Annotated in this window: 52 protein-coding genes (1 of these 52 only partly in view); 23 read left to right on the top strand and 29 right to left on the bottom strand. The window is 65.9% G+C overall.

Features of this window, described 5'->3' with window-relative positions; translation table 11 throughout:
* The first annotated feature begins 167 nt into the window (after positions 1-167).
* Complete coding sequence (locus J2Y49_RS06005; protein ID WP_310113223.1) at positions 168-929, top strand: response regulator transcription factor; 762 nt, start codon at positions 168-170, stop codon at positions 927-929.
* 1 nt (position 930) lies between these two features.
* Here J2Y49_RS06005 and J2Y49_RS06000 read toward each other — a convergent pair whose 3' ends face one another.
* The 4 genes from J2Y49_RS06000 to J2Y49_RS05985 are packed head-to-tail and all read right to left on the bottom strand — an operon-like array spanning position 931 to position 4,798.
* Positions 931-1,956: an ATP-binding protein gene (locus tag J2Y49_RS06000; RefSeq protein WP_310113222.1), complete on the bottom strand. Its 1,026-nt coding sequence runs from the start codon at positions 1,954-1,956 to the stop codon at positions 931-933.
* Positions 1,953-2,351: a DUF1987 domain-containing protein gene (locus J2Y49_RS05995; RefSeq protein ID WP_310113221.1), complete on the bottom strand. Its 399-nt coding sequence runs from the start codon at positions 2,349-2,351 to the stop codon at positions 1,953-1,955. Before J2Y49_RS05995 ends, J2Y49_RS06000 begins: the two co-directional genes overlap by 4 nt.
* A 23-nt stretch (positions 2,352-2,374) precedes the next feature.
* Complete coding sequence (locus tag J2Y49_RS05990; RefSeq protein WP_310113219.1) at positions 2,375-3,019, bottom strand: SiaB family protein kinase; 645 nt, start codon at positions 3,017-3,019, stop codon at positions 2,375-2,377.
* A 9-nt stretch (positions 3,020-3,028) separates the two neighbouring features.
* Entirely contained in the window at positions 3,029-4,798 is a 1,770-nt protein-coding gene (locus tag J2Y49_RS05985) for a DUF3369 domain-containing protein (protein ID WP_310113218.1), read from the bottom strand.
* Positions 4,799-5,367: 569 nt separating this feature from the next.
* Here J2Y49_RS05985 and J2Y49_RS05980 point away from each other — a divergent pair.
* Complete coding sequence (locus J2Y49_RS05980) at positions 5,368-7,002, top strand: histidine kinase dimerization/phosphoacceptor domain -containing protein (protein WP_310113217.1); 1,635 nt, start codon at positions 5,368-5,370, stop codon at positions 7,000-7,002.
* Between the two features lie 2 nt (positions 7,003-7,004).
* On the opposite strand, the gene hisE is transcribed toward J2Y49_RS05980, so the two are convergent.
* Positions 7,005-7,394, bottom strand: coding sequence for a phosphoribosyl-ATP diphosphatase (gene hisE, locus J2Y49_RS05975; protein WP_149221841.1), 390 nt, complete (start codon positions 7,392-7,394; stop codon positions 7,005-7,007).
* Positions 7,395-7,656: 262 nt separating this feature from the next.
* Here hisE and J2Y49_RS05970 point away from each other — a divergent pair, with 262 nt between their 5' ends.
* Both J2Y49_RS05970 and J2Y49_RS05965 read left to right on the top strand, forming a co-directional pair.
* Positions 7,657-7,851, top strand: coding sequence for a hypothetical protein (locus J2Y49_RS05970; protein WP_310113215.1), 195 nt, complete (start codon positions 7,657-7,659; stop codon positions 7,849-7,851).
* A 41-nt stretch (positions 7,852-7,892) separates the two neighbouring features.
* Entirely contained in the window at positions 7,893-8,090 is a 198-nt protein-coding gene (locus J2Y49_RS05965; protein WP_310113213.1) for a hypothetical protein, read from the top strand.
* 127 nt (positions 8,091-8,217) lie between these two features.
* Here J2Y49_RS05965 and J2Y49_RS05960 read toward each other — a convergent pair whose 3' ends face one another.
* Positions 8,218-8,922 (bottom strand): Crp/Fnr family transcriptional regulator, encoded by a 705-nt coding sequence (locus J2Y49_RS05960; RefSeq protein WP_310113212.1) that lies wholly within the window; start codon positions 8,920-8,922, stop codon positions 8,218-8,220.
* Positions 8,923-9,144: 222 nt separating this feature from the next.
* Here J2Y49_RS05960 and J2Y49_RS05955 point away from each other — a divergent pair, with 222 nt between their 5' ends.
* Together J2Y49_RS05955 and J2Y49_RS05950 are read left to right on the top strand one after the other, a co-directional pair.
* Positions 9,145-9,546, top strand: coding sequence for a hypothetical protein (locus J2Y49_RS05955; protein ID WP_310113211.1), 402 nt, complete (start codon positions 9,145-9,147; stop codon positions 9,544-9,546).
* 82 nt (positions 9,547-9,628) lie between these two features.
* The gene (locus J2Y49_RS05950; RefSeq protein WP_310113209.1) at positions 9,629-10,432 is read left to right on the top strand and encodes a DUF502 domain-containing protein; all 804 of its coding nucleotides are present in this window, start codon (positions 9,629-9,631) and stop codon (positions 10,430-10,432) included.
* On the opposite strand, the gene recG is transcribed toward J2Y49_RS05950, so the two are convergent.
* The 7 genes from recG to J2Y49_RS05915 form a co-directional block, all read right to left on the bottom strand.
* Positions 10,384-12,465, bottom strand: a complete 2,082-nt coding sequence (gene recG / locus J2Y49_RS05945; protein ID WP_310113207.1) for an ATP-dependent DNA helicase RecG — start codon at positions 12,463-12,465, stop codon at positions 10,384-10,386. The genes J2Y49_RS05950 and recG overlap by 49 nt on opposite strands.
* A 402-nt stretch (positions 12,466-12,867) precedes the next feature.
* The gene (locus J2Y49_RS05940; protein WP_310113205.1) at positions 12,868-15,852 is read right to left on the bottom strand and encodes an ATP-binding protein; all 2,985 of its coding nucleotides are present in this window, start codon (positions 15,850-15,852) and stop codon (positions 12,868-12,870) included.
* A 32-nt stretch (positions 15,853-15,884) separates the two neighbouring features.
* Complete coding sequence (locus J2Y49_RS05935) at positions 15,885-16,307, bottom strand: response regulator (RefSeq protein ID WP_310113204.1); 423 nt, start codon at positions 16,305-16,307, stop codon at positions 15,885-15,887.
* 56 nt (positions 16,308-16,363) lie between these two features.
* Positions 16,364-17,431, bottom strand: a complete 1,068-nt coding sequence (gene cheB, locus J2Y49_RS05930; RefSeq protein WP_310113203.1) for a chemotaxis-specific protein-glutamate methyltransferase CheB — start codon at positions 17,429-17,431, stop codon at positions 16,364-16,366.
* Complete coding sequence (locus tag J2Y49_RS05925) at positions 17,428-18,846, bottom strand: chemotaxis protein CheW (protein WP_310113202.1); 1,419 nt, start codon at positions 18,844-18,846, stop codon at positions 17,428-17,430. Before J2Y49_RS05925 ends, cheB begins: the two co-directional genes overlap by 4 nt.
* Entirely contained in the window at positions 18,843-19,742 is a 900-nt protein-coding gene (locus J2Y49_RS05920) for a CheR family methyltransferase (RefSeq protein WP_310113200.1), read from the bottom strand. Before J2Y49_RS05920 ends, J2Y49_RS05925 begins: the two co-directional genes overlap by 4 nt.
* Positions 19,739-20,869, bottom strand: coding sequence for a methyl-accepting chemotaxis protein (locus J2Y49_RS05915; RefSeq protein WP_310113198.1), 1,131 nt, complete (start codon positions 20,867-20,869; stop codon positions 19,739-19,741). Before J2Y49_RS05915 ends, J2Y49_RS05920 begins: the two co-directional genes overlap by 4 nt.
* Positions 20,870-21,165: 296 nt before the next feature.
* Here J2Y49_RS05915 and J2Y49_RS05910 point away from each other — a divergent pair, with 296 nt between their 5' ends.
* Together J2Y49_RS05910 and J2Y49_RS05905 are read left to right on the top strand one after the other, a co-directional pair.
* The gene (locus tag J2Y49_RS05910) at positions 21,166-23,160 is read left to right on the top strand and encodes a HAMP domain-containing methyl-accepting chemotaxis protein (protein ID WP_310113196.1); all 1,995 of its coding nucleotides are present in this window, start codon (positions 21,166-21,168) and stop codon (positions 23,158-23,160) included.
* A 245-nt stretch (positions 23,161-23,405) separates the two neighbouring features.
* Positions 23,406-23,645 (top strand): hypothetical protein, encoded by a 240-nt coding sequence (locus J2Y49_RS05905; protein WP_310113194.1) that lies wholly within the window; start codon positions 23,406-23,408, stop codon positions 23,643-23,645.
* Positions 23,646-23,674: 29 nt separating this feature from the next.
* Here the strand turns inward: J2Y49_RS05905 and J2Y49_RS05900 are convergent, their stop codons facing one another.
* From J2Y49_RS05900 to J2Y49_RS05870, 7 genes are all read right to left on the bottom strand, one after another.
* Positions 23,675-23,968, bottom strand: coding sequence for a DUF2934 domain-containing protein (locus J2Y49_RS05900; protein ID WP_310113192.1), 294 nt, complete (start codon positions 23,966-23,968; stop codon positions 23,675-23,677).
* Between the two features lie 114 nt (positions 23,969-24,082).
* A complete protein-coding gene (gene mltG / locus J2Y49_RS05895; protein ID WP_310113190.1) occupies positions 24,083-25,090 on the bottom strand; it encodes an endolytic transglycosylase MltG in 1,008 nt (335 codons plus the stop codon).
* Between the two features lie 49 nt (positions 25,091-25,139).
* Positions 25,140-26,402 (bottom strand): beta-ketoacyl-ACP synthase II, encoded by a 1,263-nt coding sequence (gene fabF / locus J2Y49_RS05890; protein WP_310113188.1) that lies wholly within the window; start codon positions 26,400-26,402, stop codon positions 25,140-25,142.
* Positions 26,403-26,529: 127 nt separating this feature from the next.
* Complete coding sequence (locus tag J2Y49_RS05885) at positions 26,530-26,769, bottom strand: acyl carrier protein (protein ID WP_014247969.1); 240 nt, start codon at positions 26,767-26,769, stop codon at positions 26,530-26,532.
* A 188-nt stretch (positions 26,770-26,957) separates the two neighbouring features.
* Positions 26,958-27,695, bottom strand: a complete 738-nt coding sequence (gene fabG / locus J2Y49_RS05880) for a 3-oxoacyl-[acyl-carrier-protein] reductase (RefSeq protein ID WP_310113184.1) — start codon at positions 27,693-27,695, stop codon at positions 26,958-26,960.
* A 39-nt stretch (positions 27,696-27,734) separates the two neighbouring features.
* The gene (gene fabD, locus J2Y49_RS05875) at positions 27,735-28,676 is read right to left on the bottom strand and encodes an ACP S-malonyltransferase (protein ID WP_310113182.1); all 942 of its coding nucleotides are present in this window, start codon (positions 28,674-28,676) and stop codon (positions 27,735-27,737) included.
* 281 nt (positions 28,677-28,957) lie between these two features.
* A complete protein-coding gene (locus tag J2Y49_RS05870; protein WP_310113180.1) occupies positions 28,958-30,040 on the bottom strand; it encodes an acyltransferase in 1,083 nt (360 codons plus the stop codon).
* A 323-nt stretch (positions 30,041-30,363) separates the two neighbouring features.
* Here J2Y49_RS05870 and rpsF point away from each other — a divergent pair, with 323 nt between their 5' ends.
* The 9 genes from rpsF (at position 30,364) to J2Y49_RS05825 (ending at position 37,789) form a co-directional block, all read left to right on the top strand.
* A complete protein-coding gene (gene rpsF / locus J2Y49_RS05865) occupies positions 30,364-30,804 on the top strand; it encodes a 30S ribosomal protein S6 (RefSeq protein WP_085089177.1) in 441 nt (146 codons plus the stop codon).
* Positions 30,805-31,074 carry a 30S ribosomal protein S18 gene (gene rpsR / locus J2Y49_RS05860; RefSeq protein WP_012974291.1) on the top strand — a complete coding sequence of 90 codons (270 nt, stop codon included), beginning with the start codon at positions 30,805-30,807 and terminating at the stop codon, positions 31,072-31,074.
* 49 nt (positions 31,075-31,123) lie between these two features.
* Positions 31,124-32,083: a DUF2232 domain-containing protein gene (locus tag J2Y49_RS05855; protein WP_310113167.1), complete on the top strand. Its 960-nt coding sequence runs from the start codon at positions 31,124-31,126 to the stop codon at positions 32,081-32,083.
* On the top strand, positions 32,083-32,646 hold the full coding sequence (rplI, locus tag J2Y49_RS05850; RefSeq protein WP_174469753.1) for a 50S ribosomal protein L9: 564 nt from the start codon (positions 32,083-32,085) through the stop codon (positions 32,644-32,646). Before J2Y49_RS05855 ends, rplI begins: the two co-directional genes overlap by 1 nt.
* Before the next feature lie 261 nt (positions 32,647-32,907).
* Positions 32,908-34,194: a cyclopropane-fatty-acyl-phospholipid synthase family protein gene (locus tag J2Y49_RS05845; protein ID WP_310113163.1), complete on the top strand. Its 1,287-nt coding sequence runs from the start codon at positions 32,908-32,910 to the stop codon at positions 34,192-34,194.
* Positions 34,195-34,519: 325 nt separating this feature from the next.
* Positions 34,520-35,743 carry an NADP-dependent isocitrate dehydrogenase gene (locus J2Y49_RS05840; RefSeq protein ID WP_310113161.1) on the top strand — a complete coding sequence of 408 codons (1,224 nt, stop codon included), beginning with the start codon at positions 34,520-34,522 and terminating at the stop codon, positions 35,741-35,743.
* 131 nt (positions 35,744-35,874) lie between these two features.
* Complete coding sequence (locus tag J2Y49_RS05835; protein WP_310113159.1) at positions 35,875-36,255, top strand: oxidoreductase; 381 nt, start codon at positions 35,875-35,877, stop codon at positions 36,253-36,255.
* A gap of 102 nt (positions 36,256-36,357) precedes the next feature.
* Entirely contained in the window at positions 36,358-37,314 is a 957-nt protein-coding gene (locus tag J2Y49_RS05830; RefSeq protein ID WP_310113157.1) for an SPFH domain-containing protein, read from the top strand.
* A gap of 4 nt (positions 37,315-37,318) precedes the next feature.
* Positions 37,319-37,789, top strand: a complete 471-nt coding sequence (locus J2Y49_RS05825; protein ID WP_310113155.1) for an NfeD family protein — start codon at positions 37,319-37,321, stop codon at positions 37,787-37,789.
* A 171-nt stretch (positions 37,790-37,960) separates the two neighbouring features.
* Here the strand turns inward: J2Y49_RS05825 and J2Y49_RS05820 are convergent, their stop codons facing one another.
* The 6 genes from J2Y49_RS05820 to J2Y49_RS05795 all read right to left on the bottom strand — a co-directional run bounded on the left by J2Y49_RS05820 (position 37,961) and on the right by J2Y49_RS05795 (position 44,146).
* On the bottom strand, positions 37,961-38,353 hold the full coding sequence (locus tag J2Y49_RS05820; RefSeq protein ID WP_310113154.1) for a VOC family protein: 393 nt from the start codon (positions 38,351-38,353) through the stop codon (positions 37,961-37,963).
* 117 nt (positions 38,354-38,470) lie between these two features.
* Positions 38,471-38,839 (bottom strand): GcrA family cell cycle regulator, encoded by a 369-nt coding sequence (locus tag J2Y49_RS05815; protein ID WP_014247983.1) that lies wholly within the window; start codon positions 38,837-38,839, stop codon positions 38,471-38,473.
* A 173-nt stretch (positions 38,840-39,012) separates the two neighbouring features.
* Entirely contained in the window at positions 39,013-39,828 is an 816-nt protein-coding gene (locus J2Y49_RS05810) for an anti-sigma factor (RefSeq protein WP_310113152.1), read from the bottom strand.
* The gene (locus J2Y49_RS05805; protein ID WP_244442455.1) at positions 39,828-40,346 is read right to left on the bottom strand and encodes an RNA polymerase sigma factor; all 519 of its coding nucleotides are present in this window, start codon (positions 40,344-40,346) and stop codon (positions 39,828-39,830) included. The genes J2Y49_RS05810 and J2Y49_RS05805 overlap by 1 nt, the downstream gene beginning before the upstream one ends.
* Positions 40,347-40,423: 77 nt before the next feature.
* On the bottom strand, positions 40,424-41,869 hold the full coding sequence (locus tag J2Y49_RS05800; RefSeq protein ID WP_149221869.1) for an NADP-dependent isocitrate dehydrogenase: 1,446 nt from the start codon (positions 41,867-41,869) through the stop codon (positions 40,424-40,426).
* A gap of 147 nt (positions 41,870-42,016) precedes the next feature.
* Positions 42,017-44,146: a multicopper oxidase family protein gene (locus J2Y49_RS05795; protein ID WP_310113147.1), complete on the bottom strand. Its 2,130-nt coding sequence runs from the start codon at positions 44,144-44,146 to the stop codon at positions 42,017-42,019.
* 273 nt (positions 44,147-44,419) lie between these two features.
* On the opposite strand from J2Y49_RS05795, the gene J2Y49_RS05790 reads away from it, so the two are divergent.
* Positions 44,420-46,633 (top strand): SulP family inorganic anion transporter, encoded by a 2,214-nt coding sequence (locus tag J2Y49_RS05790; protein WP_310113146.1) that lies wholly within the window; start codon positions 44,420-44,422, stop codon positions 46,631-46,633.
* 78 nt (positions 46,634-46,711) lie between these two features.
* Here the strand turns inward: J2Y49_RS05790 and J2Y49_RS05785 are convergent, their stop codons facing one another.
* Positions 46,712-47,491, bottom strand: coding sequence for a hypothetical protein (locus tag J2Y49_RS05785; RefSeq protein WP_310113144.1), 780 nt, complete (start codon positions 47,489-47,491; stop codon positions 46,712-46,714).
* Positions 47,492-47,690: 199 nt separating this feature from the next.
* Here J2Y49_RS05785 and J2Y49_RS05780 point away from each other — a divergent pair, with 199 nt between their 5' ends.
* Both J2Y49_RS05780 and J2Y49_RS05775 read left to right on the top strand, forming a co-directional pair.
* Positions 47,691-48,701 (top strand): ParA family protein, encoded by a 1,011-nt coding sequence (locus tag J2Y49_RS05780; protein WP_310113142.1) that lies wholly within the window; start codon positions 47,691-47,693, stop codon positions 48,699-48,701.
* Positions 48,685-49,551 carry an SIR2 family protein gene (locus J2Y49_RS05775; RefSeq protein ID WP_310113139.1) on the top strand — a complete coding sequence of 289 codons (867 nt, stop codon included), beginning with the start codon at positions 48,685-48,687 and terminating at the stop codon, positions 49,549-49,551. The genes J2Y49_RS05780 and J2Y49_RS05775 overlap by 17 nt, the downstream gene beginning before the upstream one ends.
* A gap of 7 nt (positions 49,552-49,558) precedes the next feature.
* On the opposite strand, the gene J2Y49_RS05770 is transcribed toward J2Y49_RS05775, so the two are convergent.
* A complete protein-coding gene (locus tag J2Y49_RS05770; protein WP_310113137.1) occupies positions 49,559-50,749 on the bottom strand; it encodes a VWA domain-containing protein in 1,191 nt (396 codons plus the stop codon).
* Positions 50,750-50,810: 61 nt separating this feature from the next.
* On the opposite strand from J2Y49_RS05770, the gene J2Y49_RS05765 reads away from it, so the two are divergent.
* The 3 genes from J2Y49_RS05765 (at position 50,811) to J2Y49_RS05755 (ending at position 53,895) form a co-directional block, all read left to right on the top strand.
* Positions 50,811-51,389 (top strand): HD domain-containing protein, encoded by a 579-nt coding sequence (locus J2Y49_RS05765; protein ID WP_310113135.1) that lies wholly within the window; start codon positions 50,811-50,813, stop codon positions 51,387-51,389.
* 122 nt (positions 51,390-51,511) lie between these two features.
* Positions 51,512-53,029, top strand: coding sequence for a cytochrome c oxidase accessory protein CcoG (gene ccoG / locus J2Y49_RS05760; RefSeq protein WP_310113134.1), 1,518 nt, complete (start codon positions 51,512-51,514; stop codon positions 53,027-53,029).
* A 164-nt stretch (positions 53,030-53,193) separates the two neighbouring features.
* Complete coding sequence (locus J2Y49_RS05755; protein ID WP_310113132.1) at positions 53,194-53,895, top strand: hypothetical protein; 702 nt, start codon at positions 53,194-53,196, stop codon at positions 53,893-53,895.
* Positions 53,896-53,919: 24 nt separating this feature from the next.
* Here J2Y49_RS05755 and J2Y49_RS05750 read toward each other — a convergent pair whose 3' ends face one another.
* Positions 53,920-56,263: the 3' portion of a [protein-PII] uridylyltransferase gene (locus J2Y49_RS05750; protein ID WP_310113130.1), read on the bottom strand. It continues 503 nt past the right edge of the window; the window shows 2,344 of its 2,847 coding nt (coding positions 504-2,847); its start codon lies off the right edge, out of view — the gene reads right to left on this strand; its stop codon occupies positions 53,920-53,922.

Below are 56,263 nucleotides of genomic sequence, written 5' to 3'. Positions count from 1 at the left end.
ATGTCACCTTTTGTGACAGGTTGTGACGCGCCATCCGCGACAGGTCAGGGACAGGTTCACAGGTCGTTTTCGAGGCCCATCAACTTTGTTTTAAAATTTAGGCATTCTAGGGTATGTTCCACCCGCTGGAGTGGTGTGCATAGGCGCGGCAACAGGGAGAGCACGGCATGGCAGGTCCGACGATCGTCGTGGTCGAAGATGAGAGTTCGCTCCGGTCCGACATGGTGGAATACCTGACGGGCTGCGGATTTCATGCGATCGGCGCACGCGATGGTGCGGAACTCGACCGTCTGCTCCAGAGCAACGACGCGTCCATCGTGGTCCTGGATGTGAACCTGCCGGACGAGGACGGATTCAAGATCGCGGCACGTCTGCGCGACGGCCATGGCGCCGGCATCATCATGGTCACCGCCCGCAGTTCCACCGTCGACCGTGTGGTCGGGCTGGAGATCGGCGCCGACGCCTATCTTGTGAAACCGGTCGAATTGCGCGAACTGGAAGCGCAGGTGAAATCGCTGCTGCGCCGGCTGAGCGAGCGTGCCGCCGAGTCGGCGGTCCAGGCCGCCGGTACCGCCGCACCAGCCGACGCCGTCCATGACGGCATCGACGAGGCGCGCTGGTCGCTGGACCCCACGGAATGGAGCCTGACCAATCCGGCCGGCATCCGCATCAGCCTGACCAGCATGGAAATGAAGCTGACCAGCCTGCTGGCCGCCCAGGCGCGCAAGCCGGCGACTCGCGACCAGATTTCCCAGGCTCTGTACAATCGCCGCTGGAACCCGGAAGACCGTTCCATCGACACCGTCGTCGGCCGCCTGCGCCACAAGGTGGAGGGCGCCATCGGCGGCCCTGCCCCGCTGAAGTCGGTACATGGCGTCGGATATGTCTTCTCCGCCCCGATCCGGGTGATGGGCGCGACACAAGGATAAGTCAGTCCTGCCCCGGCGTCCGGCGCGGGAACAGCAGCGTGAAGCTGGTCCCTTGGTCCGGCATGCTGTCCACCGTGATCGATCCCTTCAGAACGCCGACCACCAGATTGTGGACGATGTGCAGCCCCAGCCCGCTGCCGCCGCGCCCGCGCCGCGTGGTAAAGAACGGCTCGAACACCCGGGCGCGGTGCTCTTCGTTCATGCCGCGGCCATTGTCGGTGAAGCACAATCGGACGGTATCCGGAGTCGGAAGATCCACCGTGATCGCCATGTCGCCCGGCCGGCCATCGGCAAAGGCATGGGTCAGGGCGTTCATCACCAGATTCGACAGGATCTGCGACAGCACGCCCGGATAGCTGTCCAATTCCAGATCGCCGGGGCAGTTCACCGCCACCGCATGGCCCGATGGCCGAAGCTTCGGCTGCAGGCTGACCAGCGTATCCTGGATATAGGCGGCAAGATTGACGCCGCGCCGCTCCGCGCTGGCCCGGTCGACCGCGACCTGCTTGAAGCCGGCGATCAACTGCGACGCCCGTTCGCAATTGCCCAGGATCAGGTCTGTGGTGTCGATGGCGGTGGTGAGATAGCGGGCGAATTCCGCCTTTCCCAATTCCCCTTCCTCCGCCCGACGGCGCAAGGCCTGGGTCGCATCGGCAAGATGGGAGGCGCAGGAAACGGCAATCCCGACCGGCGTGTTGATCTCGTGTGCGACCCCGGCGACGAGCGCACCGAGCGAAGCCAGCTTTTCCGACTGGACCATCGCCTCCTGTGCCTCACGCAGGCTTTCCAGTGCGGCTTCAGCCTCGCTGCGCCGACGTTCCAGTTCGTGGTTGGCGTCACTCAACTGGGCCTGCAGGCGGTCGCTGACCCGCACCAGCCGCTGCTGCTCCCGCGTGCTGAGTTCGAAGGCGGCGACGAGTTCGCGGAATTCTGACAGGCACTGAGGTGCCAGCGCCTCCAGCCTCTTCTCCAGCGCGCCGGCCTTGGCGAGCGCCTCCTCCTCAGCAGCGAAGAGGTTGAAGCTCATGGGCTGCCGCCGGCGGGGATCTCCCGCATCCGGAAGACGACATACCGCAGATCCTCGGCAAAATCCTCGCCCAGTTCGCGCATGGATTCGTCGTTTTCCTCCACGCACCAGGTCAGCGTCACCGGCCGGCCGGCCTTCGCCACGGTCTCCAGCATCTGGAAGATGTTCATCAACGCTTTGGCGCTGGAACTGTTGAAATACAGCAATTCCATGTCGAAACGGATCGCCCCGCCATCGGGGCGGGCCAGATAGCCACGCAGCGCGTCGAACACCGGGCCGAAGAAACCGGCAACGTCGTCGGGATAGGATTCGCCGGTCATTCGTAAATGGCCGCCGGCGAAGTCGAAAGAGACGCCCGGCGTGCGTCCGGTGGCGGGGATGGTCAGGCTGTCCATGGCTCGTCGCTCGGTTCGGCCGCTCAGACGCGGACCTTGAGGCAGAAGAAGCTGCGGTCCGCGTCCATCGCGTTGAAATCATAGTCGATGGGATCGCTGGCCCGCCGGGCGATCTCGATCAGTCCCAGGGTCGCGCCGCGACTGCCGTCGTCCGGCTCCTCCCGAAGCTGTTCACGGTAGTAGCTCTTGATGCCATTGCGGTCGAGGCTCTTCAGATGGTCCAGCCGCTGCTTCAGGCGCGGAACGTCGCCGTTGCGCACGGTGTTGCCGCAGACGATGAAGACCTTGCCGTCCTCCACCCCGATGGTCACCATTCCGGCGCTGAGTTCGACAGCGCGGCCGGCGCGGCCCGACATCTTTTCCGCCGAATAGCGGATGATGTTCTGCATCTGCTCGACAAAGACGGAAAAGACCCGGCGGATGGTGGGGCCGTCCGCCTCCTCCAGAGCCATCTTTTCCCGCAACGCCTCACCCAGGGAGTAAAGTATCCCTTCCGACAAGTATCCGCTGAAGGAAAACAGAATACCTTTGTCATCCAGATCGCGTTTTATCGCCGCATACTGCTGTGCAAGCATGGGAGCCGCCGGATTTTCCATCAGTGCCGGACATGTGCCGACTATCTCATTCCTTATGCCAAAGGGCCATACCCTTTCGACCAGGCGCGTCATCGGGTGCCGTCACACCGGCAATACGACCCGGAAGGTCGATCCCTTGCCGAGTTCGCTGTCCACCGCCACGGCACCGCCATGAAGCAGGACGATCTGCTGCACCGTGTGCAGTCCGATGCCGGTCCCCGGAATGCCCGAGGCGCCGGAGCCACGGAAGAAGCGGTCGAACAGGCGTGGTATCTCCGGATCCGGAATGCCCCGGCCATGGTCGGTCACCTCGATCACGGCCATGGCGCCGTCCGTATCGCCATGCAGCAGGATCGGGCCGCCCGGTCCCGAATATTTGACCGCGTTGTTGACCAGATTGGTCAGGACCAGCCCGATAAGATGGGCGTCGATTTCCACCCGATGCGGCAACCCATCCAGTTCCATCCGGAATTCACGGTCCGGATAGGCGACGCGAAAGGGACGGACGACGCCGCGGATCAGATCGGGGAGATCGACCTCCGCGCGTTCGAGCACCAGCGCGTTGCTCTGCAGCCGTTCATCGGTCAGATGGGCGTCGATCAGGCCGGTCAAGCGCTGGACGCTGCCACGGATCACCGCCAGCCTTTCCAGCATCTCCGGCTCCACCTGTTCCGCCTTCATGGCGAGCAGTTGGGCGGCGCTGTCGATGATGGCGAGCGGGGTGCGGAACTCGTGGCTGACCATGCCCAGGAACTGGCGCTGGCGGTCGCGCGCCAGCAACTCGCACTCCAGCGCGCGCTCCACCCGTTCCTTGGCCAGGATCAGCGCCTTCTGGTTGGCGGCCAGTTCGTTGGTGCGCTCATCCACGCGCCGCTCGAGCGAGCGGTTCAGCGCCACCAGCTCCTCATACAGGCAGACATTGTCGAAGCCGATCGCGACACGGTTGCAGAACAGCTCCAGCAGCCGGTGCTCGTCGGGGGTGTAGGGCTCCGCCCGCTCCAGCCGGAAGACGGTCACGCCATGCTCGCGCGTGCGGAAAACCAGGACACAATGGTCGTCCCGGTACAGGTTGCGCTGGCTCCGCAGCGCATCCTCGACCTCCGCCGCGGCGTCGGCCGGAAGAACGTCGGAAACGGGCATGCCGATGCTGCGGGCGAACTCCCCAAGTCCGGCCACCAGCGCGACCGACCGGCTGCCGTCACCGCGCTCCAGCGGCCGGCAGGCAAGTACGGAGGGGGTACCGCCCGGATCGACGAGGCGGGCGATCTGCTCCACCAGTTGTTCGACGAAGGCGCGCATCGACCGCATTTGGAACAGGGAGGCGGATGCACTGAGGATCCGCTCCAGCCCCTGCCTGTTGCGTTCGATCGTCACGATGTCTCGCCACGCCCTCAACGCGCTGACCAGCGTGGTGAACAGGCGCTGCGCCGTCAGCTCGCTCTTGGCCTTGTAGTCGTTGATGTCGTAGCCGACGATGACGTCGCGCTCCGGCGCCTGCCCCGGCTGTCCGGTGCGCAGGATGATGCGCATGCGCTGGTTTCCCAGCTCCTCCCGGATGTGGCGGACCAGCCTGAGGCCGGCATCCTCCGTCTCCATCACCACGTCCAGCAGGGCGACGGGAAGGTCCGGCCGCAGCGCCAGCACCGCCTTCGCCTCTTCCGCCGACAGGGCGCTGACCACCTCGAAGGGACGGCCGTCGAAGTCGAAATCGCGCAGGAGCACCGCGGTCATGGCATGAACCTGCGGGTCGTCGTCCACCACCAGGATGGGCCAGGGCAAGCCGGACTGCCGTTGAGGACGTACCGCCATGACGATCCCGTCCTCCGGACCGAACAGCAGCTCGTCGTCCGGTCCGCCATCCATCCCCATCATGCCCCCACCTCCCCGTGACCTGCGCAGGTTGGCCCCGCCCCTGCCCGACCTGCCTGTACGACGTTCAGCTACAATGGAAGCATTGTAAGTCGCCGCTTCCAAGACCGATTCGCCTCCTTCGTTAGCATTCGTTTCAATTTGTCGCATATGACCGAAGATTGTCGCCGGCCGCTGATAATCTTCGGGAAGTAGATGCCGTCATGTTCAGCGACGGAAGCTTCCGCAGTGAAAGGTTCAGGGTATTTACGACCACCGGGTTTCCACCCGGCAACGTCGCGCCTCTGCGCATCTTTTTCCCATGGGCCCGGATGGTTTCCTTCCGCACCCCCTGCCGTTACGCGCCGTACGGCGATGTCCCCACTCCACGGCCCGACCATAGCGAGATAACCATCCCACATAAATCCCTACATGGTTGTAGGATGACGGGAGTGGGAGGTTGCGCTATGCTTGAACGTAACCATCGCCCTCCATCAACGGAACGCCACGTCCAGATGACCCCTGCCGGCTTCGAACAGGATGCACGCGCCGCCGGGACTCCGATACCGGTGCAAGGGCCGGATGCGGTTCGAATGGAACGCAAGGCCGCCTCGCCGGCGGTCCTGGCGCTGCTGGCTGTCGCCCTTGCCCTGGCGGTCGCGATGCTGGCGATCGCCGCCCACCAGTACCGCAGTCAGGTGATGGCGGAGGCGGAGAGCCGCAGCACCGCGATCGCCCGCGTGCTGGAAGAGCATGCGGCAAAGACTCTCGGCATCCATGCCATGACGCTGTCCCATCTGGAATGGATGGTCGACGATCTGGGATGGGAGCGGATAGACGGTTCCCCCCTGCTGCACGAACGGCTGAAGACACTGGCCTCGCAAACGCCGGAGGTTCAGTCCTACTGGATCACCGACGAGACGGGACGTGTCCGCGCCAGCAGCTTCGAATGGCCGATGCGCGTGCTGAGCGCCGCCGACCGCGAGTATTTCCGCGCCCATCTCGGTGCCGGCGACGCCATCCATATCGGCCCGCGGCTGAGCGGCAAGATCAACTCGGAAATCTTCTTCACCCTCAGCCGCCGGATGGAATTGCCCGGCAACCGGTTCCAGGGCGTGGTGCAGATCTCTCTTCTGCCGGGCTACTTCGCCGATTTCTACCGGTCGGTCCTGCATGATCCGCGCGACGTCATCCTGCTTCTGCGCGAAGATGGCCGGGCGATCGTCCGGGAACCCCTGGGCAGCGCCCCGGACCGCGCCGACATCGGCCAATTTCCGGAACTGGTCACCATGCCCGACGCGAACGGCACATTCCGCGCCGTGACCTCCTTCGACGGGGTGGAACGGGTGTTGGCCCGCCGCAAGGTACCGAATCTCCCGATCTATGTGGTCTATGGCACCGACATCGCCTCCATCGAAGCGGCATGGCGCAATCGTGTGGAGCCCTATGCCCTGTTCGCCGTCCCGTCGATCGGACTGCTCGGGCTGCTCGGCGTCATCGCGCTACGCCGGTCGCGGCAGGCAGCCGACGCGCAGGAAGCGCTGCGCCGCGCCAACGAAGCGCTGGAGAGCCGCATCGCCGAGCGCACCCGCCACCTGGACCGGGCGCTGGCCGACAAGGAGGTGCTGCTGCGCGACATCCATCACCGGGTGAAGAACAATCTGCAGGTCATTCTCAGCCTGCTGGAATTGCAGGCCCAGCGCTCGCCGGAACTGGAGGCGCCGTTCAGCGAAGCGCTGAGCCGCATCAACACGATGGGACTGATCCATGAGCAGATCTACCGCTCGACCGGGGTGTCCTCGGTCCGGCTCGACGATTTTATCGAGGCGCTGGTCGGCCATCTCAGCAGCTTCCACAGGCGCCCGGGTCGGGAGATCGCCATTCATCACGACGTGGAACCGGTTGCCATCGATTTGAACAGGGTGGTTCCCTTCGCCCTGATCCTGAACGAGGTGCTGTCGAACGCCTTCAAGCATGCCTTTGCGGATCGCTGTTCCGGCACCATCACCATCACCGTCACGGCGGAAGACGGCATGCTGCACCTGGCGGTGGCGGACGACGGCACAGGCACCCCCGAACCGGGGCCGGCGGCCGAGCCGGGACGGCGCTCCATGGGTATGGATCTGATCCGCGCCTTCGCTCGGCAAATTCGCGGCGAATACCGCTACACCCGCACAGGCGGAACGCGCTTCGACTTCGTCTTCCCGCAGGAGGACGAGGCGTCCTAGGCTCAGCGCTTTCCGCGTTTGGCCGCTGCGGTTGCCACTCCGTTGATCGGATCGTCGGACTTCGGCAGTTTTTCCGCGATCCCGAAGGCCAGTTCCCTCCGGCGCAGTTCGGCCAGGATTTCGTCGGGTGCGATGTCCAGGTCTGCCAGCAGTACGACGAGGTTGTAGAGAAGGTCGGCTCCCTCCATCACCAGCGCGTCGCGGTCGCCGCGCATTGCCTCGATCGCCACTTCGATTGCTTCCTCCCCCACCTTGCGCGCCATGCGGGCACGCCCCTGCGCCAGCAGCTTGGCCGTGCGTGAGGCTTCGGGAGCGGCGGAGGGCTCGCGCCGCAGGGTTTGCACGGCATCGTACAGGCTGCGGAGCGGATCGGGACCGATGTACTGAACCATGGACTTGAAGTCGTTTTTTCAGCCTGGACTGTCAAGAAGTTGGTTGGTCGTCCGAACATTTCAGGCGCGCTGTGGGAGCACCTCCGACGGGCCGATCGGCGGCATAATGTTTGGTTAACTGATTAATTGAACAGCCAATGATCCGATCAAGAAAATCTCGGTGCAGCTGTAATTTTTGCAGCAGCCAGCAATGCAGAGTGAGCGTATTTGGCATTGGGTATACCAGTATATAGTCTCCTCACCAGCTTGATGGAGACCGATCATGACCACCACCACTTTCCAGCCCGGCACCGACAACCACGCTTCGACCGATGCCCTGCACGCCGTCGCCGAATTCCCGGTGGCCTGGTTCGAAGCCACCCCCGCCTATCTGGTCCTGCGCCCGGTTGCAGCCTTCCTGCGCGAATGGGTCGCCGCCACTCCGGCCGGCATCGTACTCGGCTTGATGAAGCACTGACCCCTCCCACGACCTGCCCGCTTTCTCCAACGGAGACCATCATGAGCAGCCTCAGCCTTCTTCGCGGTGATCACGACATCCATGGCGACGGTCTGTCGCTGCATCCGGTCCGCGATTTCATCGCCGACTGGCTGGAAGCCACCCCGGCAGCCATCGTGATGCGTCCGGTCGGCGCCTTCCTGGCGGACTGGGTGCAGGCCACCCCCATGGCGATCCTGTTCCGCTCGCTGCAGCGCTGACGTCGGCGCAGCACATCGACCGGATCCGAAAGGCGACCGCGGCCCTGCCCGTTCACACGGGCGACCGCGGCCTTTTCATTTTTGGGTTTGCTTATCCTGCGGCGGGCCGAACCCCGTCTTCGGCGCGTCACACGCCACCGCGGACATCCTCGACCAGCAGTTCCAGCTTCGGAAGATCGCGCACCACCAGCGCATCGGAGCGCCGTTCCAGAACACCGTCGCGGGTCAGATCGCTCAGCACGCGGGCAACGGTCTCGCGGGTCGTGCTGACACGGGCAGCGATGTCGGAATGAACCGGAATGGGGGCGATGATCGCCGAAGCCCCCCGCCGCGTGCCCCGTTTAGCAAGGCGCAGAAGCTCGGCATGGATGCGGTTGTTGGCACCCAGCGTCGACAGTTCCATGATGCGGTCGGTGGCGCTGCGCAGCTTGTCGCACAGCCGCAGCATCATCGCCATCGCCAGTTCGGGATGGGCAGCCACCAGCTGCTGGAAGGGCCGGGCCGGCAGGAAGGCGATCAAGGCCCCCTCTCCCAGCGCCACGACCGAGGCGGAGCGTGGCCGGCCGTCCAGCGCCGACATTTCCCCGACCAATTCCCCGCTTTCGATGTCGCTGAAGCTCACCTCGCGCCCGCCGGCGGAATGGCTGACCACACGCACGCGCCCGTCCACGATGAAGGCGACGTCACGGGTTTCCGCCCAATGGTCGATCAACTGCTCGTCCGGGGCGAAGCGGCGCCAGCGGCATTGGCGCGCCACGTCCGACCGCTGCTCCGCGGTCAGCGGGTGCAGCAGCGCGATGCGGTCCAGCCCGGCGTGCGGCGCTTCGGGCACGGCCTCGAGGTTCGGCAATTCGGCTTTTGACACGGGACTGTTTCGGCCTCCGGCCCGGATTGCTTGTTGCGCGAAAGGATAGCTCGACCTGCACAAAGGTGGAAGGCGTTGTGACCAATGGCCGGTGTCAACCCTCCGTTAACGCTGAGCGGGCAGAAGGGACTCGAGATCCCGCCGACCAGTCCCCCCTCCGCCCTCTCACCTGCTGCCGGAGCGTCGATCATGCCCAACCTGTTCCCCGTGCCCACCGCCCGCCGTGTCGATTCCCAGCGCCTGCTGTCGGTCGCCCTGATCCCGCTCGCCGCGTCGATCGCCATGGCCAGCACGGTCGCCGCCACCGGCTTCACTGCCAGCCCGCTGGGCGAATCGACCAGCACGCTCGGCTTCCTTCTGGACTTCACCACATTCTGCTATCTGGCCGTCGCCATGGCCCACCTTTCGGGCGCGATCGCCGACCGCACCTGCGGCGGGATGGCCGCCGGCCTGTCGATGGACGAGTTCGACGCGCCGGAGCCGATCTCCGGCGAAGAGTTCTGGCAGGCCTTCCCCAACCATGTCGATGGCGCAGCCATCGCCGGGGCCGTCACCCTGCTGTGCGTGATCGCCGGATCGCTTGTCGGCTGACCCGTCCGCTCCACACGGCAGTTGAGAGCGGCGCGCGCTTGCCCCACTATGGCGCGGGCAGACGACAGGCGGATGGACAGGCGTGAGCGGAGATCAGAAGGACCTGAAGGCACAGGAAAAAGCCCAGCCGGCGGAGCCGGCGCGGCACCGCCGCGAGGGCATCGGCTTCATGGGGCGCCTGCGCGCGTATTTCCTGGCCGGCATCCTGGTCACCGCCCCCATCGCCATCACCGCCTATATCGCCTGGTGGTTCGTTTCGCTGATCGACGGCCATATCCGGCCCCTGATCCCCAGCGCCTACAACCCTGAAAACTACCTGCCCTTCTCGATCCCCGGCCTTGGGCTGCTGGTGGTGATCGTCGTCGTCACGTTGATCGGCGCCTTCGCCGCCGGCTATGTCGGCCGCTTGGTTCTGGGCCTCGGCGAAGGGGTGGTCGGGCGCATGCCGGTCGTCCGCTCCGTCTATGGCGCGGTGAAGCAGATCTTCGAGACCGTGCTGGCCAAGAAATCCAATGCCTTCCGTGAAGTGGTGGTGATCCAGTATCCGCGCCCCGGCGTGTGGTCGCTGGGCTTCATCACCGGCAGCGCCCATCCGGAGGTGCAGTTGCAGCTGGCCGGACAGGCAGAGGACATGGTCAACGTCTTCATCCCCTGCGCACCGCCCACCGCCGGCTATCTGGCGATGGTGCCGCGGCGCGAGGTGACCGCGCTGAACATGTCGGTGGAAGACGGCCTGAAACTGGTGATGTCCGGCGGCATCGTCGTTCCGCCCGATCGCCGCCCGACCCTGGTGGAGCCGCCGGCCGACCATAGCCAGGATCAGGACGACGACCGGGATCAGCCCGACCGCAAGGTCTTGGCCGCCGCGTCGCGTTCGAAGAGGTAGAGCAGGGTCCGCAACGCCTGCCCGCGCGGGCTGGCGAGGTCCGGATCACGCTCCACCACAAGACGGGCGTCGTCGCGCGCCACCGCCAGCAGATCGCCATGCACCGCCAGATCGGCCAGCCGGAAGCCCGGAAGGCCGGATTGGCGCGTGCCCAACACCTCGCCGGCACCGCGCAGGCGCAAATCCTCCTCGGCGATGACGAAGCCGTCCTCGGTGTCGCGCAGCGTTTTCAGCCGCGCCCGCGCCGTCTCGGTCAGGTTCGACTCGAACAGCAGAAGGCAGCTCGACGGCTTCTCGCCGCGCCCGACCCGGCCGCGCAGCTGATGGAGTTGGGCAAGTCCGAAACGCTCGGCATGCTCGATCACCATCACCGTCGCTTCCGGCACGTTCACGCCGACCTCGATCACCGTGGTGGCGACCAGAACGTCGAGGTTGCCGGCGGCGAAAGCGGCCATCACCGCATCCTTGTCCGGCCCGCGCATCTTGCCATGCACCAGCCCGACCCGGTCGCCGAAGGTGGCGCGCAGGAAGGCATGGCGTTCGGTGGCGGCGGCGAGATCGCTCTGCTCCGACTCGTCTACCAACGGGCAGACCCAATAGACTCTGGCCCCCTCCGCCACCTTGCGCTGGATGCCGCCCACCACCTCCTCCAACCGGTCGAGCGCGATGGTGACGGTCTGCACCGGCTTGCGGCCGGCCGGCTTCTCGGTCAGGCGCGACACGTCCATGTCGCCATAGGCGGTCAGCGTCAGGGTACGCGGGATCGGCGTCGCGGTCATCACCAGCACGTCCACCGCCCGCCCCTTGGCCGACAGCTGCAGGCGCTGATGGACGCCGAACCGGTGCTGTTCGTCGATCACCGCCAGCGCCAGATCCTTGAAGGCGACATCCTCCTGGAACAGGGCGTGGGTCCCGACCAGCAGCGGCAGTTCGCCCGACGCCAGCCGGTCGAGCACCGCCTGACGCGCCTTGCCCTTGTCGCGTCCGGTCAGCAGCCCGATCTCCACTCCCGCCGCCTTGCACAGCGGTGCCAGGCTCTCGGCATGCTGGCGGGCGAGGATCTCGGTCGGCGCCATCAGGGCGGCTTGGGCACCGGCCTCCACCGCGTTCAGCATCGCCATCAGCGCGACGACGGTCTTTCCGCTGCCGACATCGCCCTGCAGCAGCCGCAGCATGCGCCGCTCGGCCGCCATGTCGGCGTAGATGTCCTCCAGCGACGCCGCTTGCGAGCCGGTCAGGGAGAAGGGCAATGCCGCCAGTGCGGCGCGGCGCAAGCTGCCGTCGCCCTGCGTCACCCGCCCGGCCAGCCGCCGCTGACTGGCCCGCACCAGCATCAGCGCCAATTGGTTCGCCAGCAGCTCGTCATAGGCGAGGCGGCAGCGGATGGGAGCCGTGGTGGCGAGGTCGCCCTCGTCCTCCGGCGTGTGGGCACGGGTCAGCGCCTCCGCCCAGGTCGGCCATTGCCGACGGGCCAGCCAAGCCGGGTCCTGCCATTCGTCGAGCTGGGGAATATCGCCGAGGGCGGCGCGCACCGCCTTGCGCAGGGTCTTCGCCGGCAGGCCGGCGGTCATGGGATAGACCGGCTCCACCAGTTCCAGGTCTTCCTTCGAATCGACCGGAACCACGGCATCGGGGTGGGTGATCTGGGCGGTGTCGTTGAACCACTCCACCTTGCCGGAGACCACCATGGTGGTTCCCGCCGGGATCTGCTTCGACAACCAATCGCCGCGGATGTGGAAGTAAACCAGCTCCAGAATGCCGGTCTCGTCGGTGCAGCGGATCTTGTAGGGGTGGCGCGGGTTCACCGGCGGCGCGTGCGAATCGATGCGCACCGTCAGGGTGGCGATGCGGCCGTGCGGCGCCTGCGCGATCTTCGGAGAGAAGCGGCGGTCGACCACCCCGCAGGGCAGATGCCAGAGCAGATCGACCACATGGGCGCCGGCCAGCTTCTCCACCAGCTTGCCCAGACGGGGGCCGAGGCCGGGGAGTGCCGTGACCGGTTTGAACAGCGGAAACAGGATGGCGGGACGCACGGGCGGGACGCTATCGGGAAAGCCTTGGACGGCCTTCAGAAAGCCGGTTGGACGGGGCGGCGTCAAGGCCGCTGGACGCGATCGGAGAAAAGGGAGATCGGGGGATGGAAGGAACGGCGGAGCGCACCCAGGGCCGGGGCCTGCGGTGGGGGGCAACGTCGGCCGCGAAATGGCCTAGGACGCGCTCCGCCGATAGGTACCGTCCGGGGGCAAACGGGAGAACCGGACGGTCATGTCCGATGGCAGGGGACCATCGGGAAGAGACACCAGATGAGAAGACGCTCTGGATGACTGGCCGGTGTTTCAGGGGGGCTGGCCCGACCGCGTCACAAGAAGGACATTAGCCCGGCCGCCCTGTCCCGAACCTGACCCGACCATGAAATCGGCGTCATGAACCGGCGTTCATGCCGGGGTGGTGGGGTCGGGGTGGAAGGCGGGGACGGCGGCATTCCGCGGCTGCGCCGCGGCGGCCAGACGGTAGAGTTCGTCGCCGTCCAGGATGATGACGATGCGGCCGTCGTTCAGAAGGGAGACGCCGCCGACTCCGGGCACCTCGGCAAGACCGGGATGGCTTTCGCGGACGAACAGGTCGCCCCGGCGCAGCAGCCTGTCGATCTCCAGCCCGATGCGGCGGTTGCCATGACGGAGCACGACGATGAGGCGCTGGCCGGGGCCGGCCGGCGGCCATTCCCCTTCGGCAGGGAAACCCAGCGCGTCGGCCAGCCGGACCACGGGCAGCACCCGCTTGCGGCGCATCACGGTCCAGCAGCCGGACACAAGGTGGAAATCGTCGGCGGTGAAGCCGCAGACCTCCTCGACGAAGCGGTCGGGGACCGCCAGCACCTGATCGTCCACCTGGACCAGCAGGGTGCGCAGGATCGCGGCCGACAGCGGCAGGTCGATGGCGAAGGCCGTGCCCGCTCCCTCCCGCGTGCGGATGGCGATGCTGCCGCCAAGCCGCGTGATGGCATTGCGCACCACGTCCATGCCGACGCCACGGCCCGAGGTTTCGGTCACCGTGTCGGCGGTGGAGAATCCGGGCGCGAAGATGAACTCGCGCACGGCTTCGGGGGAAAGCCGCAGGCTGTCCTCCTCGCCGACCAGACCCTGGCGGACCGCCCTGGCGCGCACCGCCTCCGTGGCGATGCCGCGGCCATCGTCGGCGATCTCCACCACCACCCGGCTGTTGCGCTGGATGGCGCGCAGGCAGAGCGTCGCCTGAGGCTGCTTGCCCGCAGCCTCGCGGTCGGCCGGCGTTTCGATGCCGTGGTCGATGGCGTTGCGGACCATGTGCATCAGCGGGTCGTAGAGCGTCTCCACCATGCTCTTGTCGATGCGCACCTCGCCGCCTTCCATGACGAAGCGCACCGACTTGCCCTGAACCCGCGCCAGTTCGCGCACGATGCGCGGGAATTGGTTGAACAGGCTTTCGATGGGCACGACCCGCAGGTCGAGCGCCGCCTCGCGCAGCCGGTCGACGGAGCGGCTGAGCTGGGTGTCGAGATCCAGCAGTTCGCGACGGTGATGCTCGACCGCTTCCTGAAGGGCGCGGAGGTCCGGATCGCCGGCGTCCAACCGCTCCGCCAGAACCGCCAGCGCCTTTTCGAGCCGCAGGTCATTGGCGGTGGCGTTCAGGTCGCCGGACAGCAGGACCATGCCGTCGATGCGCGCCATGAAGCGGTCCACCACCTCCCCCGGCACGCGCAGAACGCCGCCGGGGGCTGCGGCCGGGCGGACGGCAGCAGCGGGCATGGCCGACGGAACGGTGGGTGCAAGGAGGGACGTCGTCGCGGCAGTGGCGGGGGGAGCGACTGCCGGCAAGGCGGGGCTTGCCGGTTCCTCGACAGTCCCGGCGGTGGTTCCCTCCTCGCTCGCCGGGGCCGGTTCGGAAGGGGTGCAGGGCCGGATGCGCAGGAACCCGCCGCCGGGATCGATGGCGGCCAGCGCGTCGGCGAGGGCGGGAAGCTCCTGCGGCGAGGCGATCAGCACGCGCAGCCAGGTCTTGCCGTCGATGAATTCCGGCCAGTTGGTGATCGCCCGCACCTTGCTGCCCATCCACTGGACGAAGCCGGACGCCACCTCCGCCGATGTCTCAAGGAAGGCGGTGACCTCATAGAGGCGGACGGACGGGTCGGCGATGGCGGCGCGCAGGTCGGCGGTGCTGTCCGGCGACAGAAAGCGCAGCAGGCCGGAATCGAGCCCGTGGCCGGACAGCTCGTCAGCGCTCAGCGGGCGGCGCGCTTCCCCAACCTCCATTTCGGCGGAAACGGCATCGACGAAGGCACGTAGGCGTCCTTCCAGTGCCGCAGCGCCATCGGCGTCGAGATCCTCGGCCGGGTCGCGGGATGCCCTTTCCGTCAAATCGGCCAGTGCGCTGCGGGCATCGGCCAGCAAGACTGGCCAGTCGGCATGACCGGCGGCGGGTGCCCGGCGCATCACATCCGCCAGAACCCGCAGCAGGGCGGAGCCGCGCGGAAGGCGGACAATCTCCAGCGTCGACGCCATGCGGTCGAGCAGGCCCGCCAGTTCGCCGGACGCGGCCCCATCGGCCAGTGCCGCCGGATCGGACAGCATCGCGTCGGCGAGGGCGCTGCCCTGGGCCAGAAGCTGGGTATTGTGGTCGGCCAGCAGGGTCGCCAGGATCGCCGCCCCGGCGTCCTTGCCGGTCAGCCGGCCGATGCGGGCGCTGGCGGTGGCGACGCCCTGAAGCTCGCGCAGGATACCGTCCGCATCGCGGCCAGCCAGTGCTTCGCGGAAGCGGTGCAGCGTGTCGGCGAAGGGCAGGAAGTTCAGCCGCTCGCAGGCCAGCTCCAGCCGGTCGGCGGTGTCGTCGACGCTGCGGAGCCCCTCCTCATCCAGGCTGCCGAGGTCGAGCGCACGGGTGAGCGTCGCCATGCCGTCATGCAGCAGCCCGACGAAGAGACCGAGCATCCGCTCGTTTTCGTGCAGCCGCGCCGGTTGGGGCGGCGGCGATGCGGGACCCGGCTTGACCGCCGAGGTCTCACCACCCAGCGCGTCGAGACGCGCCAGCAGGTCGGCCGGCGCCTGCCCGTCGCGGCGGTCGCGCATGCCGGACTCCGCCAGACCGCGCAGTGCGTCCAGCGCTTCCAGAAGCGGGGCGGCGACCTCCTCCGTCAGGGACAGCGCGCCGGTGCGCACGCGACCGAGAATCGTCTCCGCCCGGTGGGCCACCGCCTCCATCTCGAAGAGATCCATGGCACGGGCCGCCCCCTTCAGCGAGTGGAAGGAGCGGAACAGGGCGGCGATCCGCTCCGAGTCCGTCATGTTCCCGGGGGTGGCCGAGAGCAGTTTTTCCAGCAGGTCGAAATGCTCACCGGCCTCGACGCCGAACTGCCGCCACAGGGTCTCGATCAGTTCGCTGCTCATGGGTCACCGCTCAGGAGGCGTCGAGCCGGGGGTCAGGGTTTCACGGGTGGGGGAAGGCCGGCGGCGCGGCGGATGGCGGCGACGATGTCGTGGCCCTTCTTGTGGGCAAGGTCGAGGCTCATGGTGCCGGACGGCTTGGCGATGATCTCCACCGCTCCCAATGCGCGGGCCTCGGTCGCCTCGGGCGAGCCGACCTGGGCGACGGAGGAGATGATGATCACCTTCGCCCGCGACATCAGCGACAGATGCTCCATCACCTCCAGCCCCGACATTTCCGGCATTTCGATGTCGAGCAGGACGATGTCCGGCTTGAGGCTCCTGACCATCTCCAGGGCCACCTTGCCGTTTTCGGCCGCACCGACGAGGGACAACTCGTCGTCCGCGCGCACGATGTCGCCGATGATCGTGCGCATCAACACAGAGTCATCGACCAGCAGGATCGTCGGCTTCGCCATGGGTGAGAGTTTCCTATGCTTGCAGTGCCACTCGGCGTTCGGATTCGGCGGTGAGGTCAGGCGAGTGAGAAGAGGGCGTTCAGCTTGCGGGCGATTCCCGCGACCGGCAACACCTCCGTGGCGACACCGGCGCGGATCGCCGCCTTCGGCATCCCATCGACCGCGCAGGTCGCCGGTTCCTGGACCAGGACGGGAAAACGCCGCTCGGCGAAAGCGGCAGCCCCGGTGCTGCCGTCTTCGCCCATTCCGGTCAGCACGACGGCGACAGGCGACTCCGCCGCCTCGGCGGCACTGCGGAACAGCCGGTCGGCGGAGGGATGGTAGATGGTCTCCGCTGGATCGGCGGCATGCAGCGAAAAGCGGCCGGAAGCCGGACGGCGCACGATCCAGTCGCCGCCGCCGCGCAGGATGGTCACGGTGCCGGGACCAAGCACCGCACCGTCACCGCCCTCCACCACCGGCCGGCCGAGCGACCGGGCGAGCGAGGCGGCGAATCCCGCGGTGAAGCTGGCCGGCATATGCTGCGCCACCACCAGCGGACAGGGCAACGCCCCCAGCGCGCCCAGCAGCTCCGCCAGCGCAACCGGTCCGCCGGTGGAGACGCCCACCACGATCAGATCCGGGGGATGACCGCGAGCCACGGAGCGCGGCGCCGCCAGGTGCTCCACCACGGGCGTGGGCGTCGGGGTGCCGACGGCCTCCCCGGTCAGGGCCATGCGCCAGCGCCCCCAATGGCGCACCTTCTCGGTCAGCTGGCGTTCGATGGACGCCATGTCGAACGTGATGAAGGAGCTGTTCTTGCAGACAAAATCCACCGCCCCGGTCTCCAGCGCCCGGATGGTGGCCGCCGCCCCCTCGGACGTCTCGTTGGACACCATGATGCAGGGCGGTCCCTTTTCCGCCGCAATGGCCTGCACCGCTTCGATGCCGTCCATGATCGGCATGTTCAGGTCCATGGCGACGACATGCGGTTTCAGCTTGCGCGACAGGCGCAGCGCCTCGGCCCCGTTGCGCGCCTCGCCGACGATCTCGATATCGGAGGCCGGCTCCAGCATCTTGCGAAGCGCGATGCGGACGAAGTTGCTGTCGTCGACCACCAGCAGGCGGATGCGCGGATCGGTCATGGCGAGGCGGTCCCGGCGGGAAGGGCCCTGGCTGCGGTGGAGACGGCGGAAGAGGCGGCGATCAGCCCCTCCGGCCGCAGCACGGGGATCAGCGCATGGTCCAGGCGGATGACGGCGGCGGTCAGGCGGTCGGACAGCGGATCGACGTCCTCCGCGGCGATCTTGCGGATGCGCTGGATCTCGTCGGCGATCACCGCCACGGTGCCGCCGCCGATCTCCACCAGGATCGCGATCCCGGGTGTGCCGGGTGCGGCGCCGACCGGCCCCTGCGACAGCAGCCGGCGCAGATCGAGCACCGGCAGGATGCGGCCGTCCACGTCGGTCAATCCGTCGAAGCTCTCCGCCCCCTGCGGCAAACGCAGGCGGTCGGAGGGTTCCACGACGCGGCGCACCTTCTCGAACTCCAGCGCATAGACCCGCGCCTCGACCACGAAGGTCAGGAAGCGGCGGTAGAAGCGGCGCGGCAGGCGGCTTTCGGCCAGATCGTCGTCCGGATCGCCTCCCTCGGGAATGAAGCCGCCGATGTCGTCGAGTTGATCGCCCAGCATGTGCGCCCCGCTCTTCACGTCGAGCCAAGTTCCATCGTAATTCACCACCTGTGCCGACGCACCGGCCTCCCCGGCGCGCATGCGGTCCAGCGGCACGCGCACCACCCCGCGCACGCCGTCCACCCGCACGCCGACCGGGCCGCGGCGTGTTCGCAGCACGACGGTATAGCCGCCGAAGCGGTCACCCACCCCCAGCGGATCGGTGACCAGAACGGACCGCTTCGGCACCGGCGCCACCCCGCGGACGATGGCCGGCGCGTTGGGCAGAGGGCGCAGGTCGGCCAGCGGGAAGACCAGCAGCAGATCGGCCGTTTCCAATGCCTGCGGCCGCCCGGCGACCTCCACCATCAGCAGGCGGACGCCGGCCCGCTCGCGCGCCGGGTCCGGCGGCTCGGCGGCGGCACCGGTCAGCGCGTCGGCATCGAAAATCCCGGCATGGACGCCCCCCCGCCCCAATTCCATCCGGTCCGGGTCGAGCAGGCGCAGCGAGCGGTCGCCATGGCGCAGGCGGCCGGCGACCGGCGTCCCGCCATCCTCCGGCTCCGACCCGGCGAGCGTCACCCGCTCCGCCGGCAGGGTGCCGCCGATCCGGCCGGCACGCAGGGCCAGCAGCCCGGCACCGGCACGCAGGACGATCAGCAGCCCGCCCCGCCGTCCGCCGGCCCAAGCCAACCCGAGCGACCGATAGCCGGCAACGTCCAGAACCGGCAGGATGCGACCGCCGACGGTCGCCAGTCCCTCCACCTGCGGCGGGGCGAAGGGCAGCCGGGTGGTGCGGGTCGATTCGGCGACCTCCTCCACCCGGTCGGCGGGAACGGCGAAGGGAGTGCCGGCGATGTCGAAGGTCAGGAAGCCGTCGGCCGTCATGGCGCGATCTCCCGCCGCCGGTAGGCGAGCGCACGGTCGCCGCGGTGACGCTCGAACCGGCAATCTTCTCCCAACCGGTCGGTGGTGCCCAGCACCAGCCAGCCGCCCGGCGCCACCGCGGCGGTCAGCAGGGCCAGCGCCCGGTCGCGGCTGTCGTCGTCGAAATAGATCATGACGTTGCGGCAGGACACGAGGTCGAAGCCCCCCACCGGCACACTGTCCGGCAGGCCCGCATCCATGAGGTTGTGACGGACGAAGCGGACGATGCGGCGGGCATCGGCACGCACCCGGCGGTGCAGCGGCGCCTCGCTCCCCAGCGGGACGAACCAGCTCTCATAGCCGTCCGGCATCTCGCGGAACGGCCCAAGTCCCTCCCCGCCATAGCAGGCGTTGGCAGCCTGCCGCACGGCGATGCGGCTGACATCGGTCCCCAGCACCTGCACGTCCCAATCGGTTTCCAAGCCATGACCAGTCCGGCGCGCCTCCCCGGCGTCGGCCAGCGCCTCCAGCGTCACGATGGCGAGGCTGTAGGCCTCCTCCCCGGTGGCGCAGCCGGCGCTCCACAGCCGCAGGCTCCGTGCCGCGCGGCGTTCGGCGATCAGCCGGGGAAGCAGATGGCCACGCAGATGGGCGTGGTGCGGCAGGTCGCGGAAGAAATAGGTCTCGTGGATCGTCAGGTTCTCGATCAGGCTGAGCCAGTCCGGGCTGTCGGCCGGCGCCCGTTCGATCTGCGCCACCCACTCCTCCAGCACCGGCAGGGACATCGCTGCGAGAATGCGCGCCAGCTTTCGTTCCAGCGGGCGGTCATGGCGGATGCCCGCCTTGCGCCGGACATCGTCCAGCAACCGCCGCGCCAGGGCGTCGAGCGGGCTGAAAGGAGTCCTGCCTTCGCTCACGGCGCCCGGAAGCGTTCGGCCAGCCGCCGCGTGTCGTCGGCCAGCCGGGAGAGGTGGACCATGGTCGCGGTGATCTCCTCGGAAGCGGCGGCATTCTTCGACGCAACGGTGCGTATGTTGCCGACATTCGATTCGATCTCGACGATGTGGTCCTGCTGATGGGCCATGGCGGCGGCGACCGATTGCACCATGCGGTCGATCTGGGCCACGCGCTCGGCGATGCCGTCCATCATCTGCACCACCTCCGCGGTGGCGGCCATCCCCTCCTCCGCCATCGCCGCGGCGGCCTCGACGATCTCGGCGATCTGGCGGGCGCTTTCCACGGCATTGTCGGCGAGCTTGCCGACCTCCTCGGCGACCACTTCGAAGCCCTTGCCCTGCTCGCCGGCGCGGGCAGCCTCGATGGAAGCGTTGACGGACAGGATGTTGGTCTTCACCGCGATCTGGGTGATCGCCTCGGTGATGCGGCCGATCCGGCGGCTGTTGTCGCCGATGGTCTGCGACACCCGGACGAGCCGCGCCATCTCCGCCTTGCCTTTGTCGGCGAAGCCGGCGGTGACGCGCACCATGTCGGAGGCGGCGCGTGTGCTGTCGGTCACCTCCGCAATGGCGCGGACGGATCGGCCGACCGCGTTCGCCACCCGGTCGAGATCCTCGGTCTGGATGGAGGCGCCGTCGGCGACCTGGGACACCGCCGTGCTGGCTTGGCCCGCAGCGACGGCGACCTGGGCCGCCTGCTGGCCGATGCGCAGGAAGGAGTTGCGGGCATCCTCCACCAGCGCCGCCATCTCGGCATAGCGGCCGGGCAGCGCCGGCAGCGGATGCTGGCCTTCATCCGGTTCGCGGGTCAGGCGGCGAAGCGCGGCATGCAGCGCGTTCTGAGCCGACAAGGTGCGGGCCAGGGAGGCAGCGACTGCGCCGGTCTCATCGCCGCGGCGCGGTGGTGCGGGAGCATCGTCCACGGCACCCTCGGCAAGTCGGGTGGCGGCATCCTGCAGCCGGGCCATCGCGTCCGACAGGTCGAGCGCCAGCACCAGCGCGATCACCAGCGCCAGGGCCAGCGCACCGCCCGTCGCCAGCCACAAGGATTGCGGCGCGATGTCCGGGACCAGGCGGGGCAGCAACAAGGGCAGAAACGCCGCAGCGGAAGGCAACAGGACGGCGATGCCGAATCGGGGAAGAACTCGCAGGCTGGCCGGAAAGGACATTGCGGTAACGGCTCCTCACGATCGACCAAGGGCGCCCCGCGACAACCCGCAGACGACGCACGCCACCCTTATGACTTGCCGGATGCACCCCAACCGAAGCAAGGTGATTCCAATGGGTGGTCTCGGATGCCGCATGCGGCGCATCCGTTCGTCCGCCCCCTCCCCCGCTCAACCCGGCTCCGCCGCCACGCGGCCCTGAATGGACCTCCACCGGCATGTCGATCGCCACACGCATCGCCCTGGGTTTCGCCACCGTCCTGCTGCTGACCCTTGCCGTCGCCATCGCCGGATGGAGCGGGCTGAACACCTACGCCACGCAGGTGGAGATCGCCGCCCGCACCTCCCGTCTCGACACGCTGCTGCTCAGCGCCCGGCAGGAGGAGGCACGCTATCTGATCGACGTCGACCCCTCCGCCAGCCGGCGGGTACGCCAACTCACCGAGCAGTTGAAGACCGAAGCCGAGGCCCTGCTGGCTTTGCCCGGCCAAGCCGTCGCCCCCGATGCGCTGCAGGACGTGCTGGCGAAGCTGGCCGCCTACCGGAGGTCTTTCGACGAGGTGGTCCAGCTGGAGGTCGAGCGCTTCGCCAGTCTGGCGAAGCTCCGCAAGCAGACTGCAGCCCTCCTGGTGGTGGCGCAGACGCTGACGCAGGAGCAGTCGGCCCGCTATACCGACGCGCTGGCGCGGCTGAAGGCCGATCCCGGCGATGGGGACGCTCTGAGGACGCTGGAGTCCTCCGCCCTGCTGACGACCATCGCCGGACGGCTTATCCAGGAAACCCGCAGCGCCTTGCTCGACGTGCAGCAATATCTGATCGAACAGGGCGGGTCCGGCCGCAATTCGCCCAACGCCGCCATCGACCGGCTGTTGTCCATCATCGGAGATGTCCAGAGAGCCTCCAATGCTCCCGAAATCCTGCGGGAGACGGAGAAGCTGACCGCCGCCGTGATGGGCGTGGAAACGGAATTCCTGCTGGTCGCCGACATCGTGGTCCGGCGCAGCGCCGCCCGCGTGGCGATGCGCGATGCCGCCGCAACCGTCAGCGATCAGGTCGCGCAGCTGGTCCACGCCCAAACCGCGGAACGGGAAACAGGCCGGTCGCGCGCCGTGCTGCTTCTGTGGAGCGGAGCATTGGGAGCGCTGGCGGCCGGAGCGGTGCTGTCGATGCTGATCGCCCGCAGCCTGACCGGCCCGATCACCGCCACGACGGCAGCGGTCCAGCGACTTTCCGAAGGCGACCTGACGGTCGCGGTGCCCAACATCGGCCGGCGCGACGAATTGGGCTCCATCGGCCGCGCCGTCGCCACCGTCATCCAGGTGCTGCACGGGCTGCATGGGGAAATGCACCGGTTGTCCGGCAAGCCGGTGAATGACGCCGCAACGGGGAACACTCCGGCTTTCCAGGGCGCCTATGGCGAGATGGTGGCGCTGCTGCAGGAAACCGGCGCCGCCTTCCGCGCCATCGGGGAACAGGCGACCCAGGTGGCCGTCGCGGCGGGCCAAGCCAGCACGGCCATCGCCCATGTCTCCGACGGCGCATCGGAGCAGACCGACGACCTCGACCATGTGGCGACAGCGGTCGGTCAGTCTGCCCGCGCCATCGCCCATGTCACCGACAGCACGCGCGACGCCTCCGACATGGTGAAGGACGCCTCGGATTTCGCCGACCGCGGCCGAGAGGACATGGCACGCCTGCTGCGGGTGTCGCAGACCATCGCGGAGAACAGCCGCCGCATCGGCCGCATCACCGAGGCGATCACCCAGATCGCGGTGAAGACCAACATCCTGTCCGTCAACGCTTCCATCGAGGCTGCCCGCGCCGGCGAGCAGGGCAAGGGCTTCGAAGTGGTCGCCGAGGAGGTCGGCAAGCTCGCCGACAATGCCGTGGAGAGCGCCCGCCAGATTGCCGAGATCATCGAAACCGCCGCGGCTCTGGCCGAGGAGGGCAAGGCCGTCACCGAGCAGGCGCGACGCCGCATGGATGGGCTGGCCGAACGGGTGGACCGCATCGACGGTGCCTTCCAGTCGGTCGCCGTGGCGATGGAGGAGCAGCAGGCGTCAGTGCGCGAGATCGAACGGTCGGTGGAAAGCGTTCGAACCGTCGCCTCGAAGAACGCCGCGGCGTCGGAGGAGATCGCCGCCACCATGGTCCATCTATCGCGGCTCGCCGACGAGACGCGGCGTCAGGTCTCGCGCTTCCAGGCAAACTGAAGCCGGGGTTTTGCGCAGTTGCCTCACATTGCATAGATGCGGAGGGCACGGATCTTGAGGCAGGCGGCAGGAAACGCGCAACTGCCCAAATATCCGAAGTGGTAATTCTTAATCCCCAAACGGCGATATCCGGCATTTAAAGTTCTTTTAACCCTATTCCGCGCCTAATCCACACGCGGGAACGCTTGGTCCCGAGAACACACTCACCCGAACATTAGACCCACACGATACCAAGGGAGCTACCCATGCCCGCACAGATGGTCGCCAATGAAGTCCGCATGGCCAGCCGCATCCACGCGCGCCTTCTGGACGCCTTCATCGACTTGACGGAGCGGGAACTGGCCGGAGTTTCCCCGGGCTTTGCCGAAGAAAGCCTGATGGAAGCGCTGGAAGCGCTGCGCGCCGCCCGCAAGTCTTATGGTTCGACCGCGGGGGTCATGGTCGTCTCGAACCTGCAACTGCCGCAGGCCTCCAACGCCGCCTAACGCGGCGTTGGCGATGTCCGATCAGGCCGTTATGTCTTGCGGACCCGTGGCTTGCGCGCCTTGGGGGGCTCGGCCGCCACGGCTTCCGGCTCGACGCCGTTCTGATCGGCTGTCTTGACGGCCTTCGGCCTGGCATTCGTCGTCTTGCGCGGCGCCTTTACCACCGCCATCACCGGGGAGCGGTCAGGAATGGCTGCCGTTTCCGCCAGGATCGCACGCTCGGCCTGAAACCAGTGCTCGGCATCGCGCCCTTCCGGACAGCCCTCGTCCAGCCAGATCGCATAGGCGCGGTCACGGATGCGCTGGTCAACATCCACGGTCATCACATCTCCCCAGGGAATGGTGGTCAGGTCTGCTGCGATGCAAAGACTGCCGAAATTGTGGGGAAGGTGCAACCAAGCGGATGGTTATCGGCCCTCCGCCCCGGTCATCGACCGTCATTCCGATGACGTTTCGCCGGGCTCGGGCTGCCTGTTCTGCTGAATCTCGCGCCACTTGGCAACATTGCGGTTGTGATCCGGCAACGACTTGGCAAAGACATGGCCGCCGGTCCCGTCGGCAACGAAATACAGAAATTCGTGCCGTTCCGGCTTCATCACCGCTTGCAGCGAGGCCTTGCCCGGATTGGCGATCGGGCCCGGCGGCAGGCCGCTGATCTGATAGGTGTTGTAGGGCGACTCGAGCTTCCAGTCGTTGCGGGTCAGTGCCCGCCCCAGTTCACCGCTGCCATCGGTCAAGGCATAGATCACCGTGGGATCGGACTGCAGCTTCATGCCGGATTCGAGCCGGTTGACGAAAACGCCCGCCACCCTGGGCCGTTCCGCCGCGACGCCGGTCTCCTTCTCGACAATGGATGCAAGCGCCAGCGCCTGCTGCGGAGTTTCATAGGGAAGGTTTGGATCCCGGTTCTTCCACGCTTCCGCCAGGGCCTGAGTCATCGCCGTCTGCATGCGCTCGACCAATGCAGGGCGGCTGTCGCCATAGGCGAAGTGGTAAGTCTCCGGCAGGAGGGAACCTTCCTTCGGCGGCTTCGCGATCTCGCCGGTCAGCACCGTCTCGCGTTGCAGAAGCGCCACCACCTGGGCGGAGGTCAGGCCTTCCGGCACGGTGATGCGGCGCACCACGGTGCGGCCCTGGCGCATTTGCTCCAACACGCCTTCGATGCTGATTCCAGCGGGGAATTGGTACTCGCCAGCCTTCAACTCGCGGAAGGTTCCGGTCAGCTTGGCCGCTGCGGCAAACACCAGAGGCGACCCGATCACGCCGGAGTCGCCCAACGTGATGGCAATGGCCTCCAACCCGCTGCCGCGGGGGATGACGACCGTTTCTGCCTGCTCAAGCGGGCCGGCAACCGTGTAGCGCTGGAACCCCCAGACGCCCACTCCGCCCGCCGCAGCGGCCGCGAGGGCCAGCGTCCCCGCGAATATTCGGAGACCCCAGCCCATCGCTCACCTCATGAAGGCAGTAAATCGCAACGCCGGTTCAGGGCTTCGCTTACGCGAATTCCTTGAACACCAGCGAGGCGTTGGTGCCGCCGAACCCGAAGGAGTTCGACAGGGCAGCACGGACACGGCGTTCCTGCGCCACCTTCGGCACCAGATTCACGCCCATGCAGCTTTCCGAGGGATTCTCGAGATTCAGCGTGGGCGGAACGATGCCGTGGTTGATCGCCTTGATCGAGTAAATCGCCTCGACCGCACCGGCGGCGCCCAGCAGGTGGCCAATGGCCGACTTGGTGGACGACATCGCCAGATTGTCCATGGCATCGCCGAACAGGCGCTTCACGGCACCCAGTTCGATCTCGTCGCCGAGCGGCGTCGAGGTGCCATGGGCGTTCACGTAATCGACGTCGGACGGGTTCATCCCAGCCCGCTTCAGCGCGGCCTTCATGGCGCGGAAACCGCCGTTGCCGTCTTCCGCCGGAGCCGAGATGTGGTGGGCATCGCCCGACATGCCGTAGCCGACGACCTCGGCATAGATGGTGGCGCCGCGCTTCTTCGCGTGCTCCAACTCTTCCAGCACAACGACACCCGCGCCCTCACCGATAACGAAGCCGTCACGATCCTTGTCATAGGGCCGCGAGGCCTTCTCAGGCGTGTCGTTGAAGCTGGTGGACAGGGCGCGCATGGCGGCGAAGCCGCCGACACCGAGCCGGCTGACCGCCGCCTCCGTACCGCCGGCGACCATGATGTCGGCATCGTCCCACATGATCAGCCGGGCGGCGTCGCCGATGGCGTGCGCGCCGGTCGAGCAGGCGGTAACGACCGCGTGGTTGGGGCCCTTGAAGCCGTGCTGGATCGAAATATGGCCGGAGGCCAGATTGATCAGGCAGGCCGGGATGAAGAAGGGCGACAGGCGGCGCGGCCCCTTTTCATTCAGGGTCACGGCGCCGTCGGCGATGCCCGGAAGGCCGCCGATGCCCGATCCGACCATGACGCCGGTCCGTTCGCGCTCTTCATCGGTCTGGGGAACCCAACCGGAATCCTTGATTGCTTCCTGCGCCGCGGCGATCGCGAAGATGATGAAGTCATCCATCTTTCGCTGATCTTTCGGCGGAACGAAGGCGTCGGCGTTGAACTCGCCCTCACCCGTTCCGCGCGGGAGCTGCCCGGCGACTCTGGAGGCCAGGTCCGAAGCGTCGAACCCCGTGATGCCGCGGATTCCCGACTGCCCGGAAATCAGCCGCTCCCAGTTCAGCGTGTGGCCGACGCCGAGCGGCGTGACCATACCGAGGCCGGTGACGACGACACGTCTCATGAGGCTGTTCCTTGACCTTTCCTCGAAAATAATGTCGACGATCAAGTCGTCGACGGCCAGGCCCCGCGTTGCGGATGAAGCAGGTGCGGTTTGCCTGGCCCTCGGGGGCTCAATGCCCGCGGCCCGATCAGGCGGCGGCGTTGGCCTTGATGAAGTCGATGGCGTCCTTCACCGACAGGATCTTCTCCGCGGCGTCGTCCGGGATCTCGACACCGAACTCCTCCTCGAAGGCCATAACCAGCTCGACGGTGTCGAGGCTGTCGGCGCCCAGATCGTCGATGAAGGAGGCGTTCTCCACCACCTTCGACTCCTCGACACCCAGGTGGTCCACAACGATCTTCTTCACGCGCTCGGCGATGTCGCTCATCTTTTAAGACCTTCCAATCCTTGAAACCGCTCGGGATAATCCGGTCGGAGCAACACGCGAAGAACGTGCCGTCCTGCCGCGAAAAGCCCCGTCCGATAACACATTTCAGCAGCCTTGACCAGCACCCGCGAGGGAGCCGGGTTGGCGCCGTTCTTCACACGTGGCGATGCCGCCCCGTCCGATCCTCATCAGATCATGGCCATGCCGCCGTTTATATGCAGCGTCTGGCCGGTGACGTAGGCGGCCTCCTCGCTCGCGAGGTACAAGACCCCGGCGGCGATCTCTTCCGGCTGGCCCATGCGGCCGGCCGGAATGACGGGGAGCAGCTTCTGCTTCTGCTCGTCGTTCAGGGCGTCGGTCATGGCCGTGGCGATGAAGCCCGGCGCGACGCAGTTGACGGTGATGTTGCGCGAGGCCAGTTCGGCCGCCAGCGATTTCGACATGCCGATCAGGCCGGCCTTCGACGCGGCGTAGTTGGCCTGGCCCGGATTGCCGGTGACGCCGACGACCGACGTGATGTTGACGATGCGGCCCCAGCGGCGCTTCATCATGCCGCGCATGGCGGCCCGCGACAGGCGGAATGCCGCTGTCAAGTTCACATCGATCACCGACTGCCAGTCCTCGTCCTTCAGCCGCATCGCGATCTGGTCGCGGGTCAGGCCGGCATTGTTGACGAGGATGTCGATCTTGCCCAGCGCCGCCTCGGCGTCCTTGAACAGCTGCTCGGTCGCGGCGGCGTCGGCGAGATTGCCGGGCACGACGAAGGCGCGCTCGCCCAACTCGGCGGCCAGCGCCTCCAGCGGGGCGACACGGGTGCCGGACAGCGCGACGGCAGCACCCCGGGCGTGCAGGGCGCGGGCGATCGACGCGCCGATGCCGCCGGAAGCGCCGGTGACGAGAGCCGACTTGCCGGTCAGGTCAAACATGGATGGCCTCACGAGGCTGATGTATCAGGGATCCGAAGGTCACAGGGTCTTCAGGAACGACTCGACATCGGCAGGCGTGCCGACCGACACCGCCGCCAGATCCTTGTCGATGCGCTTGGTCAGTCCGGCCAGCACCTTGCCCGATCCAACCTCGACCAGCCGTTCGACGCCCTGCTCCTTCATGGAGAGAACGCATTCGCGCCAGCGGACCATGCCGGTCACCTGCTCCACCAGCAGACGGCGAATGGTGTTGGGGTCCGACACGGCAGACGCCGTGACGTTGGCGATGACCGGGACGACCGGTGCGGAAATGGTGACGTTCGCCAGAGCCTCCGCCATGGCATCGGCGGCAGGCTGCATCAGCGAGCAATGGAAGGGAGCCGACACCGGCAGCCGGACCGACCGCTTCAGCCCGCGTTCGGCAGCCAGCACGATGGCGCGGTCGATGGCCTCGGCGCTGCCGGAGATCACCACCTGCCCGACCGAATTGTCGTTGGCGATGCTGCACACCTCGCCCTGGGCGGCGTCGGCGGCGATGGCCTGTGCCTGGTCCAGATCGGCGCCCAGCAGGGCAGCCATGGCGCCCTTGCCGACCGGGACCGCCTTCTGCATCGCCTGACCGCGCAGCTTCAGCAGGCGCGCGGTGTCGGCCAGCGTGAAGGCGCCGGCAGCGCAGAGCGCGGAATATTCGCCCAGCGAGTGGCCCGCGACGAAGGCGGCATGCTTCGACAGGTCGACCCCGCCCTCGCTCGCCAGCACCCGCATCACCGCGACGCTGACCGCCATCAGGGCCGGCTGCGCGTTCTCGGTCAAGGTCAGGTCGGCCTCGGGGCCTTCGGCCATCAGGCGCGACAGCCGCTGGTTCAGCGCATCGTCCACCTCTTCAAAAGTGAGACGAGCGACTTCGAACGCCTCGGCGAGCTCGCGGCCCATGCCGACGGCCTGGCTGCCCTGCCCCGGAAAGACGAACGCCCTGGTCATGCTTCGGTGAAACCCTGGATGAAAGCGCCCCGCCCCTGCGGCGGCACCATGGATTGGGCGACAGTCATACCCTCACTTTTTAGCAAGTCAAGCGACGCGCGATGACCAGAGCGCCAACGGCACGATAAAACGCCACGTAATAAGGCAGAACGCCCACGAAAAACCGCCGGGTGGACGGGGTTGTTCGCGGGCGTTGCCCGCCGGGTCTTGCGCTGTTTCCTGCGCTGCAAACAAAGCGCACAAATCAAGGGCTGATCACGGGGAGATCAGGGGGCGGACGATCAGGCTTTGCCGACCAGCGCCACCCGGGTCCAGGGCCTCACCTGGGCCAGCGCCTCCAACACCATGGGCCCGACCAGCCCGGAGATCAGCGCAACGCAGAAGATCACCCCGTCCCCGGCATCCATGCGGTGCAGCAGCACGCGGGCCCCGGCGGCGAACATCGCGTGATGCAGATAGATTGCGTAGGACGACGCCCCCACCATGCGGAAGACCCGGCTCGACGGCATTGCATGGAGAAGGGTCACCGCTCCGCCCATGCCGCACAGCAGGGCAACGCTGCTGTTCCAGCCGAAATGGGGCAGATACCCCCAGAGCGAGGTCTGGTGCAGCGCGACCCCCACCCCCAGCGCCATGCCGGCGCCACCCAGAAGCACATTGCGCGGCACCAGCGCACGGAAGCGGGTCACCCCGACGCCCAGAAGGAAATGCGGCAACAGGAAGAAGGCCTCGTTCACCGACAGGACATTCGAGTCGAAATGCACGGTCAGGCAGGCGGCCACCGCCACCCCCAGCGCCAGTGCGAATCTGCCCGGCCGGTCCATCAGGTTCGCCGCATCGAGCAAGGCCACCGCGGAGAAGATCAGGAACAGCGCCTGCAGGTACCAGAAATGGGCATAGGGGAAGACGTAGATCCGCCACATCGAATCGGGGACGTAGGTCCCGTTGGCACCGGGTGCGTGGGTCTGCAGGAAATAGAAGAGAGCGGACACGACCAGGAACGGGAAGCCCAGCCGGCGCAGCTTCTTGAGGAAGAAGGTCGTCAGCCGCTCGACCCGGGCAGGGTTCAGGGCATAGACCAACCCGGAGATGAAGGTGAAGAGCGGCATGCGAATCAGCTCGAAGCTGTCGGTGGCGTATCGATAGATCGATCCGTCCGCCACCTGCATGCCAGCCCCGGGAATGCCGACCACATGGTAGGCGACCAGCAGGATGCAGGCCAGCCCCCGCAACTCCACCACATGATACGGTAACAGGTTCTTGCGCATGGCTACTCCGGGCACCGGGCTGACGTCGCCGACGGCGGACCGGCCGGGCCGGATGGACCGAACCGCAAGCTCCGCCTTGAACGGCTTGCGGAACATGGCGCCTGCGCCGGTCGATTGCACTTCGGTCAAATGCGCTGAAGCTATCCCGCGCGATATCCACCGTTGCACCCGGCCTACCCAGCGCACTGAGCAAGCGGCGCGCCCGGGCTGACCCGGCCGGTTCCCTAGAAAGAGGATAGATTTTCGAAGGTGGCAGCAGGAACGGCCGGATTTTCGCTTGCTACCACCGTCGGCCTGTGCATACTGCGCCGCTTCATAACTCCTTGCCGGCGGTCCGCCGTCGGCTAGGCCCGGGCGGCTGAACCGATCCATGAGGGATGGGGCGCAGCGCCGGACCATGAACAGCCATGGGGAGTGCAATGGCACTTTACGAGTGCGTGCTGATCGCGCGCCAGGACATTTCGGCCGCCCAGGCCGAGCAGCTCTCTGAGCAGTTCGCCCAGATCGTCCGCGACAACGGCGGCACGATCGCCAAGAGCGAATACTGGGGTCTGAAGACCCTCACCTACAAGATCAAGAAGAACCGCAAGGGTCACTACACCCTCTTCAACATCGACGCGCCGGCTGCCGCCGTCGCCGAGATGGAGCGGAACATGAGCATCAGCGAAGACGTGCTGCGCTTCATGACCGTGCGTGTCGACGCCCTCGATGCCAACCCGTCGGCGATGATGCAGAGCCGCAACGAGCGTGGTGAGCGCGGCGACCGTGGCGACCGTGGTCCGCGTCGCTTCGACGACCGCGGCCCGCGTCCGCCGCGCCGCCAGGAAAACGTTGCCGCCGCCGAAGGGGAGACCGCGTAAATGTCCGACAAGCAGACCACGGGCGCTCCCGCCCGCACCGGCGGCGCCCGCCGCCCGTTCTTCCGCCGCCGCAAGACCTGCCCGTTCTCGGGTGCGAACGCTCCGGCGATCGACTACAAGGACGTCAAGCTGCTGTCCCGCTTCATCTCCGAGCGCGGGAAGATCGTCCCGAGCCGCATCACCGCGGTCTCGACGAAGAAGCAGCGTGAACTGGCCCGCGCCATCAAGCGCGCCCGTTTCCTGGCCCTTCTCCCCTACGTGGTGAAGTAAGCCCGGCAAAGGGCCGAAGGGTTTCGGTGAAGGCAGTCAAGGGGTTTTCATGGCCTTGGGTCCGGCCGTTCCGCTGGTGGTCGCCGTCGGCGGCGGTCTGATAAGCGCGTTCTTCTACCTGTCCGTGATGTTCGGCGGGATGGGAGCGCTGATCCTGGGCTATCTGGCCCCCCTGCCACTGTTCCTCACGGGACTGTGGCTGGGGGCGCCCGCGGTGACGGTGGCCGGCCTGGCCGGCGCCGCCGCGGTGTTGCTGGGCACATCCGGCAGCATGCTGGTGGCGCTGTCCTATCTGGTGACCGGGGCCGCCCCGGCGATCCTGGTGGTGAGGCAGTCGCTTCTGGCGCGCTCCCGAGAGGATGGAACCCTGGAATGGTATCCGCCCGGCCGGGTCCTGATGGGCCTGACCGGGATGGGCGTGGCGGCGCTGCTCGCCGCGGTGATCCTGACGCTCGGACAGCCCGGTGGGCTGGAAGGGCTGATGCGGCAGACACTGGCTCGAGTCGTCGAGCCGGCGTTTCGCATGCAGGGCCAGCAGGCCCCGGATCCCGAGGCATTCTGGGTGGCTGCCGTCCTGCCGGGACTGGTGGCGGTCTCATGGCTTGTCATGACGATCGTCAACGCGGTGCTGGCGCAGGGGGCGCTGATGCGGTTCGGCCGCAACCGGCGCCCTGCCATGCGTCTGGCCGAGCTGGAGTTGCCCAACTGGCTGGCGCCGCTGTTCGCGGTGTCGGTCGCGGCGGCTTCGGTCGTGCCGGGAACCGTCGGGTTCCTGGCGGTCAATCTGGCGCTGATCCTGGCGGTTCCTTTCGCCTTCGCCGGGCTTTCGGTGGTTCATGTATTCGCCAGCAGCCGATCGGCGCGCACGCTGATCCTGGTTGGCTTCTACATGATGCTGTTTCTCTTCGGGTGGCCGATCCTGCTTTTGGTCGGCCTGGGCATGATCGAGCAATGGATCGGGCTGCGCCGCCGGTTTTCCCCCGCGGCCCCCGGTCAGGAGGACGAGTGATGGAAGTTATTCTGCTGGAGCGGGTCGAGAAGCTCGGCCAGATGGGCCAGGTCGTCAATGTGCGTCCCGGCTTCGCCCGCAACTATCTGCTGCCGCAGCGGAAGGCCATGCGCGCCACCAAGGCGAACCTGGCCGTCTTCGAGAAGCAGAAGGCCCACCTTGAGGCCGTGAACCTCGAGCGCCGCAAGGACGCCGAGCATGTCGCGACCAAGATGGACAACGTGACGGTCGTCGTGATCCGTCAGGCTGCCGAGACCGGCGTCCTGTACGGCTCCGTGACCACCCGCGACGTTTCCGACGCGCTGACCGCCGCCGGCTACAAGACCGACCGCAAGCAGGTCCAGATCGACACCCCGATCAAGACCCTGGGTCTGTTCAAGCTGCGCGTCGTCCTGCACCCGGAAGTGTCGATCACGGTCACGGTCAACGTCGCCCGTTCGGCCGAAGAGGCCGAACTGCAGGCCCAGCGCGGCGGCATGATCACCGCCGCCGACCTGCGCGATGACGAAGACGAGGAAGAGACCTTCGTCGAAGAGACCGCGACCGAGGAAGAGGAGGGCTGATAGCCCTTCTGCCGCCGGCGGACCGGATCAAGGTCTGGAGCCGCTGCGGCACCGTCGCACCGCTCGTCCGGAAGCCGCCCGTCCCAACAGGGGCCGGGCGGCTTTCCGCATTCCGGAGCAGCCTCGCCACTGAAGCGATATTCCGGCCGGCACGCATACATCCGCAATGCCCGATTTGGGTAGCAGTCCTGACCGATTGACGGATTGCCGCCCCCCTGCCCCGGCGCCATGCTGATTTCGGCACCGCGGAAGGAGTTCGGCATGCTGCTGGTTCGTCTGCTTGCCGCCGCCATGGGCGACGGAACCCTGGATCTCGTCACTGTCGATGGGAAACACCATCGGATCGGCTCCGGCCTACCGAAACTGACGTTGCGGCTCCACGACCGCGCTGTGGAGCGGGACCTGCTGATCAATCCGCGCCTGCGTTTCGGCGAAGCCTATATGGACGGCCGCCTGTCGGTCGAGGGCGGGAGCATCTACGACCTGCTGTCGATGCTGATGAGCGGCAGCGAGGTGCAGGGAGCGCTCGGCCGCGCCGTCGAGACGCTGTCGCCGCTTCTGCGCCGTGCGCAGCAATACAATCCGATGCGGCGCTCGCGGCAGAACGTCGAGCATCACTACAACCTGTCGCGCCAGTTCTATGAACTCTTCCTGGACCGCGACATGCAGTATTCCTGCGCTTATTTTACAGAGCCGGGCCTATCGCTGGACGACGCGCAGGAGGCCAAGAAGCGCCACATCGCGGCGAAGCTGCTGCTGGTGCCGGGCATGCGCGTGCTCGACATCGGCTGCGGCTGGGGTGGCATGGCGCTTTATCTCGCCCGGCACTCAGGCGCGCGGGTGACCGGCATCACGCTGTCCTCTGAACAGTTGGAGGTGGCGAAGCGGCGGGCCGAGGAGGCGGGACTGGCTGACCGCGTCACCTTCGAGTTGCGCGATTACCGCGAATTCGCCACCGCCCATCCGGCCGCCTTCGACCGCATCGTCTCGGTCGGCATGTTCGAGCATGTCGGCGTGCCGCATTACCGCAACTATTTCGACGCCGTTCGCGACATGCTGAACGATGACGGCGTGGCGTTGGTCCACGCCATCGGCCGGCTGGAAGGACCTGGAGCCACCAATCCGTGGATCCGGAAATACATCTTCCCCGGTGGCTACTCCCCCGCCCTGTCGGAGGTGCTGCCGGTCATCGAGCGATCCGGACTGTTCACGACCGACCTGGAGGTGCTGCGCATGCATTACGCGGAGACCCTGCGCCATTGGCGCAGCCGGTTCGACGCGCGGCGGGACGAAGCAAAGGCGCTGTATGACGAACGCTTCTGCAGGATGTGGGAGTTTTACCTGGTAGGTGCGGAACTGGCATTTCGGCTGCAGGGACACATGGTGTTCCAGGTGCAGGTCGCACGCACCCTGGGTGCGGTGCCGCTGACCCGCGACTACATGGTGAATGCGGAACGCCATCTGGCAGACGCGTCGGCAGGAATCGAGGCAACCGTCGGCACTGGGCGTAAGCTCCGGCCTGCACACACCCCGGAGTCGGCGACCTGAACGGTGGAGGAAGCTGATCAGCGCATTTTGATCGGCTGCCGGCCTCTGGAAAGCCGCAATCCGGCCAACCGGTAATACCAATTGACCATCATGGCCGGCTGCAGTGCCGCGTTGCAAGCGGAATCGTGCGACATCGACGCCTAAGCCGCCGCCGTACCTTCCTTTCCGTCACGGGGCGATGCTATATAACCGCGATTGATTTCCGCCCGGGGTACCGGGGAGCCACCCATGCGGCATGCTCCCTGGCAACAAGCGCCCGCTGGACGACGCGCCCGGCTCCCAAGGAATGACAACGCCCTTACCCGTTCGGGGAGATCTCGCACCCATGACCAAGATCAAGGTAGCCAATCCGGTCGTCGAACTCGACGGCGACGAGATGACGCGCATCATCTGGCAGTTCATCAAAGACAAGCTGATCCTGCCCTACCTCGACATCGATCTGAAGTACTACGACCTCGGCATCGAGAACCGCGACAAGACCGACGACAAGGTCACCGTCGAGTCGGCGAACGCCATCAAGCAGTATGGCGTCGGCGTGAAGTGCGCGACCATCACCCCGGATGAGGCGCGGGTGAAGGAGTTCAACCTCAAGAAGATGTGGAAGTCGCCGAACGGCACGATCCGCAACATCCTGGGCGGCACCGTCTTCCGCGAGCCGATCGTCTGCTCGAACGTTCCGCGCTACGTCCCGGGCTGGACCAAGCCGATCATCATCGGCCGCCACGCCTTCGGCGACCAGTACAAGGCCACCGACTTCGTCGTTCCCGGCCCGGGCAAGCTGACCATCAAGTGGGAAGCGGCCGAGGGCGGCGAGAAGATCGAGCATGAAGTCTACGACTTCCCCGGCGCCGGCGTGGCGATGGGCATGTACAACCTCGACGAGTCGATCGAGGGCTTCGCCCACTCCAGCCTCATGTACGGCCTGGAGCGCGGCTACTCGGTCTATCTGTCGACGAAGAACACGATCCTGAAGGCCTACGACGGCCGCTTCAAGGACATCTTCCAGAAGATCTTCGACGAGAGCTACGCCGACCAGTTCAAGGCCAAGGGTCTGGTCTATGAACACCGCCTGATCGACGACATGGTCGCTTCGGCCCTGAAGTGGGAGGGCGGTTTCGTCTGGGCCTGTAAGAACTACGACGGCGACGTGGAATCGGACGTCGTGGCGCAGGGCTTCGGTTCGCTGGGTCTGATGACCTCGGTGCTGGTGACGCCGGACGGCAAGACCGTGGAGGCCGAGGCCGCCCACGGCACGGTGACCCGCCACTACCGCGAACACCAGAAGGGCAAGGAAACCTCGACCAACCCGATCGCCTCGATCTATGCCTGGACCCAGGGTCTGGCCTATCGCGGCAAGTTCGATAACACGCCGGACGTCGTCAAGTTTGCCCAGACCCTGGAGCGCGTCTGCGTCGAGACCGTCGAATCCGGCTACATGACCAAGGATCTCGCCATCCTGATCGGCCCGCAGCAGCCGTGGATGACCACCAAGCAGTTCCTGGACAAGCTGTCGGACAATCTGGAAAAGAAGATGGCCGCCTGGTCGTAAGGCCGGCGCTGTCTTTCTCAGGGTGCGACGCCGCGTCCGGGTCAAACCGGACCGCGGCTCGGCTAGGGTTCCGGCGGGGAGTTTCGGCTCCCCGCCTTTTTCTTGTCCAGTTCAGGAAAGGACCGAACCCGATGCCCAACGATCTGTTCCGCGTCGCCGTCGTCGGCGCCGGCGAGACCGGAACGCCCCTGCTGCGTAAGCTGCTGGCCGCCCCATTCGTCGAACTTCTGGGCGTGGCCGACCTTGATGCAGAGGCGCCGGGCATGCGCCTCGCCAGCCACCGCGGCGTCAAGACCACCACCGACTTCCAGGAATTGGCTCGTTTGGGCGAGCAACTGGACGTGCTGATCGATGTCACGGGCGTGCCGGCGGTCCGCGAATCCCTGCGCAAGGCGATGCAGGAAACCGGCAACCATCACACGGTAATCGTCCACGAGATGGTCGTGCAATTGATGCTGTCGCTCCTGAATGGCGAATTGGTGCGCTTGAAGCACGACACGCAGGAGTATTGAGGCGGCGGCATTTGCAGGCTCCGCGAATTGCCTCATGATGGGCGGAGGGTGTCCACTGCGGCGCCCGCCCATGTCAAGAGCCCATGTCAGGAGCGGCCATCGATGGAACTCGGCATTCTGGTCATTGCGGCGTTCGTTCTGGTCGTCATTTTGGCGATCACCAGTGTCCGCATCGTCCCCCAGGGGTTCAACTTCATCGTCGAACGGCTGGGCCGTTATCAGGAAACCCTGCCGCCGGGCTTCAACGTCATTTTTCCGGTCATCAGCTCCGTCCGCGCGAAGGTCGACATGCGCGAGACGGTGGTGGACGTGCCATCGCAGAGTGTCATCACCAAGGACAACGCCGCAGTGACTGCCGATGGCGTGCTGTATTTTCAGGTGCTTGATCCAATGAAGGCGACCTATGAGGTCAACGACCTGCAGCGGGCGATCCAGACGCTGGCGATGACCACCACCCGCACGGTGATGGGCTCCATGGACCTCGACGAGTTGCTGAGCCAGCGCGAAGCGATCAACGCCAGCCTGCTCCGCGCGGTGGACGAGGCGACTGCCTCCTGGGGAGTGCGGGTGACCCGTATCGAGTTGCGCGACATCACCCCGCCCGAGGATATCGTGCAGGCGATGGGCCGCCAACTGAAGGCGGAGCGCCTCCGTCGTGCCCAGATTTTGGAGGCCGACGCCGAGAAGGAGAGCCAGATCCGCATTGCCCAGGGCAAGCTGGAGGCCGCCAAGCTGGAGGCCGAAGCGCGTGAACGGTTGGCCGAGGCGGAAGCCAAGGCGACCCGGTTGGTCTCGGAGGCGGTGGCACAGGGATCGAACCAGGCCCTGGGCTATTTCCTTGGTCAAAAATATATGGAGGCACTGAAGGCCTTCGCCGCCTCTCCAAACCAGAAGACCATGATCCTGCCGGTGGAACTGGCCGGCGTCGCCGGTGCCCTGGCGGGGCTGGGCGATTTGCTGCGCGACGCCACCCCGCCCCGGACACCCGCCGCATCACAGCCCCCGCCGCGCAATCCGTGGTCAGTGCCACCGACTTCGTCCTCGGCGGACGGGGAGTGACCGCATGTCGCCGCTGCTGTGGGGAGCGCTGGGTGCCTTGCTGATTGCAGCGGAATTGGTGCTGCCCGGAATCTTCCTGATCTGGTTCGGCGGGGCGGCTTTGCTGACCGGCCTCGTCACTGCGCTCTGGCATGATTGGGGGCTGATCAACGAGGCCGGCTTCTTCACCATCGCCGCAGGCGCCGCGGTGGGCATCGCCATCGCCCACGCCCGGCGGCGCAACGCGTCGGCCGAAGCCGACGCCTCACGGATCAACGACCGCGCAGGCCAGTTGGTCGGCAGGGCAGTGATGCTGACTGAACCGATCGCCAACGGTCACGGACGCGTGTTCGTCGGCGACACGCTATGGGCGGTGGAAGGGCCGGACCGGCCGGCCGGAGCCGCCATGGTGGTCGCCGGGCACCGCGGAATGATACTGCTGCTTCAAGATGCGATGGAGCCACGGCAGGGTACGTATGACGGTGCCGCGAAGTGACCGGGAAGCCGCCGAAAAGGTGCTGCCATGCCGATGAACCGTCTCCTTCCCCACGGAGCCAGGAAGCTCCGTTGGAGGAACGCCGAGCGCGAACAGGCGGTGAAAGCAGAAATGGTTGGCGTTGAGCAGGGTGACTGCCGTTGTCCGCCGGCCTGTTGCGAGGTGGCGGCCTTATCCCCCGGCGACCGGTGAGCAGATCTCGACCAGACATCCATCCATATCGCGGACATAGCCGACGATCTGACCCCAGGGCTTCTCGACCGGCGATGATACGGCATCCGCTCCCGCGGCGATGGCCGTCGCATAGGCCGCCCGCGGATCGTCGGTCACGAGAGCGATCTCGAAACCGGAAGAAATCTCGCCCTTACGGTTGGGGCGGATCGCGAGGCCATTCATTTCGGCCATCGGCTCACCGGCGAAGGCCAAGGTCGTTTCACCGGTATCGAGTTCTGCGTACAGGTTGCTTTCATGCACGAAGCGACGCTTCAGGCCGAAGGCACGTTCGTAGAAATCAATCGTGGCAAGCACGTCGGCAACATAGATGATGGTGTATCCGAGCTTCATGATGCGCTCCCGACCTGTTTGCGGCGCCCCGCTTTCTGCGTTCTTCCCCTTGCGGCCACCAAACAAAAAAGCCCGCCTCTCCCCCGAGAGCGGGCTTTTGAACAGCCGTTCGGCGGATCAGGCAGCGCCGACGTTGCGGTCCTCGTCACGCTTCTTGCTGCCCGATGCCGGCTGGTAGGCCAGGGCGGCATGTTCGGCGCAATAGGGCATGCCGGGCAAGGCGGTCTTGCCGCAGAAATGGAAGTCCTGGTGCTTGGGATCGCCGACCGGCCATTTGCACATCCGCTCCGTCAGAGCAAGGATGGTGGCGCCACGCGTCGGTTTCTTCTTGATGGGCGACGGCCGGCCTGACAAGCCCAGACGGTGGGCCTTGCCGATGACCGCGTTGCGGGTGATGTCTCCCAGAATGTCGGCGATCTCGCTCGCGCTCAACCCCTGGGACCAGAGATCCTTGAGCTGTTGAATCCGCTCGTCCGTCCAACTCATCCCCGAGTACTCCCGATCCGGTGTCCGGTTATGTTGTGGCAAACAGGTCACGGTCTAGTGCCGTTTTCCATAAGCCGCAACATTTTGTGCCAGCCGTTGAGGAAGCTACCAGATGACGGCCGCTGACGATAGGGGGCGCGGCAACATTCCTGTTGATAAGTCGGTGGGTAGACTCATGAATTCAGAGCGCCATAAACCTCCTCCGCGACGCCGGACAAAGTGTCCCGATCGAGCTCCCCGGTAACGGCCAGCGCTAAGCCATTGTCTTGCCAATACAAAGCGCGCACCCCACCATCCTCGGCGAAACGGAACGCTGAACCAGAGGTGTTATGGGCAGGGCGGATATACAACGTGATGCGACGCCCGGCCGCATCCTCGTACATGTACAAGGCCACAGGTCCAACGGAATCGGCCAGAAGACGCCCACCGATCAGCTGGTAACCTCCTCGTGTGACTTTTGGGCAACGCATATTTTTGCCCAGCCGCTTGGACAGCCAGTTCACCAGATGCGCCTCATCCTCCACGCCGATCTCGACCGGATGGCGGACCTCGACGGCGAAGACGCGGTGAGCAGCGACGGCATCGGCGATGAAAGCGGCGGTCGGGGGCTCCGCGCCCCCGGCCATCCGGTCGCGCAGAAACCAGCCGCCGGTCCCGCCGGCAACGAAGACCAGGAGGGAGGCGGCGACCGCCGTACCCCACAGCGCGCCCTTGCCCCACTGCGCGACACTCCAGCGGCGGGATGCGGGGTTCGGATGCTCCCGCGCGGTGAAGGGCGGCGTCAGGCGGTCGGGCAGCGGCTGGTCGATCAGCGGGCCGAAGCACTGCCCAAGCATGGCACGCTGAGCACGATAGCGTTCGAAGCGCTGGGCGATCTCGGGATGGTCGGCGAGGTGGCGCTCGATATCGGCCAGACGCTCCTCCGGCAATTCGCCGTCCAGCCAAGCGTGCAGCTCGGCCTCGGTTACGGGATTGCGGGTGCCGCTCATCACTTTATCCTCCTGACCACCTGCTGGGTTCCACCGTCCAGCAGGACCCTCAGCTTTTCGCGCGCTCGGGCCAGCCGCGACATCACCGTCCCGATCGGCAATCCAAGAACCTCCGCCACCTCGCGGTAGGACAGCCCCTCCATTCCCGTCAGCAGCAGGATGGTGCGGTGTTCGTCGCTCAACTGCGCGAAGGCGCGAGCGAAGTCGCGCACCGCCCCGCGGTCGGCCGGCGGTGCGCTCAGCGCCAGATCGTCGGCCAAATCCTCCACCGGCACCTCCGCCCCTCGCCGCCGCCGCCCACGCTGGCCGGAGATGTGCAGGTTGTGCAGGATGGTCATCAGCCAGCCGCCGAGCTTCGACGGGTCCCGCAGCGCATGGCGGTTGGCCAGCGCCTTCTCCACGCAGTCCTGCACCAGATCGTCGGCGTCGGAACGGTTGCCCACCAGGGCGGTGGCATAGCGCCGAAGCCGTGGCACATGGTCGGCGATGGCGCGGTCATCGATATCGGGCGGGCTCATCAAAGATCCGGGAAGGGCGTCGTCACCGGTCATGACGCCCCACCCCGCCGTTTTATTCCGGCCGCGCCCATCGAACTTCACTGCCCCGGCGAGGAGAAGCCGGCCTTGCCGTCGAAATTGCAGAGGTTCTCGGTCTGGGTGAAGTCGATCCCGGCTTCCGCCAGCCGCCCCAGCAACTCGACGATGGCCCCGTGCTGCACCGGCCCGCCATGCGCCAGGAAGCGGCAGCGCCAATGGTCGGTGCAGAAGACGTCGGCGTTGCCGTCCGGCCAGACCCGTTGCGAGCGGTTGGAGATGCTGGCGAGCGTCAGCGCCTCGGTCGACAGCGGCAGCACCAGTTCCGCCAGATCGTCCGGCAGGCCGCCGGACCATTGCAGGAAAACGTCGACCCCCACCAGTTCCTTGAGCGCACGGACGCGCGGCGCCAGCCGGTTCAGCCCGTCATAGGCGGGCCGCATGGTGGAGTAACCGACCGGCGGCATGGTGACGGGGGTCTGCCCCAGCCGCTCCACCACCGCCTCGGCGAAGGCGTTGGTGCCGGCGCGCACCCGGCCCAGGCCGCGGGCGTAGATGTCGGCGGTATGGATGCCGTCCTCGATCGTCTTCAGCCACGCATTGTGGATGCGCGCGGCGATGTCGCCCTGGCCGATATGGACCAGCATCATCACCGCGGCCATCAGCAGGCCGGACGGGTTGGCGATGCCCTGTCCGGCGATCATCGGGGCGGAGCCGTGGATCGCCTCGAACATGGCGCAGGTCTCGCCGATGTTGGCCGAGCCGGCCAGTCCGACCGAGCCGGTCAGCTGGGCTGCAATGTCCGACACGATGTCGCCGTACAGGTTCAGGGTGACGATGACGTCGAAGCGCTCCGGCTGGTCGGCCAGCCGGGCGGCGCCGATGTCGACGATCATGTGGTCGGCCTTGATCTCCGGATAATCGGCGGCGATTTCGTAGAAGATCTTCAGGAACAGCCCGTCCGTCATCTTCATGACGTTGTCCTTGACGAAGGCCGTCACCTTTTGCCGGTGGTTGGAGCGGGCGAAGTCGAAGGCGTAGCGGACGATGCGCTCCGAGCCCGGACGCGAGATCAGCTTCACCGACTGGATCACGTCATCGGTCTGCCGGTGCTCGATGCCGGCGTAGAGGTCTTCCTCGTTCTCGCGGATGATGACCACGTCCATGCGTGGATGCCGGGTCCGCACATAGGGGTGGTAGGACACGCAGGGACGGACATTGGCGAACAGGCCCAGCGTGGTGCGGGCGACGACGTTCAGCGACTTGTTGCCGTATCCCTGGGGCATGGTGATCGGCCCCTTCAGGAAGACCCGCGTGCGGCGGATCGACCCCCAGCCGGCGGCGTCCAGCCCGCCGGGATGGCCGCGCTTGTAGACCGCCTCGCCCGCCGGAACCTCTTCCACCTTCAGCCGCGCGCCGGCGGCAGTCATCACATGTAGCACCGCGTCCGTGATCTCTGGGCCGATGCCGTCGCCGCGGGCGACCGTGACGGGGGTGATATCGCGCATGCACTCACTCCAAGGGGACGCGCGACCGTAGACGGAAACCGGGGGATTTTTCAATGGTTGGAGGCAGCGACGGATCGCAGCAACCGGCCGGGGACGGCGGGGTTCCCCCTCTTCCCGCTTGGGCGGGGAAGAGGGGGGGCGCACCGGTCAGTGATGGGCCCCGGCAAGGCCGCCGCGGCCGTCCGGCACGCCGATGCTGACATTCTGCATCATGCCCTGGTCCTCGTGGTCGAGGATGTGGCAGTGCAGGACATATTCGCCGATGAAGCGCTCGTATCGGGTGCGGACGGTCACCTTGTAGGCGCCCTTCGGCGGCGCGGTGGAGCTGAGCGGCTGGCTGATGTCGCTCTTCACCCAGATGGTGTCCTTCCACACGCCCTTCATGCCGGCATAGTCGGGGTCGCCGGAGCCGGCTTCGCTGACGTCGCGCCCGTCGGGGCCGATGATCGACACGACCTGGAACGGGTTGACGTGGATGTGGAAGGGGTGACTGACGAAGTAGGACTGCAGTTCCCACTGCTGGGCCGTGCCCAGCACCACCGGCCGGTCGACCACGCTCGGCTGGTAGGCGGACGCCCCCTTGGGGCCATAGGTGCCGTCGGGGTTCTGCACCACCTCGAAGCTGTTGGAGACCTGGAACAGCGGGTTGGTCCGCGTCGCATCCTTGGGCGGGATGTTGATGTAGAAGACCAGTTCCTGCTTGGGCTGGTGCACCACCTCATGCTCGGTGATCGGCGGGTGGGCGGTGAAGCGGGTGAAGCGCGGGCAATAGGGGGTGTCGACCATCGTCTTGCCGCCCATTGCTTTCTCGGGGCAGCGGGCGTTCAGGTCGCCGATCACCTCCTTGGCGACGGCCGGCGCGTATTTGGTCGCGTTGACCGACAGCTGGCGGATGATCTCCTTCACCGGGTCCTTGACCACGCGGTCGCCGCGCACGCGGACGAAGCCGAGCACGCCGGTGGAGGTCGCCGTCTGGTCGGGGCTGGCGTTGGCGTCCGCCGGCTTGTTGACCACGCAGTAGATGCCGGGTTCGGGGAAGTTGACCAGCAGATCGTCACGATAGCCCGGCTGCATCGGCACGCTGGTGCGCACCTGCCCCTCGGTCATGGTCAGGCCGTCCGCTGCGGCCAGGATGTAGGGGACCGGTTGCCCGGTGCAGCGTTCCTTGGCGAAGCGGTCCTGCTCGGCGGCCGACAGGGTCTTCTCCCGCTGGAAGAAGTCGGTGACGTCGAGCTTGCGGAACTCCACCGTGATGGGGGAGCGCACGCCGCCATGGATCAGGCGCCAGCGCTCGGTCTCGCCGACCTTGGCATTGGCGAAGATCGGACGCACGCGGCCGTTGACGGTGGTGAAGCGCCCGGATTGTTCCCAGGTGCCCGGCCCGAACTGATCGTAGGACACGATCTCGCCCACCTCGCCCGGCGCGCAGCTCCAGTCGATGGTCTTCTTCACCGGATCGATGTACTTCAGCTTGCCGTCCTTGGTGCAGGCGTAGGGGATCTGCTCGAACAGCAGGACCCGCTCTGTCATCGCCACACCCTTGGGGCTCTTCAGCAGGGTGTCGAGGTCGCCGTTGGCGTCCTTGGTCGGCGGACGGTCGCCGCGGATGATCAGCGCGCCGGCCATGCCGCTGCCGACCTGCAGCGCGGTGGAGCCGTGGCGGTGCGGGTGGTACCAGAAGGTGCCCGCCGGATGATCGGCCGGGATGTTGTATTCATATTCGAACGCGACGCCGGGATTGATCGACACCAGCACATTGTCGCTGTTGCCGGTCGGGCTGACCCAGACGCCGTGGCTGTGCAGGTTGGTGCCGTTGAAGCAGTGCGGGTTGTTGATGTCCGCCTGCGCCTGATTGTTGCAGTCGGGATCGGCCGGCAGCTGGTTCTGCAGCTTGATGCGGACGGTATCGCCCGGCGTCGCTTCGATGGTGGGGGCGACATAGGGGTGGTTGGGGTCGACATCGGTGCCGCGGTAGCTGCGCAGCCGCACCGGGTCGGGCCGCCCCTGCGCCGGGTTGCGGATGTAGCCGTCGGTGAAGGTCACGAACAGGTCGTAATTGCGAACCTGGCCGGCATGCGGCCGGGGGGCCGCCTGGGGCTGGCGCAGCAGAAGCGAACCGGCGCGCGGCGAGGCGGAATTGCTCAGCAGCGGCGGATTGCCGAACGCCTCGCCGGCCGGCTCGGCGCTGCCCTTGGCGGGAGCGGTTGCCGCCATGGCGGCCGGCTCCATCCCCAGCGCCAGGGGCAGCAGCACGCCCAATAAGTATGCATTCTTCATGAAATGCTCCATCTGATACGGATCATGGAGGGTATGATGCGTCTTAAAAATTGTTAATTGTAACATTGTCACACGTTGAATCATGCGGCGCCTGTCGATGGGCAACTGCGCAATGCTGGGTGGAAGAACACAATTCATCACCGCATACAGCTTGCCTGAGGCCGGGAAAATCTGCTCACTGTCGCGCCTGCGCCGACGTCCGGCGCCGTAGAAATCAGGCTCCCCGCAGCAGTGGCCGAAGCTGGCCAGAGAAACCGGACCCCACCCGAAATCATGAGCGACGCGCTTCCGCAGAACAGACAGGCCGGACGCGGCAAAACCCTGGTCGCTTCGGTGATGATCGGGCTGATCGCCGGCATCGACAATTTGGGCAACGGGCTGGCGATCGCGGCACTTCTGTTCACTGGCCCGCTGATGACCGGGCTGGGTGCCGGGGTCGGCGTGGTTCTGTTGAGCGCCGCGATCCTGGCCCTGCTGGTCGCCTTGCGCAGCACGCAGCCGAACTCCGTCGCCCTGGTGCAGGAGACGGGGGTCGCCATCCTCGCCTCCACCGTCGCGACCATGGCGGCGGGCCTGCAGGACGCGCCGGACGGGGTGAAGGTCGCCACCGCCTTCGCGATCCTGGGCGGCAGCACGCTGGTGACCGGGCTGCTGTTCTGGATGGTGGGACGGCTGCGGCTGGGCCGGCTGGTGCGCTTCTTCCCGTATCCGGTGGTGGCCGGCTTCCTCGCCGGGTCGGGCTGGCTGCTGGTGGAAGGCGCGCTGGCGATGGTCAGCGGGCGGCATGGGCTGGCGGCCGGCATCGCCGAATTGGCGAGCCCGGCCATTGCCTTCACCGCTACGGCGGCGGCCGGGCTGGCGGCACTGCTGGTCGCGGTGATGCGGCGCAGCGACAGCCCCTTCGCCATGCCGCTGGTGCTGCTGGCGGCTGCGCTGGCCTTCCATGCGGCCCTGCCCCTGCTGGGGCTGACGGCGGAACAGGTGCGCGGCTGGGGCTGGCTGCCGGGCATGGCCGGGGATGCGGGGTTCAGCCTGCCGGTGCCGACCGAGATCCTGGCCCTGACCGACTGGGGCCGGGTGGCGGAGGCGGTGCCGGCGATGGTGTCGGTCGCCGTGCTGGGCATGCTGGGCCTTCTGTTGAATGTCAGCGGGATCGAACTGGCGCAGGGCCGCGACATCGACGCGGACGCGGAGCTGCGGTCCACCGGTGCCGCCAACCTGATGGCCGGGGCGCTGGGCGGGCCGTCGGGATATGTCGGGCTGGGGATGACGCTGCTGGCCGGGCGGATGGGCGCCACCGGGCGCGGGGCCGGGCTGGCGACCGCGGCGGTGATCCTCGGTGGGTTGTTTGTTGCGGGATGGCTGGTGTCGGTGACGCCGGTGTTCCTGACCGCCGGGCTGATCCTGTTCCTGGGGGTCGAGCTGCTGATGGAGTGGCTGGTCGAGGCCCGCCACCGCCTGCCGCGGACGGAGTGGCTGATCGTGCTGGCCGTGGTGCTGGCGATCGCCGGTATCGGCTTCATGGAGGGGTTGGCGCTGGGGCTGGCGGTGTCGCTGGCCATGTTCGTCTACAGCTATTCCCGGCTGCCTGTGATCCGCGGCCGTCACAGCGGAGCCGAGTTGCGGAGCCGCGTCGACCGCAGCCCGGCGGCGAGCCTGCATCTGACCGGCGCCGGCGCGGCCATCGAGGCGATGCAGTTGCAGGGATACCTGTTCTTCGGCACCGCCGAGCAGATCGTCGCCCCGGTCCGCCGCCGGCTGGAGCAGGCGGGCGGGCAGCCCTTGCGCTTCCTGGTCATCGATTTCCGCCACATCAAGGGCATGGATTCGGCGGCGGCCGGGGTGTTCCGCCGCATCCGCAACCTGATGGAGGCGGCCGGCGCCACCCTGGTGCTGAGCGCCCTGCCCGCCGCCGTCGAGGACGCCTTCCGCGCCAGCGGCCTGGACCCCGAAGGCGACCCGGTGCTGCGCCGCGCCCCCGACCTGGACCATGCGCTGGAATCCTGCGAGGAGGCGCTGCTGGCCGAAACCGGGCGGGACGGCAGTGACGCCCCGCTGCTGCGCCATCTGGAGGGGATGACCGGACCGCACCCGCGGCTGGGCGACGCGGTGGCGGCGCTCGATACCCTGCATTTGCAGCCGGACGAGCTGCTGATCCGCGCCGGGGAGGCAGCGAGCGACATCTTCATCATCGGCAGCGGCCGGGTGAAGGTGCAGATCACCCTGCCCGACGGCCGGCCGCTGCGCCTGCGCACCATGACCGCCGGGGCGGTGGTGGGGGAGATCGCCCTGCTGCTGGGCCAGACCCGCGGCGCCGACGTGGTGGTGGAGGCGCCCTCCACCATCCACCGCCTGACCGCCGCGACTCTGGCCCGGCTGGAGCGCGAGGACCCCGAACTGGCGCTGGTCCTGCACCGCATCCTGGCGACCACGCTGGCCCAGAAGGTGACTCTGGCGAACCGGGTGATCGAGCAGGCTGCGGGCTGAGGCGGTGAGTTGGCGGTGAATGGAACGTTTGAAACGCCGTGAGCCGGTTTCGCGGCAGCGTTCAACCGTTTCATCTGTTCACCGGCGGCGGGTGTACGGCCCCTCCCCGCCCTGCCGTTCCAGCGCGGACCCGAGATTGGGATAAGGATCGCTGGGATTGTAGGTCCAGGGATAGACGCCCTTCGGCCCCTCGGCCTCCGGCCGAGCGAGGATGGCGGCGATGTTGTCCGGATCGGGCTGCCGACGCTCGCGGATCGCACCGGGGACGCTGTCGTCGTCGAAATCGGGGATCGGCGTGGCCGGCGCTTCGGCGGGCGGGATTTCCGGGGCGGCGGGAGCGGCGGCGCGGTTGCCGGGGGAGGCCGGGGTGGCATCCGTCCGCTCGGCGCCGAACTCCTTGAGCAGGCCCAGCTTCTCGGCCAGCCAGCGCACGGTGCCGGGATCGCCGATGGAGACCAGCCGTTCGATCTGCTCCGTCACCAGGGCGCGGAGCGAGGACAGGCGAAGCTCCGCCTCCCGGTTCAGCGCCTGCCTCTCCCACCAGACCCGATGGCGGAAGTGCTGCGCGCCGTAATAGGCCCGCCACAGCGTGGTGCGGCTGCAGCCCATGGCACGGGCGACCTGCTGGAAGGAGGCACCGCGCGCCAGCATGCCGGCGGCCATGATCCACTGTTCCTCGTGGAAGCGCGAACCGGTGACGAGGGAGCCGTCCGGCGGGACCGGCGGTTCCTCCGCCCAGCAGGGGAAGCGGTCGGCGGGACGGGCGGCGGAGGTGGTGGCTTCGGCGGGGTCAGGCAGTCGGGCATGGGGCGGCTCCTGGGCCGGTTGGGTGAACGCTCCTGTTCTGGCGGAAAACATAATGCGGTTATAGGATAACTTTCATATCACAGATCAGGTGAGATAGTGGGCTTTTGAGAAGCGTCGCTCCCAACCTACAGCGGCTAATGTAAGGAATAGTATTTTAATCGCAGGAATACATTCCGATAGCGATCGTCTTGACTATTCAACCTCCCTCCTTACGATACCAATCTCAAATGATTTTCTCCCCAAGTAGAGTATGGCTAGCAATATGAAAGCAGTAGCATTCTTCACTAATAAGGGCGGGGTCGGAAAGACGACTCTCGTTTGTAATTTGGCAGCTTTCCTTAGTAAGAAGAGAGGGAAGAAAGTTCTAATCGTTGACGCTGATCCTCAGGGAAACGCAACTCAGTATATGTTTGATGATAGTGTCATCGAAGAAGTCTACGAGAAGAAAACTGCCTATACAATCTATTCTATGGCTCGCCCACTTTCACAGGGCAAGGGATTCTCCTCTGATAGCACATTCCGCAAATCACCAACATTCGATGTGGATGTTCTTCTCGGCGACCCCCGGCTTGCTCTAATCGAAGACACTCTTGCAGCTGATTGGAATAGCTCCGGAGTGAGAGGATTAAGAACTACATTCATGTTCCGGCATTTTCTTTCTCATTGCAAAGATTACGATTATGTCTTTTTCGATATGGGCCCTTCTCTCGGCTCCATAAATAGGTCCGTACTCATTGGATGCGACTATTTTGTACTTCCACTTTCTATTGATATATTTAGCATTAGAGCAACTGAAAATATATCAACATGGCTAAAAGAGTGGAAGCGACGCCTTGAGCTTCAAATCAGTTCCATTTCTGATATCGAAGAAGTTGAAATTTCTGACATGCAGTTTCGCCTTCAACTTCTCGGATATGTTAATCAGCAATACACAGCAAAAAGAGATGCATCTGGAGAACGCAGGGCTGTAAAGGCTTATGAGAAAATTATGTCAGCAATCCCGGATGCAATCCAAAAGGGAATTATTAATGATCATCAAAAAATTTCAGAGAACATCGAATACAGAATTGGCTCAATTCCGAATCTACACAGCCTTGTCCCAATGTCACAAAGTAGCAGGAAACCAATATTTTCGTTAAAAAGCTCTGATGGAATTGTAGGTGCGCATTTTATGAAAGTCGAAGAATCTAATACGATCTTCGAAGGCATTGCGAATCGCTTTATTGAGAACATTGGTGAGCTAAATGATTACGTGGCCTAACGAAGTAGTTTCTTCAATTGCGAGACGCCGCTCGGTGTTGTTTCTGGGCGCTGGCGTTTCCATGAACTCCAAAAATGATGCAGGAGCATCTCCGCCCTCTTGGAAGGAATTTCTTGAGAAAGCTATCCTACGCTGCCCCGCGCCTCATACAGAGATGAAAAAACTTTTAAACAACGGCGACTATCTTACGTGCTGTCAGATTGCCAAGTATAAACTGAATCATGATTGGGTTCCATTTGTCGAGGAAATGTTTTTAACGCCACAATTCAAACATAACGATCTACATACAGCTATACTTGGACTTGACTCGTCAGTTGTTCTGACTCCAAATCTTGACAAAATATACGACAACTACGCCCAGTCCAAAACCAGTAATCTACTGAAGATAAAAAAATTCTACGATGACGATATTCCAAGAGCATTGCGTGGTGGTGAAAATCAAAGATTAATACTGAAAATTCATGGCTGCATAGACACTCCAGATAAGCTTGTATTCACAAGAGAGGATTACGCCGACATAAGGAATAAAAATGCTAACTTTTATCGCGCTATAGATTCGCTTGTTCTTACTCACACTTTTCTATTCCTTGGATGTGGAATGAATGATCCAGATTTGTCTCTAGTATTAGAGCAATATGCCAGATCGTTTGCTTCAGCACCACCACATTACATTGCATTCTCTGGAAAAATATCCGACGAGTACGGTAAAATGCTACAGAATAACTACAATCTAAGAATACTTCAGTATTCGCCCACCAACAACCATCAGGAACTACTAGAATCTGTTAAAGATCTTTCCAGCCTTGTTGAAGTAAAGAGGCAAGAACTTTCGAACTCCTACCTCTGGTGAACACCCCTCACCTCCCCAACTCCCGCATAGCCCCGTCCAGCCCCTCCAGCGTCAGTGGAAACATCCGGCCTCCCATCAGGTGCTGGAGCAGGCGGGTGCTTTCCGTGTAGTCCCAGTATTGCGGCGGGGTCGGGTTCAGCCACACCGCCTTGGCGTAAACCGACAGCAGGCGCTGCATCCATACCTGACCGGCTTCCTCGTTCCAGTGCTCGACGCTGCCGCCGGGGTAGGCGATCTCGTAGGGGCTCATGGCGGCGTCGCCGACGAAGACCAGCTTGTAGTCGGCGGGATAGGTGTGCAGCACGTCCCAGGTGGAGATGCGCTCGGTATGGCGCCGTGCGTTGTCGCGCCAGACGCCCTCGTAGACGCAGTTGTGGAAGTAGAAGTGCTCCAGGTGCTTGAATTCGCTGCGTGCGGCGGAGAACAGCTCCTCCACCAGACGGATGTGGTCGTCCATCGAGCCGCCGATGTCGAGGAACAGCAGGACCTTGATCGTGTTGTGCCGCTCCGGAACCATCTTCAGGTCGAGCCAGCCGGCGTTGGCGGCGGTGGCGCGGATGGTGCCGGGCAGGTCCAACTCGCTGGCCGCGCCGCTGCGGGCGAATTTGCGCAGGCGGCGCAGGGCGACCTTGATGTTGCGGGTGCCGATCTCCACCCGGTCGTCGAGGTTCTTGAACTCACGGCGGTCCCACACCTTGACGGCGCGGCGGTGGCGGCTCTCGTGCTGGCCGATGCGCACGCCCTCCGGGTTGTAGCCATAGGCGCCGAAGGGGGAGGTGCCGGCGGTGCCGATCCATTTCGATCCGCCCTGGTGCCGGCCCTTCTGTTCGGCCAGACGCTGGGCCAGCGTCTCCATCAGCTTGTCCCAGCCGCCGAGCGCCTGGACCTGCGCCTTCTCCTCGTCGGTCAGGAAGCGTTCGGCCAGCTTGCGCAGCCATTCCTCCGGCAGGTCGGTGACGGGGACCTCCTCGCCGGCGGGAGTGTCGTCGGTCAGGCCCTTGAAGGTGGCGCCGAAGACGCGGTCGAAGCGGTCGAGATTGCGCTCGTCCTTAACCAAGCATGCACGACTGAGATAATAGAAGTCCTCGACGCGGAAGGACGCGGTGCCCTGCTTCATGGCCTCCATGAGCGTCAGGTACTCCGTCAGCGAGACGGGAACGCCGGCCTTGCGCAGATCGAAGAAGAAACTCGTGAACATGAGAGCGGTCCTTCGCACGGTCCTACCAAGCGGAGAGTAATGCCCCAGCCGAGAGAACACCATGAGCCTGCAGAACGCTTCATTGCCGAACGCCCCCCTCCTCGATTTTGCGCGGGCGCTGGATTTCGCCGCGCACAAGCACATCGACCAGCGTCGCAAGGGCGTGCGCGCCGAGCCCTACGTCAACCACCTGTCGGAGGTCGCCCTGCTGGTGGCGGAGGCGACGGCGGGCAAGGATCCGGTCGTGGTGATCGCAGCCCTGCTGCACGACACGCTGGAGGACACCGACGCCAGCTATGAGGAGATCGAGCAGCTGTTCGGTGTGGAGGTGGTGCAGGTCGTCGCCGAGACCACCGACGACAAGCGCATGTCGAAGGCCGAACGCAAGCAGCACCAGATCGACGCCGCGCCCCGTGCCTCGACGCGGGCGAAGCTGGTGAAGCTGGCCGACAAGGTGTCGAACCTGCGCTCCATGGCGCACAGCCCGCCCGCCGACTGGCCGCTGTCGCGCAAGGTCGAGTATTTCGAATGGGCGCATGCGGTGGTCGCCGGCCTGCGCGGCACCGACGCCCGGCTGGAGGCCCTGTTCGACCGCGCCTATCACGACGGGCTGGCGGAGCTGCGCGGACAGACGGTGTGAGGCCGCGGAGGGATAAAGCGGGGCCGGATTGACATCGCGCAATGCGGCTTCATGACGGAAGTCTTATGGAGAAGGGACGAAGCTGACGCCACCCGTGCCGCTGACGGCCGAGGAACCACGCCATGTCCCTTCCGCAAGAAGACTCCACCCTCACCCGTCGCCCTGCCCAGGCCGCCAAGCCGGCCGCAGCGTCCCACGCCGAACAGCATGAGGAGCCGGGCCGGCACTGGTTCATCAACCGGCCGAAGGTCTATGCCGCGGACGTCAAGGGACGCTTCCGCCAGCTGAAATGGGCGGCCCTGATCGTGCTGCTGGCGATCTACTACATCACGCCGTGGATTCGCTGGGAACGCGGGCCGGGCATCCCGGACCAGGCGGTGCTGATCGACATGGTCGGGCGCCGCGCCTATTTCCTGTGGATCGAGATCTGGCCGCAGGAGGTCTATTACCTGACCGGCCTGCTGATCCTCGGCACCTTCGGCATCTTCTTCGCCACCACGCTGGCCGGGCGCATCTGGTGCGGCTACGCCTGCCCGCAGACGGTGTGGACCGACCTGTTCATGTGGGTGGAGCGCAAGATCGAAGGGCCGCGCACCGCCCGCATCCGGCTGGACAAGGCGCCGATGACCGGGGCCAAGCTGGCGCGCAAGGGGGCCAAGCATGCGGCGTGGGTGGCGATCTCGGTGATGACCGGCGGGGCGTGGGTCTTCTACTTCAACGACGCGCCGACGCTGATGAACGAACTGCTGCACGGGGAGATCACCAGCGGCGTCGCCACCTTCATTGCGCTGTTCAGCTTCACCACCTACTTCTTTGCCGGCTGGGCGCGCGAGCAGATCTGCATCTATGTCTGCCCGTGGCGCAGCTTCCAGTCGGCGATGGTGGACGAGGACACCTTCCTGGTCACCTATGAGGACTGGCGCGGCGAGGGCCGTGCGCCGCTGCGCAAGTCGCAGAGCTGGGACGACCGCAAGGCGGCGGGGCTTGGCGACTGCATCGATTGCAAGCAGTGCGTCCATGTCTGCCCCACCGGCACCGACATCCGCGAAGGCCAGCAGATCTCCTGCATCGGCTGCGGCCTGTGCGTGGATGCCTGCAACGACGTGATGAAGCAGATCGGCCGGCCCATCGACCTCGTGCGCTTCGACACCCAGTCCAACCAGATCGCCAAGATCGACGGCAAGCCGGAACGGGTGAAGCTGGTGCGCGCCCGCACGGTCATCTATTCGCTGATCATGCTGGTCGTGGCCTGCGCCATGGGCATCGCCCTGCTGCTGCGCCCAACGCTGGATGTCAGCGTGCTGCGCGACCGGGCGCCGCTGTTCGTGACGCTGTCCGACGGGTCGGTGCAGAACGCCTACACCATCAAGGTGCTGAACAAGACGCACATCGCCCGCAATTATACGGTGACGGTCGACGGGCTGCGCGACGCGCATCTGTCGGTGGCCGGCGATGACGAGGCCGGCAGCGGCGGCAGCCTGACGCTGCGGGCGGAGGCCGACTCGGTTGCGACCTACCGCGTGTTCGTGAAGGTACCGGCGGCGGCGGTAAAGTCCGGCTCGACGGATGTGTCGGTGATCGCCAAGGACCAGACGAGCGGCGAAGTCGGCAAGCACATCAGCGTGTTCATGGCGCCGTAACGCCGGAGGCCGGACCGGCGGACAGCGCAGCGTGCATCCCGGAAACGGAATGGACAGGAGGGAAATGAAATTGGGGGTGGGCAGCCGGCATATGCCCCCCTCCGGACGATGCACAGCGATGCCGAAAGGGCTTGCGCGATCGTGGTTACACTGACCTTTTTTGTTTGGTCTCGAATCTGTTTGCGCGATCATCGGGACCGGGCAATGGGCGGCGGCCGCGTGCAGGGCCGTGCAGCCGACAAGGGGGGCATGATTTGAAGAATTACGCCAAAACGATTGCGCTCGCTCCGGACGATGTGCGGCGGGCGATCGTCTATGCCGCCATCAGCCCCACGCCGTCGGTAAGGCTTGATCCCGCCATGCCCAGCCTGGATCGCATCAACTTCATGGTCGATCCGGTGAAAAGCGCGAAGAACCGGCTGAAGATGGTGCTGTTCCCCTGGATGGTCGACGAATTCCGGGGGAAACCGACCAAGACCAAGGCGATATGCATCTTCGACATGTTCCTCGCCGACGGCAAGCAGAAGGACGAGAATTTCAGCCGCCTGAGCGGGCGGATGGACACGATCAGGCAGGATTCCGAACTGGCCAAGAGCATGAGCTGGTTCAAGCGGGTCGCGACGTCGAGCAGCCGCAAGGTCGATGCCAACATCTTCGACGATATGTACCGCATCCACATGCTCGGCAAATCCAACGACTCGCTGTTCATAGCCGCTCATCAGGACTTGTTCCGCCAAATCCTCAGCACGCCGCCGACGACGAGCCTCAGCAGCGAGATCTCAGCCGCCGTGCGGGAAATCCGGCAGGCGTGCGAAACCGCCGGATTTCCGCTCAAGAAACTTGGGCTGACCGACAGCTTCGCCTGAACCGGCGGGCTCCGTACAGCCGGTTCAGGCGCCCGTCACCTTCGTCCTTGTCCGCTTCACCGTCGCGGGCGGGGGAGCGTCGCCGGTGGGGTCGTCCAGCGCGCTCAGCAGGCGTTCCTTGATCTTCGCCAGCTTGCCCTCATGCGTCACCTTCAGGCCGAAGACGTCCTTCACATAGAAGACGTCGATGGCCTTCTCGCCGAAGGTGGAGACCTTGGCCGAACTGATCTGCAGGGTCAGGTTCGACAGGGCGCGGGTCAGGTCGTAGAGCAGGCCGGGACGGTCGCGACCGTTCACCTCGATCACCGTATGGGTGGTGGAGGCGTTGTTGTCGATCAGCACGCGCGGCGGCACATGGAAGACGCGGGTGCGGCTGGCCTGGGTGGTGCGGCGGGTGGACAGGTCGTTCAGCGGCTTCAGCTGGCCGGACAGCACCTTCTCGATCATCACGGACAGCTTGGCGAGCTTGTCGCCGCTCTCGAACGCACCGCCGCCGGCGGCGTCCTGGACCGAGAAGACGTCGAGCGCCATCCCGTTGGTCATGGTGAAGATGCGGGCATCGACGATGTCGGCGCCGCAGGCGGCCAGCGCCCCGGCAAGGCGGGAGAACAGACCGCTGTGGTCGGTGGCGTAGATCGTCACCTCCGTCACCGCGCGGCCGCGGTCGACGCGGGTTTCCACCGTCAGGGGACGCTGCTCCCGCTCGGCATCGCGGACGAGGCGGGCCTGATGGGCCAGCGTGTCGGTGTCGAAGGCCAGCCAGTAGGCGGGATAGCCCAGGCCCTTGTGATGCTCGAAGGCGGCGTCGTCGAAGTCGGTGAGTTCGGCGCGCAAGCTCGACTGGGCGGCCTGGATGCGCCGCCCCCTGCCCTCCACCGTCATGCCGCCGGACATCACCTCTTCGGAGCGGTTGTAGAGTTCGCGGAGAAGCGTGGCCTTCCAATTGTTCCAGCGTTGCGGCCCCACCGCGCGGATGTCGGCCACCGTCAGCACCAGCAGCAGGCGCAGACGTTCCGGCGACTGGACCAGAGCCACGAAGTCGCGGACGGTCTTGTCGTCCTCCAGGTCGCGCTTGAAGGCGGTGTGCGACATGGCCAAGTGCCATCGCACCAGCCACGCCACCGTTTCCGTCTCCTCCGCCGTCAGGCCGAGGCGGGGGCAGAGCTTCTCGGCGACGCGCGCACCCAGCACCGAATGGTCGCCGCCGCGGCCCTTGGCGATGTCGTGCAGCAGCACCGCGACGTAGAGCGCACGCTTCGACACCACCTTGTGGATCACCTCGGTGGACAGCGGCAGCTCGTCGGCATGCTCGCGCGCGGCGATCTTGTGCAGGATGCCGAGAGCGAACAGTGTGTGCTCGTCCACCGTGTAGACATGGTACATGTCATACTGCATCTGCGCGACGACCCGGCCGAAGTCGGGGATGAAGCGGGCCATCACCCCGGCCTCGTTCATGCGGCGCAGCGTGATCTCCGGATCCTTCGGCCCGGTCAGGATGTCCAGGAACAGCCGGTTGGCTTCCGGGTCGTTGCGCAGCTTCGGCCCGATGGCCGACAGCGACCGGGTGATGGAGCGCAGCGCCGCCGGGTGGATGTCGATGTCGTGGATCTGGGCGGTGTGGAACAGGCGGATCATGTCGATCGGCTGTTCCTTGAACTGCTTGTCGCTGCGGGCGTTCAGCCGCTCGCCGTCGACGATGAAGCCGTCCACGTCCTTGCGCCGGGCGACCGAGGCCAGCCGCAGCAGGTTGAACTTGGGCGGACGCTTCGATTCGGCCTCCAGCGCCGCGCAGAAGATGCGCGTCAGGTCGCCGACATCCTTGGCGACCAGGAAATAGTGCTTCATGAAGCGTTCGACGCCCTTGGTGCCGGCATGGTCGGTGTAGCCCATGGCGGCGCCGATGCTGGTCTGGACGTCGAAGGTCAGGCGGTCTTCCAGCCGGCCGGTCAGGTAATGCAGGTGGCAGCGCGCGGTCCACAGGAAGTTCTGCGCCTTGGCGAAGCGCTGCGCCTCCTCCGGCGTCAGCACCTTCTTGCCGACCAGTTCATCGACGCTCTCGACGCGGTAGAGGTATTTGGCGATCCAGAACAGGGTCTGCAGGTCGCGCAATCCGCCCTTGCCGTCCTTCAGGTTGGGTTCCAGCACATAGCGGCTGTCGCCCATCTTCAGGTGGCGGTTGTCGCGCTCCGCCAGCTTGGCCTCGACGAATTCGGGTCCGGAACCGGCGACGACCTCCTTGTCGTAGCGCTTGCGCAACTCGGCGAACAGCTTACCCGGACCCCAGAGATAGCGCGATTCGAGGATGGCGGTGCGGATGGTGACGTCTGCCTTGGACTGGCGGATGCAGTCGTCGACGCTGCGCACGGCA

The sequence above is a fragment of the Azospirillum sp. BE72 genome, assembly GCF_031455875.1.
Lineage (GTDB): Bacteria > Pseudomonadota > Alphaproteobacteria > Azospirillales > Azospirillaceae > Azospirillum.
The sequence above is the reverse complement of the archived record's forward strand: the minus strand, read 5'-3'. Positions and strand labels throughout refer to the sequence as shown.

Excerpts from the sequence above, each read along its gene's own strand:
- J2Y49_RS06005 (WP_310113223.1), top strand. The coding sequence starts at position 168 with ATGGCAGGTCCGACGATCGTCGTGGTCGAAGATGAGAGTTCGCTCCGG.
- J2Y49_RS06000 (WP_310113222.1), bottom strand. The coding sequence starts at position 1,956 with ATGAGCTTCAACCTCTTCGCTGCTGAGGAGGAGGCGCTCGCCAAGGCC.
- J2Y49_RS05995 (WP_310113221.1), bottom strand. The coding sequence starts at position 2,351 with ATGGACAGCCTGACCATCCCCGCCACCGGACGCACGCCGGGCGTCTCT.
- J2Y49_RS05990 (WP_310113219.1), bottom strand. The coding sequence starts at position 3,019 with ATGACGCGCCTGGTCGAAAGGGTATGGCCCTTTGGCATAAGGAATGAG.
- J2Y49_RS05985 (WP_310113218.1), bottom strand. The coding sequence starts at position 4,798 with ATGATGGGGATGGATGGCGGACCGGACGACGAGCTGCTGTTCGGTCCG.
- J2Y49_RS05980 (WP_310113217.1), top strand. The coding sequence starts at position 5,368 with ATGGAACGCAAGGCCGCCTCGCCGGCGGTCCTGGCGCTGCTGGCTGTC.
- hisE (WP_149221841.1), bottom strand. The coding sequence starts at position 7,394 with ATGGTTCAGTACATCGGTCCCGATCCGCTCCGCAGCCTGTACGATGCC.
- J2Y49_RS05970 (WP_310113215.1), top strand. The coding sequence starts at position 7,657 with ATGACCACCACCACTTTCCAGCCCGGCACCGACAACCACGCTTCGACC.
- J2Y49_RS05965 (WP_310113213.1), top strand. The coding sequence starts at position 7,893 with ATGAGCAGCCTCAGCCTTCTTCGCGGTGATCACGACATCCATGGCGAC.
- J2Y49_RS05955 (WP_310113211.1), top strand. The coding sequence starts at position 9,145 with ATGCCCAACCTGTTCCCCGTGCCCACCGCCCGCCGTGTCGATTCCCAG.
- J2Y49_RS05940 (WP_310113205.1), bottom strand. The coding sequence starts at position 15,852 with ATGAGCAGCGAACTGATCGAGACCCTGTGGCGGCAGTTCGGCGTCGAG.
- J2Y49_RS05935 (WP_310113204.1), bottom strand. The coding sequence starts at position 16,307 with ATGGCGAAGCCGACGATCCTGCTGGTCGATGACTCTGTGTTGATGCGC.
- cheB (WP_310113203.1), bottom strand. The coding sequence starts at position 17,431 with ATGACCGATCCGCGCATCCGCCTGCTGGTGGTCGACGACAGCAACTTC.
- J2Y49_RS05925 (WP_310113202.1), bottom strand. The coding sequence starts at position 18,846 with ATGACGGCCGACGGCTTCCTGACCTTCGACATCGCCGGCACTCCCTTC.
- J2Y49_RS05910 (WP_310113196.1), top strand. The coding sequence starts at position 21,166 with ATGTCGATCGCCACACGCATCGCCCTGGGTTTCGCCACCGTCCTGCTG.
- J2Y49_RS05905 (WP_310113194.1), top strand. The coding sequence starts at position 23,406 with ATGCCCGCACAGATGGTCGCCAATGAAGTCCGCATGGCCAGCCGCATC.
- J2Y49_RS05900 (WP_310113192.1), bottom strand. The coding sequence starts at position 23,968 with ATGACCGTGGATGTTGACCAGCGCATCCGTGACCGCGCCTATGCGATC.
- mltG (WP_310113190.1), bottom strand. The coding sequence starts at position 25,090 with ATGGGCTGGGGTCTCCGAATATTCGCGGGGACGCTGGCCCTCGCGGCC.
- fabF (WP_310113188.1), bottom strand. The coding sequence starts at position 26,402 with ATGAGACGTGTCGTCGTCACCGGCCTCGGTATGGTCACGCCGCTCGGC.
- J2Y49_RS05885 (WP_014247969.1), bottom strand. The coding sequence starts at position 26,769 with ATGAGCGACATCGCCGAGCGCGTGAAGAAGATCGTTGTGGACCACCTG.
- fabG (WP_310113184.1), bottom strand. The coding sequence starts at position 27,695 with ATGTTTGACCTGACCGGCAAGTCGGCTCTCGTCACCGGCGCTTCCGGC.
- fabD (WP_310113182.1), bottom strand. The coding sequence starts at position 28,676 with ATGACCAGGGCGTTCGTCTTTCCGGGGCAGGGCAGCCAGGCCGTCGGC.
- J2Y49_RS05870 (WP_310113180.1), bottom strand. The coding sequence starts at position 30,040 with ATGTTCCGCAAGCCGTTCAAGGCGGAGCTTGCGGTTCGGTCCATCCGG.
- rpsF (WP_085089177.1), top strand. The coding sequence starts at position 30,364 with ATGGCACTTTACGAGTGCGTGCTGATCGCGCGCCAGGACATTTCGGCC.
- rpsR (WP_012974291.1), top strand. The coding sequence starts at position 30,805 with ATGTCCGACAAGCAGACCACGGGCGCTCCCGCCCGCACCGGCGGCGCC.
- J2Y49_RS05855 (WP_310113167.1), top strand. The coding sequence starts at position 31,124 with ATGGCCTTGGGTCCGGCCGTTCCGCTGGTGGTCGCCGTCGGCGGCGGT.
- rplI (WP_174469753.1), top strand. The coding sequence starts at position 32,083 with ATGGAAGTTATTCTGCTGGAGCGGGTCGAGAAGCTCGGCCAGATGGGC.
- J2Y49_RS05845 (WP_310113163.1), top strand. The coding sequence starts at position 32,908 with ATGCTGCTGGTTCGTCTGCTTGCCGCCGCCATGGGCGACGGAACCCTG.
- J2Y49_RS05840 (WP_310113161.1), top strand. The coding sequence starts at position 34,520 with ATGACCAAGATCAAGGTAGCCAATCCGGTCGTCGAACTCGACGGCGAC.
- J2Y49_RS05835 (WP_310113159.1), top strand. The coding sequence starts at position 35,875 with ATGCCCAACGATCTGTTCCGCGTCGCCGTCGTCGGCGCCGGCGAGACC.
- J2Y49_RS05830 (WP_310113157.1), top strand. The coding sequence starts at position 36,358 with ATGGAACTCGGCATTCTGGTCATTGCGGCGTTCGTTCTGGTCGTCATT.
- J2Y49_RS05825 (WP_310113155.1), top strand. The coding sequence starts at position 37,319 with ATGTCGCCGCTGCTGTGGGGAGCGCTGGGTGCCTTGCTGATTGCAGCG.
- J2Y49_RS05820 (WP_310113154.1), bottom strand. The coding sequence starts at position 38,353 with ATGAAGCTCGGATACACCATCATCTATGTTGCCGACGTGCTTGCCACG.
- J2Y49_RS05815 (WP_014247983.1), bottom strand. The coding sequence starts at position 38,839 with ATGAGTTGGACGGACGAGCGGATTCAACAGCTCAAGGATCTCTGGTCC.
- J2Y49_RS05810 (WP_310113152.1), bottom strand. The coding sequence starts at position 39,828 with ATGAGCGGCACCCGCAATCCCGTAACCGAGGCCGAGCTGCACGCTTGG.
- J2Y49_RS05805 (WP_244442455.1), bottom strand. The coding sequence starts at position 40,346 with ATGAGCCCGCCCGATATCGATGACCGCGCCATCGCCGACCATGTGCCA.
- J2Y49_RS05800 (WP_149221869.1), bottom strand. The coding sequence starts at position 41,869 with ATGCGCGATATCACCCCCGTCACGGTCGCCCGCGGCGACGGCATCGGC.
- J2Y49_RS05795 (WP_310113147.1), bottom strand. The coding sequence starts at position 44,146 with ATGAAGAATGCATACTTATTGGGCGTGCTGCTGCCCCTGGCGCTGGGG.
- J2Y49_RS05790 (WP_310113146.1), top strand. The coding sequence starts at position 44,420 with ATGAGCGACGCGCTTCCGCAGAACAGACAGGCCGGACGCGGCAAAACC.
- J2Y49_RS05785 (WP_310113144.1), bottom strand. The coding sequence starts at position 47,491 with ATGTTTTCCGCCAGAACAGGAGCGTTCACCCAACCGGCCCAGGAGCCG.
- J2Y49_RS05780 (WP_310113142.1), top strand. The coding sequence starts at position 47,691 with ATGGCTAGCAATATGAAAGCAGTAGCATTCTTCACTAATAAGGGCGGG.
- J2Y49_RS05775 (WP_310113139.1), top strand. The coding sequence starts at position 48,685 with ATGATTACGTGGCCTAACGAAGTAGTTTCTTCAATTGCGAGACGCCGC.
- J2Y49_RS05770 (WP_310113137.1), bottom strand. The coding sequence starts at position 50,749 with ATGTTCACGAGTTTCTTCTTCGATCTGCGCAAGGCCGGCGTTCCCGTC.
- J2Y49_RS05765 (WP_310113135.1), top strand. The coding sequence starts at position 50,811 with ATGAGCCTGCAGAACGCTTCATTGCCGAACGCCCCCCTCCTCGATTTT.
- ccoG (WP_310113134.1), top strand. The coding sequence starts at position 51,512 with ATGTCCCTTCCGCAAGAAGACTCCACCCTCACCCGTCGCCCTGCCCAG.